Source organism: Agrobacterium sp. ST15.13.013 (genome assembly GCF_027956525.1).
Lineage (GTDB): Bacteria > Pseudomonadota > Alphaproteobacteria > Rhizobiales > Rhizobiaceae > Agrobacterium > Agrobacterium salinitolerans.
Map to the genome: position 1 here is coordinate 1 of NZ_JAQKGP010000002.1, position 56,128 is coordinate 56,128.

Consider the following 56,128-nt stretch of genomic DNA (forward strand, 5'->3'; position numbering starts at 1 on the left):
TGGAACAGAGAACGCTGCAAACAATCGACAATCCGTTCGGCACGAGATTGTCACCTATGTCTTAGGTACAAACTGTTACCTATGTCTCCGGTCTGGACATGATTTTAATGGCGCACCCGACAGGATTCGAACCTGTGACCTTTGGAATCGGAATCCAACACTCTATCCAGCTGAGCTACGGGTGCAGCGGTCACGCTTGAATCGCGTGCAGCGGTTGGTTCATACCCCAGCTTTGTTTGCGCATCAATGTCTAAAAATCAGAGTTTTGCGAAACGTTGTCTGTTTTTGGGCGGAACTCGTTGTGGGGCGTGTTTCGCGGCGGCCGCCGCCCTTTGCGCGGTGGCGGGGCGATGCGTCGTTTGACGTATTGTTTTTTGTTGGAACGGGGTTTCTCTTATAAGTAGTATGTTATTGCCGGGTCGAAACGCTGTTTTGCCGCCTTCATGAAGAGGTGCTCGGATGAGGTCAACGCCTTTCAAAAGCGGCTCGGGAAGCGGTTTTATCCCCTCAAAATTGGCGGGTAAATAGTCATACTTATTTTGCTCGCCGCGTGGCGATCTGGTGTCAGGGTTTGCGTCGTCGGCGATTAACTGTCAAATTATTATACAATATTAGTATCATCTACATTTATTTGGGATACAGTTTCGCGACGTTGTCGGTTATGATTTCGGCAAGGTAAAGGAACGAATCAGGCGGGGGATCGGATGGCTTTGCGATTGGCACACAGCAACGGGCCGCGGACGGAAAAGGCCGAAAACGGCAGCGCGGAAGCGGCGCATATCACGGCTATCGACTATGGGTTGCTGACGACTGCGATCAGCTATCATTTGCGGCACTCGCAACTTGCCGTGGCAAACGGTTTTGCCGATGTGCTGGCGGAGCAGGGATTGCGGCCGGCCGATTTTTCCGTTCTCGTCATCGTCGGCGGCAATCCGGGTCTCAAGCAGAGCGATGTGGCCGAAGCGCTCGGCATACAGCGCGCCAATTTCGTCGCCATCGTCGACAGCATGGAAGAGAAGGGATTACTCGTCCGCCGCAAATCGGAAGAGGACAGGCGCGTTCACTTCCTCGACATGACGGAGGAGGGCAGCAACCTTCTCGACCGGCTTTCCAACACCTGGCGGGATCGTGAGGACAAGCTGATCGACAGGATCGGCGGCAAGAAGGCCCGCGATCAGCTTCTGGCGCTGCTCGGACGCCTGCGCGACTGACATTCGAAGAGAGCGATGGGTCACAATGGCGCAGGCAGCCGCAAGGTGCGGCCTGGTTTGCAGATATTCCTGTCTTCCCATGTCTGCGGCGCCGGTGACGATCTTGCTGCGCTGGTCTTTCACGCGAGCCTGATCGGCGGCGGGGCTGAATTGCGTTGCAATTTTCCTGTGAAACCGCCAAGACGCGTAAGCATCTTCACGCCGTTGGGCGTGGAACCGCAATCATGCGATCGACTGGAGAGGCCCGGGACGGGAACGCCATGCTGAATATCGATACGAGTCATCCGCTTTATCGTCCCTTGTGGGTCCGGTTGCTCATCGTCGGCTTTTGCGCCGCATGGGCCGTCATCGAATTCGTCAATCGCGAGTTTTTCTGGGGAACCATCGTTGCCGGCATCGGGGCCTATGCGGCCTATGAATTGTTGCTGAAGTTCAAACCCGCTAGCGATGCCGCCAAAAGCGGGGACGGCACGAATGAGCACGCCGCCGAAAGCGCGCCCGCCGACAAGAACGATGCGGGCTGAAGCGCCTTCTATCTTTCGTTTGAGGTATCTTGCGGGATAAGGCCGTCCGGCACTTTTACCGGAAATGCTCCCGCGCCCGCAGCATCCTTATCGCCTGGTCGATCAGGAGATTGGCAGCCGTCATGCGCAGCGTCGCATTGTGCCGGAACTGCGGTTTCACCCGGTCGGGATGATTGAGGCGGGCAAAGGCGCGACGCTTCTCCGCAAGCGTTGCGGCCGTGTCCGCGTCGTGGATCGCCAGTTCCACCGAAACATCGGCAAGCGACGTCTTTTCGAGATGAGCCGGCATCGGTTCCGGTTCGGGTTCCTGCTCCGGTTCCGGCGGCGGCGCGGGGTCGGCCAGGAAGGCGAGATAGGCATCGAGATTGCCGTTTGCCGGCTGCGGCGCTTCTATATGGGTATCGACAACGAACCCCGAGCTGAAACCGGTAATACGGTGGCCGGCGGGCGGTGAAGGCTCCGCGCCTTGTTCTTCTTCCTCCTGTTTCAGTCTTTCGACGACCGATTGGAAAACGGATTGTCCGAAGAGCATGCGGCTGTTCCCTGCGCCGGCCTCAATGATCCGGCCTTCATAGGGTATGAAGGTGGAGTCGGGCTTGCCATCTCGTCATGTGGTGGTCAGTTTGCGGCTTTCATCCAGAACCAGATCGTAAAGCAGGCGGGCGCTGGGCGGCAAAACACGGCCCTTGGTGGTGATGATGCTGTAGGGCTTAACAACGAGCTCGAAATCCGTCGGCAATATTCGGGTTCGGCCGATATCCGCCTGCTGGCCGGTAACGAATTCGGCCATGTCCTGGGCAATCGGGGCGATGGCGTCCGTGTTGCAGACAAGCGCAAGGGTGAGCACCACCGATGGCGTGTTGATGACGTTGCGCGGCATGGCGACGCCGTGGGTAAGGAACACATCTTCCATGGTTCTGCGTAAAAGCGCGCCGGGCGGCTGGAAGACCCAGTCGTAGCCGGAAAGGTCTTGCAAGGTCACGGGCGCGCCCTGAAGCAGCGGGTGACCTTCGCGCACCACCAGACAGGCGCGTTCTATGCCGATTTCATGAATGGAAAAGAGGCCGGGATCGAAATCGTCGGGAATGCGGCCGATGATGAAATCGTGGCGGGCCGCCAGCAGTTCGCGGGCCAGCACGTTGCTGCTTTCCACCTGCACGTTGATTTCGATGCCGGGATAGGTGTCCATGGCGCGCCTTATGGCGGGAACGACGAGGCTGATCGCCGGTGCAGTGACGGCGCCGATATAGACCGAGCCGCCGCTGCCGGATTTCATCTGGTTCAGTTCGCGGCTCGCCTCGCGCAGCTCCAGCAATATGGTGCGCGCCCGGCGCGCCAGCGCCTCGCCGAATTTCGTCAACACCACGCCGCGCGACGCCCGCTGACAGAGGGGTGATTTGACGATCGCCTCCATTTCCGAAAGCATGCGCGAGGCTGCAGGCTGCGTCATGTTCATGGCCGCGGCGGCCGCGCTCACCTGTCCGTGTTCCTCGATCATGACCAGCATGCGCAGGTGGCTCATCTTCAATCCGGCCCGCAGCAAGGGGTTGTCTTCAAAGACGAAAAGGGCCTCTGTTGTTTGCGCTTGCTCATACACTTTTAGGTTGTTCATTCGTCGTTTTATACCCCTCATCGGTTTTTGTATCGATTTAATATATCATAATTGATATATGGAAACTGATTTATTCTATTTGACAGTTATATGGATTCAGAACAATTTGCGGAATGCCGGGGAGGAGCGGCAGCTGTTCCATTTCGCAATTGCGAAATCGGAGTGAGCGCGATGCGGCTTCTTCCTCTGACGGCATGAATTTCATGGTGCACCGCAGCATGCGGGCTCCAGAGAAGGGCTCAAGGGAGAGAGTTTATGAAGTCCATTATTTCGCTGATGGCGGCTTGTGCCATCGGTGCTGCTTCTTTCGCAGCGCCGGCTTTCGCGCAGGACAAGGGTTCCGTTGGTATCGCCATGCCGACCAAGTCGTCGGCACGCTGGATCGACGACGGCAACAACATCGTAAAGCAGCTGCAGGAAGCCGGTTACACGACCGATCTGCAATATGCCGATGACGATATTCCGAACCAGCTTTCCCAGATCGAAAACATGGTCACCAAGGGCGTCAAGGTCCTCGTGATCGCATCGATCGACGGCACGACGCTGTCGGACGTCCTCAAGCAGGCCGGCGAGCAGGGCATCAAGGTCATCGCTTATGACCGCCTTATCCGCAACAGCGGCGACGTCAGCTACTACGCGACCTTCGACAACTTCCAGGTCGGCGTTCTGCAGGCGACTTCGATCGTCGACAAGCTCGGTCTGAAGGACGGCAAGGGTCCGTTCAACATCGAACTCTTCGGCGGCTCTCCGGACGACAACAACGCCTTCTTCTTCTATGACGGCGCGATGTCGGTTCTCCAGCCATACATCGACAGCGGCAAGCTTGTCGTGAAGTCCGGCCAGATGGGCATGGACAAGGTCGGTACGTTGCGCTGGGACCCTGCGACGGCCCAGGCCCGCATGGACAACCTGCTTTCGGCTTATTACACCGACGCCAAGGTTGACGCCGTCCTGTCGCCTTACGACGGTCTTTCCATCGGCATCATCTCCTCGCTGAAGGGCGTTGGCTATGGCACGAAGGACCAGCCGCTGCCGGTCGTTTCCGGTCAGGACGCTGAAGTTCCTTCCGTCAAGTCGATCATTGCCGGCGAACAGTATTCCACTATCTTCAAGGACACCCGCGAACTCGCCAAGGTGACCGTGAACATGGTCAACGCTGTCATGGAAGGCAAGGAGCCTGAGGTAAACGACACCAAGACCTATGAAAATGGCGTCAAGGTTGTTCCGTCCTACCTGCTGAAGCCGGTGGCCGTGACCAAGGAGAACTACAAGCAGGTTCTCGTCGATGGTGGTTATTACACCGAAGATCAGCTGAAATAAGCTCGACACACATGCGGGGATGGCTTGGCGTCATCCCCGTTTTTCCATAAAAATAAAAACGCCTGAATTAATCGGGCGCTGGATTGCGATATGGCCAATACCATTCTCGAAATGCGGAACATCACCAAGACGTTTCCGGGCGTGAAAGCGCTTGAGAACGTCAACCTCAAGGTTAAAGAGGGTGAGATCCACGCACTCGTCGGTGAGAACGGCGCAGGGAAGTCGACCTTGATGAAGGTCCTTTCCGGTGTTTACCCCGCCGGTACCTATGAGGGCGAAATCCACTATGAAGGCGCAGTGCGAAACTTTCGCGCCATCAACGACAGCGAAGATATTGGTATCATCATCATTCACCAGGAGCTGGCGCTCGTACCGCTCCTGTCGATTGCAGAAAACATCTTCCTCGGCAACGAAGTCGCCACCAATGGCGTCATCAGCTGGCAGCAGACCTTCAACCGCACCCGCGAACTTTTAAAGAAGGTGGGCCTGAAGGAATCGCCGGAGACGCTGATCACCGATATCGGCGTCGGCAAGCAGCAGCTGGTCGAAATCGCCAAGGCGCTGTCGAAGAGCGTGAAGCTGCTTATCCTCGACGAGCCGACGGCGTCGCTCAACGAAAGCGATTCCGAGGCGCTGCTGAACCTGTTGATCGAATTCCGCAAGCAGGGCATGACCTCGATCATCATCACCCACAAGCTCAACGAAGTGCGCAAGGTGGCCGACCAGATCACCGTGCTGCGCGACGGTATGACGGTGAAGACACTCGACTGCCACCAGGAAGAAATCAGCGAGGATGTCATCATCCGCAACATGGTGGGGCGCGATCTCGAAGATCGTTATCCGCCGCGCGACGTGCCGATCGGCGAGACCATTTTCGAAGTTAAGAACTGGAACGCCTATCACCAGCAGCACCGCGACCGCCAGGTTCTGCATGATATCAACGTGACCGTGCGCAAGGGAGAAGTCGTTGGCATAGCCGGTTTGATGGGTGCCGGGCGCACCGAATTCGCCATGAGCGTGTTCGGCAAGTCCTATGGTCACAAGATCAGTGGCGAGGTGCTGATCGACGGCAAGCCCGTTGACGTCAGCACCGTGCGCAAGGCGATCGATGCCGGTCTTGCCTATGTGACGGAAGACCGCAAGCATCTCGGTCTCGTGCTCAACGACAACATCCTGCACAATACCACGCTTGCCAATCTGGCCGGTGTGTCGAATGCCAGCATCATCGACGACATCAAGGAAATGAAGGTGGCGAGCGATTTTCGCACGCGTCTTCGCATCCGGTCTTCAGGCATTTTCCAGGAAACGGTCAATCTTTCGGGCGGCAACCAGCAGAAGGTCGTGCTCTCCAAGTGGCTGTTCTCCGATCCCGATGTCCTGATCCTCGATGAACCGACCCGCGGTATCGATGTCGGCGCGAAATACGAAATTTACACCATCATCAACCAGCTCGCTGCCGACGGCAAAGGCGTTCTGATGATCTCATCGGAAATGCCCGAACTGCTCGGCAATTGCGACCGCATCTACGTCATGAACGAAGGCCGCATCGTCGCTGAATTGCCGAAGGGAGAGGCGAGCCAGGAAAGCATCATGCGCGCTATCATGCGCTCAGGGGAGAAGAACTCATGAGTTCGGCAAACACAACAAACGAAGAAAGTAACGTCGTCTCGGTCACGTCCTATATTCGCTCCAATATCCGCGAATACGGCATGCTGATCGCGCTCGTCGCCATCATGGTTTTCTTCCAGTTCTACACCGGCGGCATCCTGTTCCGCCCTGTGAACCTGACCAACCTCATCCTGCAGAACTCGTTCATCGTCATCATGGCGCTGGGCATGCTGCTCGTCATCGTGGCGGGGCATATCGACCTTTCGGTCGGCTCCATCGTCGCCTTTGTCGGCGCGATAGCCGCCATATTGACCGTGCAATGGGGTATGAACCCGTTTCTGGCGGCGCTGATTTGTCTTGTCATCGGCGGCATCATCGGTGCTGCCCAGGGTTACTGGATCGCCTATCACCGTATTCCGTCGTTCATCGTGACGCTGGCGGGCATGCTGGTGTTTCGCGGCCTGACGCTGTTTGTGCTTGGCGGCAAGAATATCGGCCCGTTCCCTGCCGATTTCCAGATCATCAGCACCGGCTTCCTGCCTGACATCGGCGGCATTGAAGGTCTCAACACCACGTCGATGATCCTGACGATACTGATTACGGTCGTCATGTTCTATCTCGCATGGCGTCGCCGCGTGGTGAACGTGAAGCACGGCATCAATGTCGAGCCTTTCGGTTTCTTCATCGCCGAGAACCTTTTGATTGCGGCCGCGATCCTGTTCCTCGGCTACCAGCTTTCCACCTATCGCGGCCTGCCTAACGTGCTGATCGTGATGCTGGTTCTGATCGCGCTTTATAGCTTCGTAACACGTCGCACCACCATCGGTCGCCGCGTCTACGCCATGGGCGGCAATGAGAAGGCGACCAAGCTTTCGGGTATCAACACCGAACGCCTGAGCTTCCTCACCTTCGTCAACATGGGCGTGCTGGCGGGTCTTGCCGGCATGATCATCGCGACCCGCCTCAACTCGGCAACGCCGAAGGCAGGTGTTGGCTTCGAGCTTGACGTGATCGCGGCCTGCTTCATCGGCGGCGCTTCGGCATCCGGCGGCGTTGGCAAGATCACCGGTGCGGTCATCGGCGCCTTCATCATGGGTGTCATGAACAACGGCATGTCGATCGTCGGCCTCGGCATCGACTTCCAGCAGATGGTCAAGGGCCTCGTGCTGCTCGCCGCCGTGTTCTTCGACGTCTACAACAAGAACAAGGGCTGATCGGCCCAACCCCTATCGCAGTCAAAAAAGTGGCCGGTTTCCGGCCACTTTCATAAGATGCAGGCGCAAGGCGTCGCTTAGAAGAGATAAAGGCGCCTAGCGCCGGAGGAAGGAAATCCCGTGCTCATTTCACAGATCAAAGATGCCAGCGGCAACATCACCGTAGCGGTTCGCGAAGAAGGCGGGCAGGCGCACGCCGTCAAGGGTGCGGCGTCGGTTTACGCGCTTGCCATGGAAGCCGCCAATGGCGGCAAGAGCCTTGCCGACGTCATTTCCGCCCATGGTCTCGGCGATGCCGTCGATCTTGAAAAGGCTTATGCCGAAGGTCGTTTCCTGCCGCCGATCACCCATCCCGATCCGGCGCATCTGCATCTGACCGGCACCGGCCTTACCCATTTGGGGTCGGCCGCGACTCGCGACAGCATGCACAAGAAGACCACGGAAGCGGCTGAAGAAAGCCTGACGGACTCCATGAAGATGTTCCGCATGGGTCTGGAAAACGGCAAGCCCAAGGCCGGCGAAAAGGGCGTTCAGCCCGAGTGGTTCTATAAGGGCAACGGCCATGTGGCGGCAGCACCGGGTGCGGCGCTCACCTCTCCATCCTTCGCGCTCGATGGCGGCGAAGAGCCTGAGATGGCCGGCATCTACGTGATTTCCGACAAGGGTGAAGCGGTGCGCATCGGTTTTGCCGTGTCGAACGAGTTTTCCGATCACGTTACCGAGCGGATCAACTATCTGTACCTCGCCCATTCCAAGCTGCGTCCGGCAAGCTTCGGCCCGGAAATCCGCGTCGGCGCCCCGCCGTCGGATATTCGCGGCACTTCGCGCATCCGTCGCGGCGACAAGGTCATCTTCGAAAAGCCCTTCGTTTCGGGTGAGGACAACATGTCCCACACCTTCGCGAACCTCGAATATCACCACTTCAAATACGGCCTGTTCCGCGCCCCCGGTGACGTTCATGTGCATATGTTCGGCACCGCGACGCTTTCCTTCGCAGACGGCATCAAACCGGAAGCGGGCGACGTCTTCGAAATCGAAGCCGCCGGTTTCGGCCTGCCTCTGAAGAATCCGCTGGCCGTTGACGCGGAAGAAGAGATCAGCGTTCGGCAGATATGATCTGCAGGCCATCTTTGCGAATGATGGGGGGAGCTATTGCTCCCTCCATTCGTCCACACAAGGCCGGAATGACGCAAGTCATATTGTCTGCGTCAGGTTACCGTGAGGCAAAATCCTCCAGATGCGAAACATCCGCCAATGAGACAACGGCGCGGTTCTGCCAGTAATCGTCTTCCTTCAAATGCGTGATGCTTCCGGGGCGCGCCGGAAAGCTGACATAACCGGCGCTGTCGATCGGCATCTTGATCCATGCCGCGATGACGAATGTTAGAGCGAAGCCATGTGTCACGATGATCTGCGTGGCGCATGGCCGCGCGATGATCATGTCTACGGTCCGATATACCCTTTCGGCGAATTCGCGCCGGGTCTCGCCATCGGCTATGCCGCCGCGGTGATCCAGACGATTATGGTGCGGTGCCGGGATTTGGCGGTCGTCCAGCCATTGCTGCGGCATACCCTCGGCTTCGCCGTAGCTCATTTCCCGCAAGTCCCGCGTGAGCTCGATCGGCTGACCAAAGCCTTCGGCGATGATCTCGGACGTCTGTGAGGCCCGAAGCAGGTCGGAGCTGAAGATTTCCACGGGCTCGCCGCCAACCAGCGTCGCCAGCCTGGCGGCCGCCGCTGCCGCACCGGCTCTGCCGAGCGGCGTCAGTTCGGTATCATACCAGCCGCCAACCTTGTTTTCGATGTGGTGAATGGATTGCGGGTGCGTCACCACAAAAATGTTCTTCACGATTGTCTCCTGTTGTCGTCAGGCCTGTTCAATTCCCCATAGCTTGCCTTCGCCAACTTCCACGGAGTTGCCCGCAGGGTCGCGGATATAAACGGAATAGCTGTCATTCGGCCAGCGGTGGTAATGTTCGATGGGGATTCCGAATGCTTCAAAACGCGTCTTCCAGGCATCCACGTCCTGTTTGTCTTTCGCATAAAAGCAGAAGTGGCCTTCGCCTGCCGCGCCATGGCGGGGAATGGGATTTTCTGGATCAGCCTTGCGCGACTTCTCGGGATCGAAAACCAGCAACATCTGCTGCCCACATCTGAAAAACACAAATTGCCCGGGCAGTTTGCGGACGATCTCCAGCTCGAAGACATCCCGGTAAAAGGCTTCGGCGGCATCGAGATCGTCCACATAAATTGCGGTTTCCATGATGGCTGCTGGCGGTCGCATGGTCCCTCCGATGGTTCAGACGCGGTGGCGAATGATGGGCAAATGGCAGGCGGCGTCACGTCTTGTAGGTCAGCACCGTCAGATCGTGTTTGCCGACGCCACGTTCCAGAACGGTCCAGCCGCAGTTGACATAATAGTCTTCGAGTCCCCGCTGGCAGCAGAGATAGCTGGTCTCGTGGCCAAGTTCGGCCGCCCTTTGCGTCGCGGCCTGCAACAAGGCTCGCGCCACGCCCGAGCGCCGACGGTCTTCTTCCACCCACAGGGCTGCGACCCAGGGCAGATATTGCGGACGCTCTTCCAGGTCGCAATGAATGAGGAAGGAGGAGCCGACATAATCGCCGCCGTCATGGGCGACAAAGCCGGTGGGCAGCGCATGGGGGTTGGTCATGTCCTTCAGGTGCTCGGCGACGTCGCCCACCTGAAGGCCGCTATCCTGCCACCAGGCCGTCCAGACCCTTTCTGCTATGATGGGTCCATGCGACTGGCAGTCGCGATAGTCGGAAATGCTGTACAATGCCGTCTCCCGGCCGACTTTCCTCCCGCGGGTGGAAGCCGGATCATGCTTTCAAATCGATGCGGGGATTAAACCGGGTGGGACGGCGTTTCGCAACCGCCAACTTGTCGCGTCGGATCAGAGTTTCGTTGCCGTCACATGCAGCCATGCGGTCGGGAGCTGGTCGTAACCGCTGCCCTGCCTTGCCTCGATCTCCACCGTCGCCCAGCCAAACTGGCCGTAAACGTCTTCAAGCCAGGGCTTCGAAGGGTAATTGTAATAACGGCCGAACATGTCGCGGCCTTCCGCTTCTCCCGCCTTGAAGCTGGCGTAAAAAACGCCGCCCCGTTTCAGCGCGATGTGGATGCGACCGATAATGCCCGGCAGGGCAGGGCGGGGCACATGCAGCAGGCAGGCATTGGCCCAGACGCCGTCATATCGCTCACGCTCGTCGATATCCTCGAACAGCAATGTCCGGACAGGAATGCCGAGCCGGGCCTGCGCCGCTTTGGCGATTTCAGGCGTTCCGTCGGTGGGGTGGACATCGTAACCGGCGGCCAGCATGAATTCGCTGTCCTGCCCGCCGCCGCATCCCAGTTCTAGAATGCTTGCACCCTCGTGAAGCCGCGCCAGGAATGTTTCCAGATGCGGGCGATCTGCCGCCTGCCCGCGCGAGGTATAGGCTGCGGCGTTACCCGTATAAAAGCCGATTGTATCGTCGTCCTTGGCAACCATGGTCTCAGCTTTGCGACTGGCTCTGGCCCTGCGATTGCTGCACGGTGACCGACACATTCAGGGTCTCACCGGCAGGGCCGACGCGCATACCGGATATAGGCGCGCAATCGCGGTAGCAGAGGCCGGATGCGATGCGGACGTAACGGTCATCGGGGCAGATATTGTTGGCAGCGTCGAAGCCCACCCAGCCCAGCCCCTGAAGATGAACCTCGGCCCAGGCGTGGGTGGCGGTCTGTTCCTCCACCTCTTCCATCATCAGATAACCGGAAACATAACGCGCGGGCAGGCCCATCAGCCGGGCTGCGGAAATCAGGATATGGGCATGGTCCTGGCAGACGCCCTTGCCCGCTTCCAGCGCCGCTTCCGCCGTGGTTTCGATATCGGTCGCGCCGGGCATATACTCCACCTTGCGGTGAATATTTTCCATGAGGTCGTGCAGGCGGGCCAGCTCGCTGTCGCCGGCGCTCACCTTCACCAGTTCGCGCACCAGCTTTCCCGGTTTGGTAAGCGGCGTCTCTCGCAGGAAAAGCCAGAGCGGTGCGTTGCCGATGTGGTGTCCGAACACGCCCGCCTTGTCCTGCGTGCTCACCGTGCCGCTTGCCACGACCTTCACCCGCTTTTGCGGGCCTTCGGTTTCCACCAGCGCAACGCGGTTGCCGAAATGGTCGTCATAGGCCACTTCGACGGTGGCGCCATCGACCGAGACATCCCAGTTTTCCACCGTCTGGCCCGGGCCGGTCTGCGGCGTCAGGCGCAGCCGCTGCAACGCATAGGGCATCGGCTCGTCATAGACATATTCCGTCGTATGGGTGATTTTCAGACGCATAAGCTGTCCCCGTCCACGCGCTTATTGATAGAAGCGGTAGCCTTCCGTGATTTCCTGTCCCAGTTGGCCGTTGCGGTTGACGAACCTCTCCAGAAATTCGTGCAGGCCCTCGTCCATGACCCGGGCGATGGTGGTCGCGCGCAGGCTGTCGCGAATGCTTTCCGCCGTGTCATGCGCCTTGTGCCTCTCGCTGTAATCCTCGGCTATATGGTTGAGGTTGCTGGCGATCTTTTCATAACAATAGGCCAGCGAGCGCGGCATGCGGCCATTGAGAATGAGGAAGTCGGCAATATTGGCCGGCTTGTATTCCGCATCGTAGACCCAGCCATAGGAACGGTGCGCCGAGACCGAACGCAGGATGGATTCCCACTGCGCATTGTCCAGCGACGACCCCACATGGGCGACCGCCGGCAGCAGCACGTAATATTTGACGTCGAGAATGCGCGCCGTGTTGTCCGCCCGCTCGATGAACGTGCCAATGCGGGAGAAATTGTAAAGATCGTTGCGCAGCATCGAGCCGTGGAAGGCGCCACGCACCAGACCGGCGCGATGTTTGATGACATCGATTGTCTGCGGCAGTTCCGCGTGGTTGAGCTTGCGGCCGAGGATATTCTTCAGCTCGATCCAGAATTCATTGGTGGCTTCCCATGTCTCGCGCGTCAGCGCCGTGCGCACCATGCGGGCGTTGTTGCGGCCCGCCTCTATGCAGGACATGACGCTGGAAGGGTTCGATTTTTCCCGAAGCAGATAATCGATCGCATCCGCCGTCGTCACCTTCTCTTGCTTTTCGAGAAAGGCTTCGCGCACGCCCGCACTTTGCAGCACGCCATCCCAGTCCTCATCGCCGCTGCCGCTGCGCGTCAATGAAACGCGCAGGCCCGCATCGATCAGCCGGGCGATGTTTTCAGCGCGCTCGATGTACCGGAACATCCAGTAGAGCCCGTTTGCCGTTCTGCCCAGCATGGCTTAATCCTCCAGTACCCAGGTATCCTTGGTGCCGCCGCCCTGGCTGGAATTGACCACCAGCGAGCCCTTTTTCAGCGCCACGCGGGTCAGGCCGCCGGGAATGATCTGCACCTTGTCCGAGACGAGCACGTAGGGGCGCAGATCGACATGGCGCGGCGCGATGCCGTTTTTCACCATGATCGGCACGGTGGAGAGCGACAGCGTCGGCTGCGCGATGTAATTCGAGGGGCGCGCCCGCAGCTTATCGGCAAACAGTGCGCGTTCGCGTTTCGTCGCCGTGGGGCCGACCAGCATGCCGTAACCGCCCGAACCGTGGACTTCCTTGACAACCAGTTCGGCGAGGTTGTCGAGCACATATTTCAGGCTGTCGGGCTCGGAACAGCGCCAGGTCGGCACGTTTTCCAGGAGCGGCTTGCGGCCGGTATAGAACTCGACGATCTCGGGCATGTAGGAATAGATCGCCTTGTCGTCGGAAATGCCGGTGCCGGGGGCATTGGCGATGGTGATGTTGCCTGCGCGGTAGACATCCATGATGCCGGGCACGCCGAGCGCCGAATCCGGCCGGAAGGTCAGCGGATCGAGGAAGTCGTCGTCGACGCGACGATAGAGAACATCGATTGCTTCATAACCGCGGGTGGTGCGCATCTTGACCTTGCCGTCCATGACACGCAGGTCGGATCCTTCCACCAGCTCCACGCCCATCATGTCGGCGAGGAAGGAATGTTCGTAATAGGCGGAATTGTAGATGCCGGGGGTCAGCACCGCGACGCGCGGCTTGCCGGTGCAGCCAGGCGGGGCGAGCGAGGCGAGCGACTGGCGCAGCAGATAGGGGTAATCCTCCACCCGCCGCACGCGGTTTTCGTGGAAGAGTTCCGGGAACATCTGCATCATCGTTTCGCGGTTTTCCAGCATATAGCTGACACCGGAAGGCGTGCGGGCATTGTCTTCCAGAACGTAGAACTGGTCTTCGCCGGTGCGGACAATGTCAGTGCCGACAATGTGGGTATAGACACCGCCGGGCGGGGTGAAGCCGATCATTTCCGGCAGGAACGCTTCGTTCTTCTCGATGATTTCGCGGGGAATGCGCCCGGCGCGGATGATTTCCTGTTTGTGATAGATATCGTCGAGGAAAGCATTGAGGGCGAGGACGCGCTGTTCGATGCCCTGGGCCAGTTTGCGCCACTCGCGGCCGGAGATGATGCGCGGGATGATATCGAAGGGGATCAGTTTTTCTGAACTGTCGGCATGGCCATAGACTGCGAAAGTAATACCGGTTTTTCGAAAGATGTTTTCCGCGTCTTTTGATTTCTGGATCAGGTGCGCCCTGTCCTGTCGGCTGTACCACTCGTTATAGTTTTCATATGGGCTTCGCGGCGTGTCGTCCGCATTTATCATTTCGTCAAATGCCAACTTCGATGTCCCCTTTTTTGCCATTTGAATACAACGAGAAATGCAATGCAAGAACTATGCAGGCCTCCCCGAGAAGATTTTTTGTCGCCTTAGAGTTTTAAAAAAGAAGCGTTTTTTGGGTTTCAGCCTATAAATGCGGCATTGGCAAATTGGTTGCGCGGTGGCGAGGGGTGTAATGAGGTGGCTGTGCTGTGTACGCCCTGGGCGAATGCATAAATTTTAGTCGATCGCTTTCGATTGAAGAATGTCGGACGTTGCATCAGAAAATCTGAAAGATGTGATCACCAAAACACCTTTGACCTTTTTTTCGGATGCGGATACCGCCTTGCTGAATACTCAGCTCGATCACGCGCGGGTTTTGCGTCAAGTCGAAGAAGTGTCAATTCGCCGCCTGTCCTACACCGCGTTCGGTTACGGGCATCGTGCGGCACAGGGGATGTTCCCATGTCGCTCGACCGTCTGGCTCCGGCCATCTTCGTCTTTCTCTGGTCGACCGGCTGGGTCACCGCCAAATATGCGGTCTATTATACCGGACCGCTCACCTTTCTCTGTCTGCGCTATCTGCTGGCGGGGGCGCTGCTGTGGGCGATCTGCCGCGTTTCCTCCATCCAGTGGCCTCAGCGACGTGCCGATGTCTTCCGGGCGATCCTGTCCGGCGTCTTCCTGCACGGTCTTTATCTCGGCATGATCTGGTGGGCGATCGGGCAGGGCGTGCCGGCGGCGATCGGCGGTATCATCGCCGGTCTGCAGCCGCTGATGACGGCGGTGGCCGCCCGTTTCATGATCGGTGAGAAAATCTCGCCCCTGCAGCGCGCCGGCCTGCTTATCGGCTTTGCCGGCATCGCCATTGCCGTGCTGCCGAAGGTCATGGCCACCGGTGCTGTCGGCCTGTCGGTGCCGCTCTACGCCGTGGCGGTCAATGTGCTGGGCATGACGTCGGTGACCTATGGCACGCTCTACCAGAAGAAATATGTCCATGGCGGAAACATCATGGCGGTAGCCACGCTGCAATATGTCGGTGCGTTGCTGGTCACCGTTCCCTTCGCGCTTCTGCTGGAGGATGGGCATGTGGACTGGAGCCTTGGCCTTGCCGCCACGCTTGCCTGGTCCGTGGGTGCGATCTCCATCGGCGCCGTGGCGTTGCTTCTTTATCTGATCCGGCGCGGGCAGGTCTCGCGGGCCGCCTCGCTGATCTATCTCGTGCCGCCGCTTGCCGCCGTGGAAGCCGCGCTGCTTTTCGGCGAAACGCTGACACCCGCCATGATCGCCGGCACCGTTCTGGCGGTAACGGGGGTTTATCTCGCCAATCGCAGGCCTGCCGCAGCGGTTGCGACGCGTTAATTACTACAACCGCATATTAGGGGTTTGTTAACCATAAAATTATACCTCTCGTTAATCCAAAGATTTGGCGGGGGTTACATGTCTATTTCACGTCGTGGTGTTCTGTTCGGATTGCCGTTGTTTCTGGCTGGCTGCGCGAATACCGGTATTGGCCAGCAGAGGCTGAATTATGCGGCAAAGCCGGAGGAGAAATTCCCGCTTCCCGCCATGCATCTCGACAAGGTCAAGCCGGAGCTTCGTCGGCAGGAAGTCAGCTACGACACCAGACACCCGGCAGGAACGGTTGTCGTGGATACGCCGGCGCGGCGGCTTTATTACGTTATGGGCGATGGTCGCGCCATGCGTTATGGCGTCGGTGTCGGCCGGCAGGGTCTTGCACTGAAGGGCGATGCCTATATCGGCCGCAAGGCGGAATGGCCGTCCTGGACGCCGACTGCGAACATGATGCGCCGTGATCCGCGCAATCTGAAATTCGCCGGCGGTATGGCGGGCGGCCCGAATAATCCGCTCGGCGCACGCGCGCTCTATCTCTATCGCGGCGGCAACGACACCATGTTCCGTCTGCACGGCACCAACCAGCCGCAATCCATCGGCCACGCCATGTCGAGCGGCTGCATTCGCATGCTGAACCACGACATCATCGATCTTTACAGCCGCGTGCCGGTGGGTTCGAAGGTTGTTGTCTTGCAGGCATGAGGAAGAGGCGGATTTTTCCGCCTTTGGCACGCCAGAAAATGCCTGTATCCTTGAGTTGATTTTTTTTGGCAAAAGGTCAATTTTGCGCTTGAAAATCAACCATGTGTAGAATGCCTCCCTTTCTGTATTTAAGGGAGTTCTGCTATATCGGAAACGTGATTTCCGGTGTCAGAGACGTGTATCCATAAAGGCGTAAATGCACTGTATCGAGCGCGGCACCACTTCAACGGGGACACATGACCATGGCAATTTTCGACTCTCTCTCCCGCTATCGCCCGCAGGCGCTCGGGGCGCTGCGCATCATGACGGCGCTACTTTTCATTTCGCATGGAACGCAGAAGCTGTTCGGTTTTCCGGCATCGCAGATGGAAGGCTCCCTGCCGACAATGCTGCTCGTGGCGGCGCTTCTGGAATTCGTCGGCGGCGTTCTCGTGCTGATCGGCCTGTTCACGCGTCCGGTCGCCTTTATCCTGTCCGGTCAGATGGCCGTTGCCTATTTCATCGCGCATGGACCGAAGAGCTTCTTCCCGGCCCTGAACGGTGGCGACGCCGCCATTCTGTTCTGCTTCATCTTCCTCTATCTGTTCGTTGCCGGTCCAGGCGCTTTCTCTGTGGATGAGCGCCGCGCCTGATTGGCCGAGATGGTCACTGATCTTTATCGAGGCCCCGCATGGCTGGAGCCATGCGGGGCCTTGTGTCTTGAAGTGGCAGAAACTTCGGCCGTCGCCGAAGCATTGGTGCGTGTTTTCGGGTTAGCAACGGTTCATCCTGAACGACGTTGGAAGATCGATCCGTGACCCCTCAGAACACCATAGCCCGTGAATTGCTGTTTCTCGCCTTGCTGTCCACGCTGTGGGCCGCATCCTATACTTTCATCAAGATCGGGGTGGAGACGATACCGCCGATCACCTTCATCGCGTCGCGTACGATGATAGCCGGTCTGCTGCTTTTTGCGGTGATCCGCCTGCGCGGGCTGCGTCTGCCCACGGATTTGGCGACGTGGCGGCTGTTTTTCATTCAGGCCTGCATCAACAGCGTTCTGCCCTTCACATTAATCGCCTGGGCGGAACAGAGCATCGATGCCGGGCTTGCCGTCATTCTCAATGCAACGACGCCGATCTTCACCTTTCTTCTCACCGCGCTGGTCATCCGGCACGAGGCGGTCAGCGGGCGCAAGCTGTTCGGCACCATTGCCGGCATGACGGGCGTTTGCCTCATCATCGGTATGGAAGCGCTTGATGGAGCGGGCGAGGCGATATGGAGCCAGATCGCCGTGCTGACGGCGGCGTTTTCCTATGCCTGCGCGGCCATTTTCAGTAAAAATTTCAAAGGGCTCGATCCGATCATGCCGGCCGCCGGCTCACTCATCTGCGGTGCTGTCCTGCTGTTGCCCGTGAGCCTGATCGTTGACCGACCCTGGACATTGTCACCTTCGGCGGCTTCACTGATGGCACTTGTGTGCCTCGGCGTCTTTTCCACCGCGCTCGCCTTCATGATCTATTTCCGGCTGATGCAGACGCTCGGTTCGGTCGGCACCACGTCGCAGGCGTATCTGCGGGTCCCGGTCGGCGTCGCCATCGGTATGGCATTTCTCGGCGAGGTGCCGACCCCGGTCATGTGGGCGGGGCTCGTCTGCGTCATCGCCGGCGTGCTGGCCATGACCTTGCCGTCACGACGCCGGGCGGTTGGGCAGGGCGGTTGAGGCAAAGAAAAGCCCCGCAAAGCCTGGGCTTGCGGGGTGAAATTTAAAAGCGCCTGGGTGCACGACAACCGCATGTAGACCGAGCGGGTGCCGCTTGTTTCTTCTCCCCGAGGGGGAGAAGTCCGCGGCAGCGGGATGAGGGGGCGCCCCTCGCCGGATTTCGGAGAGCTTGCCCCCTCATCCGACCCTTCGGGCCACCTTCTCCCCGGCGGGGAGAAGAAAGGCGCGGCAGCGCCGAGCGCCTCAGAGCGACTTAGCGGTTACGGCCGCGATTGCCGTTGCCGGAAGCACGTTTTTCCTGGCCGTTGCCGCCAGGAGGGGCGTGGCGGTTGGCGCCGCTGCCGCCGGGCTTGCGGGCCGGGCGGCGGTGCTTGCGCGGGCCGGCCGGACGGCCTGCATCGCCTTCTGCCTGCTTCACGCGTTTGAAGTCGGAGGTGACTTCCAGATCGTTGTCGGCATCGCGCGGCGCATGGTGGCGGGACGGGCGGGATTCGCCGTTGTGACGGCCGCCTTCACGCGGGCCGCGCTGCTGGCCGCCATTGTTGTTGCGGCCGCCACGGTTGTTGTTGGGGCGCGTCGGGCTGGCAAGCACGGACGGGCGTTCGCCCGAGGCAACCGGAATATCGATCTTCATCAGCTTTTCGATGTCGTGCAGCAGGCGGGTTTCGTCCGGTGCGCAGAAAGCTATGGCGATGCCGTCACGGCCGGCGCGGGCGGTACGGCCGATGCGGTGAACATAGGCATCCGGCACTTCCGGCAGGTCGTAGTTGAAGACGTGCGTCACAGCCGGAATGTCGATGCCGCGGGCGGCAACGTCGGTTGCAACCAGAACCTTGATATCACCGTCCTTGAAGCCCTTCAGTGCCCGCTCCCGCTGGCCCTGGCTCTTGTTGCCATGGATGGAAGCGACCTTGAAGCCGATATGTTCGAGATGCTTGTAGAGCTTTTCCGCGCCATGCTTGGTGCGCAAGAAAACGATGGCGCGGCCATCCGGGTTTTCGTTCAGCGACTTTTTCAGGAGATCGGTCTTGTCGTTCTTGCCGGCAACGAAATGCACATATTGCTCGACCTTGTCGGCAGCCTTGCCCGGAGGCGTGACTTCGACCTTGACCGGATCGGTCAGGTAGCTGTGCGACAGATCGGCAATCGCCTTCGGCATGGTGGCCGAGAACAAAAGCGTCTGGCGCTTGGCCGGAACCATTCTGGAAATCTTGCGCAGATCGTGGATGAAGCCGAGATCGAGCATCTGGTCCGCTTCATCGAGCACCAGATAGGTAACCTTGGAGAGCGAGATGGCGTTGCGGGCGATGAGGTCCAGCAGACGGCCGGGGGTGGCCACCAGAATGTCCGTGCCCTTTTCGAGCTGGAGCTGCTGCTTGTTGATCGATGCGCCACCGACAACCTGGTTGATGCGCAGCGGCGTCTTCTTCACGAAGGAGCGCAGGTTTTCGCCGATCTGGTTCACCAGCTCGCGGGTGGGGGCGAGGATGAGGGTGCGGCAGGTGCGGTTTGCCGGGCGGTCGGCCTGCTTCATCAGCATTTCGATGATCGGAAGGCCGAAAGCGGCGGTCTTGCCGGTGCCGGTCTGTGCGAGGCCGATCAGGTCGCGGCCTTCAAGCAGCAGCGGAATGGCCTTTGCCTGAATAGGGGTGGGAGCGGTATAGCCAAGCTGGGTAACGCTGGCCACGATCTTTTCGGAGAGGCCGAGTTCGCTAAAACTGGTCAATATAATGCCTTTCGGGGCGCCAAAAACCAATCGTCCGGAACAGGGCAGCTGTCCGGCGGTTTCGGCGTCAAGAACCCCGCGTGAATTGGGAACTTGTGGGTTGGAATAACTTTCTGCGCATCAGTGCGGCACATGCCGTCTTCTGTCTTCTCTGCGCTTTTCCTTCATGCGGGCCGGATACCTTAAGGGTGTTTTCCGGTCATACGCTGCAGCTCACGCGGCTGCCGAAGGTGAAAGCTTGACGGGGATGTGGGCGTTTTGCGCATCAAAGTCAAGCGATAGTTTTGTAACATGGCCGCAGGCGGGCGCATGGCAGCCATGCGCATCGGTGGCCGGCGATTGCCGCAACGACGCGGGTGCAGCCGAAGAATTATGGTTAAAAAAGGGTAACGACACCCTCGAATACATAGCAAAGATCGATTTTCTCACATAACGTTTTCTGAGACGGCGTCCGGAAATATTTGATTCGACAGGGATGGACTGCAAGGTGTGGAGTATCGATTGACCGAAGGCTGCGGGTTGCTGGAAAAGGCTTGCAAGGCTGTTGCCGCCCTCGACCTGCCCGCGTGCATCAAGGACAGCGAGCTGCGCTATGTCGTGGTCAATGCCGCCTATGCCCGGGTCATGGGGCAAGAGCCTTCAGGATTTGAAGGTCATACCACTCTTTCCCTCTCCGCCGACATTCGCGATGCAGAGCGGGAGGATCGTGAGCGTCGTTCGCTGGTCTTTGCGACTGACGAGACGATAGCCTGTCATGTCCCGACCAGCGTGGAATCGTCCTTGCTTCGCTGCGAACGCTTCGTCGGTGAAGACGGCAATCTTTTCCTGTTCGAAATGTTCGAGGAGACGCCGTCGGCTGTTTCGCGCAAGTCCGCGGCCGTGGGCGGTGCGTCGGATATTTTGTTCAGCAGCGGCGTCATGGATTTCATCGATGCCGGCATCGTCGTTTATGACCGGGATAATCGGCTGGTCTATTGTAACGCGCGCTTCGCAGAGTTTTACGGTGATCTCGACATCGAGCTGAAACCCGGCATCCGGCTCGAAGCATTGATGAAAACGCTCTATTTTTCGAGCGGATATCGTTTTCTGGAGGGTGACGCGCCGTCTTTCGAAGACTGGATGCAGAAGCAGCTGCGTGATTTTTCCCTCCCCTATCTCGAAAGGGTCGAACAGTTTGCCGACGGCCGCTGGGTGCGCATGATCAACAAGCGGCTGGACAACGGCATGCTTGTCGGGCTCAGGGTAGATGTGACCGAGTTCAAGGCGCATGAGACTCTTCTGAGCACACAAATCCGCGAGACATGGCTGCTGCGCGCTGCGCTTGAACAATTGCCGGTCGGCGTGTTCCTGAGGGATCAGGACAGGCGGCTGACCTACGCCAATGCCGCCTACGATACATTCCTGGGCGGTAATCTCGCCGACTATATGGGCAAGACCGAATCCGAAATGTTCCCGCAGAACGGCTCCCAGTTCCAGCAGGAAAACGAACGGATTTTGCAGACCGGAGAGGCGCTCGAACGCACGGGAAACATGCCTCAGCGCAACGGACAGGCCATTCCCGTCATCACCCGGCTCGGCCGGGTTGCGACGCCGGATGACGAATATTATCTGGTGGGTTCCGTTACCGATGTCAGCCTTTTGCAGGAGCGGGAAAAGGCGCTGATCGCCGCCCAGGCCGAAGCCGAGAAGCTGCACCGCCAGCTTGAAGCGGTTCTTCATGCCCTGCCGGTGGGCGTGCTGCTGCTCGACGCCGATCTCGTCATCGAATATGTCAATCCGTTCTTTTATGAGGTCTGGGGAGAGATCGGCGGCGAAAAGTCGCTTGTCGGCAAAACTTATCGCGAATTCATGGAGATGAATTTCGACAGCGGCCTTTATGACTATGGCGACAGGCCTTTCGATGAGGTCTATGGCGAGCGGGTGCAACGGCTTTTAAAGGAGGAGGTCTTTGCGCCCCGTGAGGTGCGAAGCAAAAGCGGCAAGGTCACGGTCATTTCGAAAACCCGGCTAGAAGGCGGGAAAATCCTCAGCACCTATGCCGATGTCACCGATGTGCGCATGCGCGATGTCGAGATCAGCAAGGCGAAGGCCGAACTGGAGCGGGTCGGCGAATATATGCAGGGAGCCACGCGCGCCATGGCGCAGGGGCTGGTGCTGGTCGAGCAGGGCACGATCATCATGTCCAACGAGGCGATGGCGCGCATGTTCGACGTGCCGCCGCATCTCCTGGAAAAGGGCTGCAACTGGTCGGGTTTCTTCGCCCATTGCGCCGGCCGCGGCGATTTCGGCACGGCCGAGGAGGCTGCCGAGACGCTGCGCGCCTGGAGGGAGAATATTGCCGCCAACCGGCCGTTTTCGTGGCTCATCCATGTCGCCGGCAAAAGCTGGCTCAATCTGGAAGCCACCAACAGTTCCGGCAATTACTGGCTCATCATCGTCACCGATGTGACCGAGATGAAGCTGCGTGAAGAGGAATTGCAGCGGCTTCTGTCACGCGCGGAAGCGGCGGATCGGGCCAAATCGGAATTCCTGGCCAATATGAGCCACGAAATCCGCACGCCCATGAATGGCGTTCTCGGCATGGCGGAGCTTCTGGCCAAATCCAATCTCGATACGCGGCAGAAGACCTTTACCGATATCATCGTCAAATCCGGCAATGCGCTTCTGACGATCATCAACGACATTCTCGATTTTTCGAAGATCGAGGCCGGGCAGATGAGGCTGCGCAGCGTGCCCTTCGATCCGGCGGAGGCGGTCGAGGATGTGGTGTCGCTCCTGTCCTCGGCGGCGCTTGAAAAGGACATTGAGCTGATCGTCCGGATCGATGCTTCTGTCTTCGGCAAGGTTATCGGCGATGCCGGCCGCTTTCGGCAGATCGTCACCAATATCGTTGGAAACGCCGTCAAGTTTACGGAAACGGGGCATGTGCTGGTCGAGCTTTCGGCGCGGTCGGCGGAAACGTCCGAGGCCATTCTGTCATTGCGCGTCGAAGACAGCGGGATCGGCATTCCGGCCGACAAGCTTGAAACCATCTTCGACAAGTTCAGCCAGGTCGATGGTTCCGCCACGCGCCGGCACGAGGGAACCGGGCTGGGGCTGGCGATTACGGTCGGGCTCGTCGGTTTGTTCGATGGCGCGATCAATGTCGTCAGCGACGTTGGAAAGGGATCGACTTTCGAGGTCAATATTCCGTTTCAGGTGACCGAGAGACAGCGCGATCTCCCGTTTCTTTCCGTGGCGATCGACGATATTCGCGTGCTCGTCATTGACGATAACGACGTCAACCGCCGTATTTTGACGGAGCAGTTGAGAAGCTGGGGCATAGACGGCCACGCGGTGGGTGACGGACCTACTGGCATTGCGGTGCTGGAGGAGGCGGTGGCGCTTGGATTTGCCATTGACGCCGTCATTCTCGACTATCACATGCCCGTCATGAACGGGCTGGATGTGGTGGAGCGGATCCGGGCGGATGCGCGTTTTGACGATATCGCCATTGTTTTCCTGACCTCCATGGATGTCGTCGGTGACGAGACGCTGTTCACCGATCTCAACGTGCAGGCGCATCTGATGAAGCCGGCACGGGCGCGGCTGCTCCGTTCCACCCTGTTCGATGTGGTGCGGGATGTGCGGCTGAAACGCGCTCGCCAGGCTCCGGCGCTACTTGAGGCAGGCCGCGATGCGCGCGCCGTCCGGCCGGAAAACGGCCCCGTGGTGAGGAAACAGCGGGCTGACACAGCCACGGCAGTGCCTTTACGGCATCGGTCCAATCTGGTCGATGTGCTGGTGGCGGAAGACAATGACGTCAACCAGATAGTCTTCAGCCAGATACTGCAGCAGGCGGGTCTGCGCTTTCTGATTGTCGGCAATGGCAAGAAAGCCGTGCAGGCGTGGCAGGAGAATAATCCCGCACTTATCCTGATGGATGTCTCGATGCCGGTCATGAACGGGCATCAGGCGACGCAGGCCATACGCGCCGCGGAACGGACCGCCGCCGACGGCCGACATGTGCCGATCATCGGCGTAACCGCCCATACGCAGGAGGCGGACCGTGAACTATGCCTGGAGGCGGGTATGGATGACTATCTGTCGAAGCCCATTAGCCCCGAAACGCTGGAAGACAAGATCGCGCAATGGCTGGGCGAAAACATGCCGCGCCGCGATGCGCCGCGCGTCTGACTTTTCGACCAGAACAGTGCTGTGCTGGCGTCAGCCGAATGGTTTTATGCCGCAGAGCATCTCCCGCTTTCCGGCAAATCCTTTCCGACGCTCCAGCTCAAAACCGGTGGCGATGAGGTTGCGGCGAACGAAGCCGGCGGCGGCATAGGTGGCGAATGTGCCGCCGGGCGCCGTCTTTGCGAAAAGCGCCTGCATGATCTCCAGCGACCACATGTCCGGATTGCGCGCGGGTGCGAAGCCATCGAGAAACCAGGCGTCGAAATTTTCCTCGCTTGCGGAAATGCCGGTGAGCGCTTCGCCGCAAACCACTGTCAGGCGCGTTTCGTCATCGAGCCGGATTTCGACCCGTCCTTTCGGCTCGGCGGGCCAGAGGGCGGTGAGCGCCTTGCGTTCGGCATCCACTTCCGGCCAGCGGGAAAGCGCCCGGTCGATTTCCTCCGCCTTCATCGGGTAGAGTTCGAAGGAGATGAAATGCAGCGTGGAGCGGCCGTTGCGCATCTCTTTCCATTGGCGCCATGTCTCGCAGAGGTTAAGCCCGGTGCCGAAGCCCAGTTCGCCAATGCGGAAGACGCCCTCGCGTTCGAGCCAGCGCTCCGGCAGGCCGTTTCCGGAGAGGAAGACATGGCCGCATTCCAGCCGGCCATCCGTCTGGCAATAAAAATGGTCGTCAAAGGCCAGTGAATAGGGCATATCCCCTTCACGCCAGTCGAGCGCGGTTGAGGCTTCCCCGACCGATGAACCGGCCGCTGCGCCGGTCTCTGTGATATTTTCGTTGGAATGTTTCATGGCTAAAGCCGATAATCCTGCTTTCGAAAACGGTCAATCTCCAAGATTACCGGCTTCCGTGCCGCTCCTCGTCGTCGGCGGCGGCATCATGGGGCTGTGGGCCGCCGTCAAGGCGGAACGGCTCGGCATCGAGACATTGCTGGTGGAGGCGGATCGCACCGGCGGCGGCGCCAGCGGCGGGCTGCTGGGCGCACTGATGCCGCATATGCCGGACCGCTGGTCGGACAAGAAGCAGTTCCAGTTTGACGCTCTCGTTGCCCTGGAAAAAGAGATTGCCGGGCTGGAGGCGGAGACCGGGCTTTCCGCCGGCTACCGTCGCTCAGGCCGGATCATTCCGCTGCCGAAGCCGCATCTGCGCGCCATTGCCGAGCGACACGAACGGGATGCGCTGGAGAACTGGGTTTCGGGTGAGCGCCGGTTCCATTGGCATGTCGGCGACAGCCCTTCGGTCGCGGGCTGGGTGGATGATGCGGCGGGTGAGGCGGGTTTCGTGTTCGATACGCTGGCGGCTCGGGTTTCGCCGCGTGCGCTGATCGCCCTTCTTTCGGCTTTTCTCGGCAAGGCGCGGCATGTGCGGCTGGCGGAAGGTCGTGGCGTTCTTTTGCTCGATGCGGATGCCGGGCGGGCGGTGCTGTCGTCGGGCGAGGAGGTTTCTTTCGGCCATGTCATCGTCGCCAACGGCCATGGTTCTTTTCCCCTTATCCGCGACGCCCTCGGTTTGGATGCCGGTGTGACGCTCGGGCAGGCGGTGAAGGGGCAGGCGGCGCTTCTCGATGCGGCGGCCGACGCGGCGATGCCGGTGGTGTTTCTGAACGGTCTTTATATCGTGCCGCATGAAGACGGCACTGTTGCGATCGGCAGTACCAGCGAAGATTGTTTTTCCGATCCCTTAAGTACCGATGAAAAACTTGAAAAACTGCTTGCGGATGCGTCTGCCGTTGTTCCCTCGCTTGTCCGCGCGCCGGTGCTGGAACGCTGGGCGGGGCTGCGCCCGAAAGCGGTGGGGAGGGACCCGATGGTGGGCGCGATCCCCGGCCATCCGAGGCTCGTTGCGCTCACCGGCGGCTTCAAGGTCAGCTTCGGGCTGGCGCATTTTCTTGCCGATGCGGCGTTGCAAACCGTGTGCGGTCACACGCCTGTCATCCCCTCGGGCTTTCACCTTCAACAACACGTGAGTATTGCCGTCGCGGCCTTTAGAAAGTTCTGACAAGGCCGCCCACGTCGTTAATCTGTCACGCAAATCACTTATTTGCTGGCCTGCAAAGAGGCCGGTTTGTCCGCATTTGCGGCGAGGTGACAGTGCATGCGATACGCCATTCATTTCACGCCTTCCCCCAATGACCCCCTGACGCAGGCGGCGGCCGCGTGGTTGGGGCGCGATGTCTATTCAGGTCAGGCTGTGGAACCTCCCGGCACGATCGACCTCGGCATGCAGGAGATTTCCTACCATACGGCCCTGCCGCGCAGGTATGGTTTCCATGGCACGATCAAGGCTCCCTTCCGCCTTGCCGAAGGCCATTCCGAGGCCGCGCTTTTGCGCGACCTGATGTATTTTTCCGGCAAGCATGAGCCCTTCATGTTGCCGCAACTTGTGGTGGCGAGACAGGAGAATATCTTCAGTCTCGTTCCCGAGCGTCCCTGTGAAGTGCTGCATTTTTTCGCCGCCCGCGTGGTGCAGGAATTCGACCGTTATCGGGCGCCGCTCTCCGACGCGGAAATCGAGCGGGCGGATCCCGACCGGCTGTCGGCCTCGCAGCTCACCAATCTGCATCGCTGGGGTAGTCCGCATGTGATGGATGAGTTCCGTTTCCAGATGTCGCTGACCGGCGGTGTGGAAGCGTCCAGCAGCCAGAGGATAGAGCGGGCCGTGCGCAAGGTTTTCGAGCCGCTGCTGACCCGGTCCCTGCAGTTTTCCAGCCTTGCGCTTTTCATTGAGGATGAGCCGGGCGCGCCTTTCCGGGTGCACTCGCTTCACCCCATGGGCCGTGTTTCCGCCCGAAAGATCGCCTGAAGAGCGCAACGGCACAATCGTATACAAAAAAGCATCGGAATGTCAGCAAAATTGATCTCGACATTCCGGAAGCGGATGCTACCGTTCGGATATCGCATATCTGAAGCGTATGTTGTGCCCGTTGCGGGTCATCGCGCTTCGGAGGTCTGTTTTATGTCTCCCGAAATCGGTTTCCGCCTTGGGAGAGATGGTCTGGGTGGCTGAATGATTTCCGAAAATTACTCCCGCAATCTGGTGGGCTATGGCCGCAATGTTCCCGATCCGAAATGGCCGGGCGGCGCGCGCATCGCCGTGCAATTCGTCATCAATTACGAGGAGGGCGGCGAGAGCTGCATTCTCGACAATGACAAGGCGTCGGAATCGCTGCTTTCGGAAATCGTCGGCGCGCAGCCGTGGCCGGGCCAGCGCAACCTGAACATGGAATCGATCTACGAATATGGCTCGCGCGCCGGTTTCTGGCGGCTGTGGCGCATGTTCACCGGGCTTGGCGTCACCACCACCGTTTACGGCGTGACCGCTGCCATGGCCCGTAACCCCGAGGCCGTAGCAGCGATGAAGGAAGCGGGCTGGGAAATCGCCAGCCATGGTTATCGCTGGCTGGAATATAAGGATTTTTCCGAAGAGGAAGAGCGCAAGCACATCGTTGAGGCCGTGCGTCTGCACACGGAGGTTACCGGCGAGCGCCCTTACGGCCTGTATCAGGGTAAGCCTTCCGACAATACGCTGCGCCTCGTCATGGAAGAGGGCGGTTTCCTTTATTCGTCGGATTCCTATGCCGACGATCTGCCCTATTGGGTGAAAGGTCCGAAGGAAGAGCCTTTCCTCATCATTCCCTATACGCTTGAAACCAACGATATGCGGTTCGCCACGCCGCAGGGCTTCAATTCCGGCGACCAGTTCTTCACCTATCTGAAGGATGCATTCGACGTGCTTTATCAGGAAGGTGTCGAGGGCGCGCCGAAGATGATGAGCGTCGGCCTGCATTGCCGTCTTGTCGGCCGTCCCGGGCGCGCGGCGGCACTTCGCCGTTTCATCGAATATGTGCTCGGTCATGAGAAAGTGTGGATCCCGCAGCGCATCGAGATCGCCCGTCACTGGCATGAACATCACAGGCCGGAGGTGTTTTGATGGTGACGCGCGAGGACTTTGTCACCCGATTCGGGGGCGTGTTCGAACATTCGCCCTTCATAGCCGAGCGGGCCTATGACGCCGGCGGAGCGGGTTTGGAGCTAACGGCCAAGGCTGTTCACGCCGTGCTCAGCGGTCAGTTTCGCGCGGCTTCGGAGGCGGAGAGGCTCGGCGTATTGCGGGCGCATCCCGATCTGGCCGGCAAGCTGGCGATTGCGGGCGAGTTGACGGCCGACAGCCGCAACGAACAGGCCGGCGCCGGGCTGGATCGGCTTACCCCCGAAGAGCACGCCCGCTTTACCACATTGAACGGCGCCTATACCAAAAAATTCGGCTTTCCCTTCATCATCGCGGTCAAGGGGCTGAACAGGCACGATATTCTTTCCGCCTTCGAGACGCGCATCGGCAACGGCGCGGCCGAAGAATTTGAGACGGCGATGGCGCAGGTGGAGAAGATCGCCTGGCTGCGCCTTTCCTCGATGCTGCCGGAAGGCTGAATTGGCGAGCGGTGGCCGTTCTGCTAGAATCGTGCCGTCTGGAGATGAAGATCATGAGACCTTCCGAGGTGCTGGAAAAGAACAGGGAAGCGATCCGCGAAGCGACGAAACGCTTCAACGCGGCGAACCCGCGCGTGTTCGGCTCCGTCGCCCGCGGCGAGGACCGCCCGGACAGCGACCTCGATATTCTGGTGGATGCGCTGCCGGGCACGACATTGTTCGACCTTGGCGGCTTGCTGGAGGAATTGAAGGCGCTGCTTGGTGTGGAGGTCGACGTCGTCACCTCAGGCGGCCTGCATTCGGACATACGGGCGCGGGTTCTGAAGGAAGCCAAAGCGGTATGAGTACGGATCGGCTTCTGCTCTATCTGAAGGAGATGGATGTTGCCGCCTCCAGAATACGTGATTTCGTTCACGATATGGATGAGGCCGCTTTTTCTTCCGACACGCGGACGCAGATGGCGGTCATGATGGGTCTTGCCGTGATTGGCGAGGCGGTCGCCAAGCTGGATAAGCAATACCCCGCGTTTTTACAGCAGCACCCGGAGATCCCCTGGATCAAGATGAAGGGTATGCGCAATCTAATCGTGCATGATTATTTCCGGGCGGAACTCTCGGTCGTCTGGAAAACGATAACGCAGAGCATTCCGGATTTGCAGGCGCGTCTCTCCCTTCTCCGAAACTGGCATGCCCAAGGTGAATGACATTTGACTGATTTTCTCGACATAAAACCTCTCACCAAAGAGGCTTTCGCATCCTTTGGCGATGTGATCGAAACGACACCCTCTTCCATGCGGCACATCAATGGCGGGCAGACCGAGCGGCACCATGCGCTTGCAGCGCCGGAGGCTGCGGGCGAGGGTGCGCGTGTCATCCTCAATATTTTCCGCGGGCAGCCGCGGGTCTTTCCGCACGAGATTGAAATGATGGAGCGGCATCCGCTCGGCAGCCAGAGTTTTTCGCCGCTCTCCGGCCGGCCTTTCCTCGTGGTCGTCGCCGATGACGATGGCGGCCGGCCCGGCCGGCCGCAGGTGTTTCTGGCGAGGGGCGATCAGGGCGTGAACTATCGCCGCAATGTCTGGCACTATCCGCTGATGCCGTTGCAGGCGGTTTCGGATTTTCTGGTTGCCGACCGCGATGGGCCGGGTAACAATCTGGAAGAGTATTTTTTCGATGAGCCCTATATGATCGCGGAGCCCAAGCCATGACCGGTTTGACTACCCATGTCCTCGATGCCGCCCATGGCACGCCCGCGCAAGGGCTGACGATCGAGCTTTACCGGCTCTCCGGCGATCGCCGCGAAAAGCTGAAGACGGTGCAGACCAATAGCGACGGCCGTGTCGATGGGGGACCGCTGCTTGTCGGCGACAGTTTCAAGGCCGGCGAATACGAGCTGGTTTTCCATGCCGGCGATTACCTGCGCGGCAAGGGCGTGGTGCTGGCGGAGCCGGCCTTTCTCGACATTATCCCGATCCGTTTCGGCATTGCCGACGAGAGCGGCCACTACCACGTGCCGCTTCTGCTTTCGCCCTATAGCTATTCCACCTATCGAGGAAGCTGATTGCCATGATCTTTGCCGCCATTGCCGATATTCACGGAAACTGCGCAGCACTTGAAGCCGTGCTGGAGGATATCGCCCGTCTTGGCATCAAGGACATCGTCAATCTCGGCGATTGTTTCAGCGGCCCGCTGGAAGCGGGTTTTACCGGCGACGTGCTTGTTAGCAACTGGATTCCCAGCATTCGCGGCAATCATGACCGGGAACTGATCGAGCGCGCGCCGGAGGAGATGGGAAGCTGGGAAAGACCGGCGCATGCGCAGCTGAGCGCCGCCCATCTGGACTGGTTGCAAACCTTACCCTTCAGCATGGTGTTCAAGGATATCGCCTATTGCTGCCATGGCTCGCCGCTTGGTGATCTCGACTATTGGCTGGAAACGCTGTCGCCGGAAGGCGTGCTGAAACTGCGGCCGCTGACCGAAATAGAGGAGCGGGCGGAAGGTATCTCCCAGCCGCTGATGCTGTGCGGACACACGCATATTCCCCGTGCGGTACAGCTTTCCAACGGCCGGTTGATCGTCAATCCCGGTAGCGTCGGTTGCCCCGGCTGGAAGGACGACACGCCTTTCGATCATCATGTCGAGGCGGGCCATGCGCTCGCCACCTATGCCGTGCTGGAAGAGACCGGGCGCGGCTGGCAGGTCTATTTCCGGAATATCCGCTACGACAATCTGGCCATGTCGGAAATGGCGAGGGTCAACGGCATTCCCTATCTGGCTGATGCATTGGAGAACGGCTGGCTGAAGCGGTAAGGATCACCCCTCACTGGTCATCACCACGCATGCATAGGACTGCGCCTTCAGCGCCTTGCAGGCGGCAACCGCCGAAGACTGGTCTTCGAAGCCGGTGAACCGGGCGCGGTAAAGCGTTGCCGATCCGCTTTGCACCGCTTCGGTATAGGGAGCGATCCCGGCATGGTTTCTGGCGATGTTGGAGCGGGCATTGGCGAGCAGCGAGCGGGCGGCGGCTTCGCTGTCGGTGGCGGCGATCTGCACTTCCCAGCGGCTGCGCTGGCCGACGGAGGCTGCAGCGGGTGCCGGCCGCGGAATGGCTGAAACCTGCATCATGTCGGCCACCTGATCGTTCGCTGTGGCGATCTGCATGGCGACCGGATCTGCGCGGCGGCGTTCGGCAAACATGGGCAGCGGCACGGCTGCGGGCGGCACATCGAAGGTACGGCTGACACTCGCGCTGGCGACGAGCTGTTCGGTATTGCGGCTTCTCGATGCCTGCGGCACGGCCTTGTCGAGAAGGGCGGCCATCTGGGCATCGCGGCTGCGGGCAGTCTTGCCGCCTAGCACGACGCCAACGACACGGCGGCCATTATGATTGACGGCGCTGACGAGGTTGAAGCCGGAGGCATTGGTGTAACCGGTCTTGATGCCGTCCATGCCCTTGTAGCGATACATCAGATTGTTGTGGCCGCGGATGCGTTTTCCCCGAAAGCTGAAGGATTCCATGGCGAAGAGGCGGTATTCCTTGGGAAAGTCACGCTGCAGCGCCAGGCCGAGTTTCGCCATGTCGCGCGCTGTCGTCACCTGCGATTTGCTGGGCAGGCCGGAGGCGTTGCGGAACACCGTTTTCGTCATGCCTAGCTGGCGGGCCTTGCGGGTCATCATTTGGGCAAAGCGCGCCTCCGAGCCGCCGAGATGGTCGCCCATGCCTTCCGCCATGTCGTTGGCGGATTTGACGATCATGCCATAGACGGCCTCGCGCACGGTGAAGGTCTGGCCCTGGCGTACATAGAGCTTCGAGGGGATGACCGACGCGCCGTTCTTTGACATCTTTATCTTCTGGTCCCAGCGCAGTTTCCCGGAATGCAGGGCCTCGAAGGTCATGTAAAGCGTCATCATCTTGGTGAGCGATGCGGGGTGGTTGAGCACATCGGCGTTGCGAGCGGCCAGAACCTTGCCGGTATTGGCGTCCATGATGAAATGGGCATAACCCGCCTGCGCAGGCGACGCCTGCAATGAGAGGATCGCGCAAAAGAAGGCGAGCGCGAAGACCCATGCACCCGCCATTCCCCGTTTGACCGTTCCCGACATAATTCACCCCTTTTGTTCGATCGCCGCGATGGGCGAAGTTTTACTGACACTTTCCGGCAACAAAACCGCTAAAACTTTAGAGATCGCTTTCATGCTTAATTAAGTATGAATTTCAAGCTGGCGGGCGGCCCTGCTATTTCCTTGAAAAGAAACCAACCATCCGGTATGTTTAGTGTCATGACAAATGCATATGAACGCAAGAAGCAACCCGAACTCGTGCGCCGCAATCTTCTCGATTGCGCGGCCAGACTCGCTGCTGAACAGGGTGTTGCGGCGCTCTCGGTGCAGGCGGTTGCGGACGCGGCCGGGGTGACGAAAGGCGGGTTGTTCCATCATTTCCCATCCAAGCAGGCGCTGCTGGAAGCGGTCATGGCGGACCTTCTGGCGGCTCTGGACTGTGAAGTCGATGACCTCCTCTCACAGGATTGTGAAGCTTTCGGACGCTTCACGAGGGCCTATGTGAATGCAGTTTTCTCGGATCGGGGCAGGGATTCGGGGAAACAGTGGGCCGCGATTTCGGTTTCCATGGTCGGTGAACCGTCGCTTCGACGCATGTGGAACAGCTGGATCGAGGGGCGGCTTGCCCGTCATAAGGAAACGGATAGTGGGGTGGTACTGGAGCTGGTACGGCTTGCCGCTGACGGCATCTGGTTCGCCGATCTTCTGGCCGATGATGGCAGGGCAGGTGGCGACAGGGCGGCTCTCAGAGCGCGCATGATCGCGCAGACGAAGAAGGATGCAGGGTGATGAATGCAGCTGTCTTGACCTATGGAGCGCTCGTCGCCGCCATCGTCTGCGAAGTCATCGCGACCTCCTTTCTGCAGCAGTCGCAGCAATTCTCCCGGTTTTTGCCGACGGTGCTGATGGCGCTGTTTTACGGTGCGGCTTTTTATCTGCTGTCGTTCACACTGCGGGCCATGCCGGTCGGCGTGGCCTATGCGATCTGGAGCGGGCTGGGCATCGTGCTGATTTCCGGGATCGGTTATTTCGTTTTCCGCCAGACGCTGGATATCGCCGCCGTCATCGGCCTCGGGTTTATCGTGACGGGGGTGGTGATTGTGAATGTTTTTTCGAAGACGGTGGGGCATTAACGGCACTCCTGCACCCTTCCTCATTCCTGCGCCCGTCACAGGAATCCAGCCGGCGCGCGTCTGCGCGACGGGGAGAGTCCTTTCGGCCCAAGGACTTGGGCCGGCTCCCTGTGACGAGCACAGGGATGAGGGAGGCAAAGTACGACGGGGCGTTCTGAGACACTGGCTCTGAGTTATCACCATCACGCCAGAATGCTGCGATCCACATCCGTAATCAGCCGCTTGCCGCAAAGCGCCATGCTGACATCCATCTCCTTGCGGATGATCTCCAGCGCCGTGGTTACGCCCCGCTTGCCATCGGCGCCGAGGCCATAGAGGAAGGGGCGGCCGATATAGGTGCCTTTGGCGCCGAGCGCCACGGCTTTCAGCACATCCTGACCGGAGCGGACGCCGCCATCCATATGCACCTCGACCCTGTCACCGACGGCGTCGACGATCTTCGGCAGCATGGCGATGGAGGAATGCGCGCCATCAAGCTGGCGGCCGCCATGGTTGGAAACGATGATGGCGTCGGCGCCGGTATCGAGCGAGGCGCGCGCATCCTCCTCGTCAAGGATGCCCTTGAGGATAAGCTTGCCGCCCCAACGCTGCTTGATCCATTCGACGTCTTTCCACGACAGGCGCGGATCGAACTGTTCCGCCGTCCAGGAGGAGAGCGAGGAGAGGTCGGAGACGTTTTTGGCGTGGCCGACGATGTTGCCGAAGCTGCGCCGCTTGGTGCGCGCCATGTCCAGGCACCATTTCGGCCGGGTCGCCATCTGCCAGATGTGTTTCGGGGTGAATTTTGGCGGGGCCGAGAGGCCGTTGCGCAGATCCTTGTGGCGCTGGCCGAGAATTTGCAGATCGAGCGTCAGCACCAGTGCCGAGCACCCGGCGGCCTTCGCCCGGTCGATCAGATTGTTGACGAAGTCGCGGTCCTTCATCACATAGAGCTGGAACCAGAAGGGTTTCGAGGTGACCGAGGCGACATCCTCGATGGAGCAGATGCTCATGGTGGAAAGCGTGAAGGGTACGCCGAATTCTTCGGCTGCTTGTGCCGCCAGCATCTCGCCATCGGCGTGCTGCATGCCGGTCAGGCCGGTGGGGGAAAGAGCCACTGGCATCGAAACCTTCTCACCGATCATTTCGGTGGCAAGCGACCGGTCGGTCATGTCGACCAGCACGCGCTGGCGCAGCTTTATCTTGGAAAAATCCTCCTCATTGGCGCGGTAGGTGCCTTCCGTCCATGCGCCGCTGTCGGCGTAGTCGAAAAACATTTTCGGCACACGGCGCTGAGCCTGTTGCTTCAGGTCCGCTATGGTCAGGATTTTGCCCATGGATAAAGCCTTCACATTTGAATGATGGCTTCACATAGCATGGATGGCGTGGTGGCGACATCAAAATCGTCGCCGTACTGTTACCAAAATGCGCGCAGGAACAGTTCGCAGCCGAGCAGAAGCAGGCAGATGAGAAACCAACGCCGGAACGTCGCCGGGCTGACGATGTGGCGAACCTTCTGACCGAGCCACATGCCGGCAAGGGCCGGCAGGACGGCCAGCGCGGAAAGTGACAGATGCTCGACGTGAAAGGCATTCTGCGAGGCAAGCCCGGTAGCCAGTGCAATGGTTGAAACGGTGAAGGAAAGGCCGAGCGCTTGCACGAGATCGTCGCGGTTAAATCCGAGTGACTGAACATAGGGGACGGCGGGCACGACGAAAATTCCGGTGCCGCCGGTCAGAAGGCCCGTCGCCAGCCCCATGACGGGTGAGAGTTTTGGTTCCAGTCTTGCCGGAAACGAGACCGGTCTGGCAAGCAGGCTATACGTCGCGTAAACCGCAAGGCACAGGCCGAGCGCCGAGGTGGTCCAGACGCCGGTGCCCGCCGTCATCAGCCGGATGCCGATGAGGGTGCCAAGCACAATGGCTATCATCATCGGCCACAGCCGCTTCACGATGGCCCGGAAATCAGGCCCAGCCAGCAATTGCCAGATATTTGTGATGAAGGAGGGCAGGATGAGCAGGCCGGCGGCGATGACCGGCGGCATGAAGAGGCCGAGCACGCCCATGGCGACGGTGGGCAGTCCCATGCCGGTCACCCCCTTGACGATGCCGGCAACGATGAAGGTCGCGAGTATCATGAGCAGGGTGGTTGGGTCTAGATCCGGCATGGGGCACTCCAGAGGTCATTCGCATTTCGGCCGGGGGGTGCCAGGCAATCATATGAAGCGAGCGGGTGCGGCACGGTTTCTTCTCCCCGCCGGGGAGAAGGTGGCCCGAAGGGTCGGATGAGGGGGCAAGCTCTCCGAATATCGCCGACGTTGCCCCCTCATCCCGCTGCCGCGGACTTCTCCCCGGCGGGGAGAAGAAACAAGGGGCATCCGCTCGCTCCATAGATATTGGTTTAAGCGAGATCGTGACCGGATGTTTCGGCCCAAGCCGAACTATGCAAGTGTGCTTTTCATCGCCTTACCGGCCACGTAGGTTTCGACGACGGTGCGGTCGTCACCCATGGTCAGCATCAGGAACAGTTCTTCCGTCAGGCTGTTCACCACTTCCATCTTCAGCGCCATGGCGGGTGTCGAGGAGGCGTTCAGCACGGTGATGTCGGCGTCCGTGCCGGCCTCCAGCGTGCCGATGCGATCGACCATGGAGAGGGCTTCGGCATTGCCTCGGGTCATCAGATACCAGCTTTCCAGCGGGTTGAGACGTTCGCCCAGCAATTGCTGGATCTTGTAGGCCTCGTCCATGGTGCGCAGCATGGAATAGCTCGATCCGCCGCCGATATCGGTGGCAACCGCGATACGAACAGGCTTTTCGCGCCGTTGCAGCTTTTTCATCGGGAACAGGCCGGAGCCGATGAAGAGGTTCGAGGTGGGGCAATGTACGGCTACCGCGCCGGTTTCCGAGAGTACATCTGCCTCGCGGTCAGAGAGGTGGATGGCGTGGCCGAGCAGGGTCTTTTCGCCCATCAGGCCGTAGCGCACATAGATATCGGTGTAATCGATCGCTTCCGGGTAGAGTTCGCAGGTATATTTGATCTCGTCCAGATTTTCGGAAAGATGCGTCTGGATGAAGAGATCGGGAAATTCCTGCGCCAGCGTCTGGGCGGCTTCCATCTGCTTCGGCGTGGAGGTGATGGCGAAGCGGGGGGTGATGGCGACGTGGTTGCGGCCCTTGCCGTGCCAGTCGGCGATGACGGCCCGGGTCTCGTCATAGGAGGTTTCCGGCGTGTCGAGCAGTCCTTGCGGGGCGTTGCGGTCCATCATCACCTTGCCGCCGACCATCAGCATGTTGCGCTTCAGAGCTTCCGCGAAAAAGGCGTCGGCGGAGGTCTTGTGCACGGAGCAATAGGCAACGGCGGTGGTGGTGCCGTGGCGCAGAAGCTCGTCGTAAAAATGCGTGGCGATGCGCTGGGCGTGGGCAGTTTCGACGAAACGGCATTCTTCCGGGAAGGTATAGGTGTTCAGCCATTCCAAGAGATTGGCGGCATAGGAGCCGATGACCTGCATCTGCGGGAAATGCAGGTGCATGTCGATGAGGCCGGGCACGATGAGATGCGGGCGGTGGTCCTTTTCCTCGACGTTTTCGGGGGCTGTCTCACGGATATCGGCGTAGTCGCCAATGGCAGCGATCCTGCCGTCTTCGATCAGCAGGCCACCGTCTTCGATATAGACATAGCTTTGCGTATCGTCGATTGCGAGCGGCGCGCGGCGGAAGCTCAGCAGACGGCCACGCAGCAGAACCATGCTCATTCGGTTTTTCCTTCCGCTGTTCCAGCCCCGGAAACCGCACTTTCATACCATGCGGTCAGCAGCTTGCGCTCATCCGGGGTGATGGCGGTGATGTTGCCGGGAGGCATGGCATGGCTGCGGCCGGCTTGCAAATAGATTTCGCGCGCATGGGCGGCGATCTGTTCGTCGGTTTCGAGCTTCACCGATTTCGGTGTGAAGGGCACGCCTTCCCACACCGGCTCGGCCGCATGGCACATGGAACAGCGGCCCTGAACCACATCGCGGGCCTTGGCGAAATGGGTGTCGGTGACGAATTGCTGCTGCATCGGCGAAAGCGTCGCTGCCTTCTGTTCTTCTTCGCCGGTCAGCACCTTCGGCACCGTGGAAAGCCACATGATGACGATGAAGATGAGCGCGGTCGCGAGCCAGGTCCAAGTCGGCTTGCCCTTGCGGGCGTGGGTGGTGTTGAACCAGTGGCGGATGGTGACGCCCATCAGGAACACCAGCGCTGCGATGATCCAGTTGAACTGGGTCGCAAAGGCCAGCGGATAATGGTTCGACAGCATGAAGAAGATCACGGGCAACGTCAGATAGTTGTTGTGTAGCGAGCGCTGCTTGGCGATGCGGCCATATTTCGGGTCCGGCGTGCGCCCGGCGATCAGGTCAGCGACGACGATCTTCTGGTTGGGGATGATGATGAAGAACACATTCGCCGACATGATGGTGGCGGTAAACGCGCCGAGATGCAGGAAGGCGGCACGGCCGGTGAAGACCTGCGTGTAACCCCATGCCATCGCCACCAGCGCGACATAAAGGACAATCATCAAGCCCCATGTGTTGTTGCCGAGCGGCGATTTGCAGAGGAAATCGTAAAACAGCCAGCCAATGGCAAGCGATGCAAGCGACAGGCCGATGGCCTGGAACTGGGTGAGATCAAGCACCGAATGATCGATGAGGAAGAGATCGGCGCCGCCATAATAAACGATGCAGAGCATGGCGAAGCCGGAAAGCCAGGTGACGTAGCTTTCCCATTTGAACCATGTCAGGTGCTCGGGCATCTGGGCAGGCGCAACCAGATATTTCTGAATGTGGTAAAAACCGCCGCCATGCACCTGCCATTCCTCGCCATAGGCACCCGGCGGCATATCCGGGCGTTTGACCAGCCCGAGATCGAGCGCGATGAAATAAAAGGATGAGCCGATCCAGGCGATGGCGGTGATGACGTGGAGCCAGCGGACGGCAAAGGCCATCCATTCCCACGCAATGGCGTATTCGTACATGCGGTTCCCCTGATCCTTGTGCAGCGCACCTTGCGAGAAATTTGGCCTTTAGGGAAGGGGAAAGCAAAGCTTGGGGCGCGATTGTTCACAATCCGATGCTCTTGTGTCTGCAATATCAGTTTGTTGTATCCTTTCGCATGGGTTGGCCCGGTAAAGTTGCACTAGCTCATTCCTGTCGCATCGTTTGTGCTTAGCTGGCTAACGCGACTCAGCTATTATCCTTTGTGCAGTCTGCTGATGTGCTAAAATATAAGGCTGCGGAGTCCTGTGGGGCGTCTTGCCGAAATTCCATTCCGGTTTTATGCGCGATACGCAGGGCTTCCATGACATGTTTCGCTGGCGGTTCTTCCGGAAGCGGGCGCTGCGAACCCTGGGTGGGGGCAGATCAGGGGGCAGGTATCGCAGTTCCTGGCGCCGTTGTGTCCGGGTAAGTGTTGATGTGAAATTTGAATAAAGGGACGCAATGATCTTCCGGCAGCCGCCGTTGTTTCAACGGAGACCATGCCGATGCGCCTTGTTCTGACGGTCCTCTTCCTATCTCTGGCGTTCAGCGCCACCGCGCTTGCCCATGAATCCCACAAGGGGTTTAAATATGAAAGCTATTGCTGCAATGGCGACGCCGAAACCGGCGACTGCCAGATGATCCCCACGCGCAGTGTTCGTGTCACGTCCGACGGTTACGAGGTCTCGCTCGCGCCCGGCGATCACCGCATGGTCACGCGACGCCACGTCTTCAACTGGTCGCAGCGCGAGGCAAGACGATCCGAAGATGGCGAATATCATCTCTGCCTGTTTCCGGATGAGGATACGCCGCGCTGTTTTTACGCGCCGGACATGGGGTTTTGAGGCGGTTGCTGCGGATGGCTTTCTTCGATCCGCTTCAATATCCAGTCGCGAAACAGTTTGATCTTGCGGATGTTCCTGCGGTTTTCGGGGTAAACCAGCCAATAGTTCTTGCCTTCGCTGCTGAGGTGTTCGAAGGGCTGGTAAAGGCGGCCGAGGGCAATCTCATCGGCATAGAGTTCAGGGGTGAGCATGGCCACCCCTTGGCTGGCGATCGCGGCGGCGGCTTCGAAGGCCTGTACATTGAGGCGGCTGCGGGGATAACGGTCTAGGCCGGGATTTTCGACGCCGACTTCCTGGAACCATTGGCTCCACCAGATATCGCCGGGATCGATGATGCGCAGGCGCAGCAGGTCTTCCGGTTTGTGCAATCCGCCGATGCTTTCGGCAAGGCTCGGATGCAGCATCGGCGTATAAACGCCGCGCAGCAATTGATGATAGATAAGCCCTTTGCCGTTATCTTTGCTCCAGCGAATGGCGACATCGCAATCGGATTGGGAAAAATCGATCAATGTCCCCGACGTTTCCAACCGCACGGCGATGGAAGGATGTTCGAGCTGGAAAGCTCCCAGATGCCGCGAGAGCCAGCGCGAAGCAAAGGTGGCCGTGGAATGGATGGTCAAGGTGGCGTCAGGCGTGTCACGCACACTATCTACGGCCTCCTGTAACGTATTGAAAGCTTCGGCGACTTTCGGCGCGAGTTTCTGCCCGGCCTCGGTCAGCGAAACCTGCCGCGCCCTTCTGATGAAGAGCGGCTCGCCGATATTCTCTTCCAGCAGTTTCACCTGATAGCTCACCGCCGTCTGCGTCATTCCCAGTTCCTCACCGGCCTTGGTGAAACTGAGATGCCTTGCGGCGGCTTCGAACACCCGCAGGGCGTTCAGCGGGAACTGGCGCGACATTTTCATGGATAAGTTCTCTTTATGCCAATTGCCGAAGGTTTCATTGGTTTTTCTCCGGAAAACAGAGCATTTTTAGCTCAATTCATCAACTGAGCTTCTGATATTTTTGAATGGAGACGAACATGCGCACAGCACTCTTGCGCGCGTGGTCCCGCCTGCGTGCGGGTCTGCGGACAGCGGAACGGTTTACCCTTGAAAGCCTTCAACCCGACAATCTGGCGGATGAAAGCCTGCCGGATGGGCTCAGGCGTGATCTTGGCCTTGAGGATGGCCGTGTCGATTTTCGTTGCGACGGATTTCGGCAACGGAAAATGCTTGCAGCAACTCGGCTGCCACAAGGGCCGCTATGATCGCAGGCCGTTTGTCCCTGACGCTATTGCCGCCGATGGGTAGGGTGAGCTTTGCAAGGCGGGAAGGGGGCTCTCCCTCCCGCTCCAGCCAATGGGAAAAGGTGGCGCGTTTGGTCTTCGAGCCGATCATGCCGACATAAGCGAGATCGTCGCGGGCAAGCGCTTCCTTCGCAATCAGGAAATCGAGTGCATGGTCGTGGGTGACGATGATCGCCGCGCCGTTTGCCGGGATTTTCGGAACGAACGCTTCCGGCATGGGGGTGAGGATGGACCCCACCGTCGATGGAAGATCGCGTAACTCGCTTTCACGGGTTTCCACCACCGTCAGGCTCAGGGGCAGCAGCGACATGGCATCTGCCAGCGCCTTGCCGACGTGACCCGCGCCGAAAATGAAGACGGCGGGCTGCTGTTCGGCTTCGCCCTTCAGCCGCGCCTCAAGCCCGGCGGCAATCTCTGCCGTTATCCGCCGGAAGCGGATGAGGGTGCGACCGCCGCAGCATTGGCCGATTTCCGGCCCAAGCGGAATATCCATGCGGTCTTCGGCCGTCCCTGTTCGCAGCATGGCGCGGGCGTGGTCTATCGCCATATATTCGAACTGTCCGCCGCCGATGGTTTCCCACAAGGTTTCCTGGCTGACCAGCATGAAGGTGCCAGCCTCGCGTGGGGATGAGCCTTTCACTGCCTCGATTTCCACGAGGATGGTGGGGGCAGGGCGGGCGAGGAAGGCGGAGAGGGAGGCGTCAGGCATTGGGGCTGGCCCCCTCATCCGGCGCTGCGCGCCACCTTCTCCCCGGCGGGGAGAAGAAACCCGGAGCGATGTTTTCGCTTACATTACCAACTTTGCGGAAATTTGCGACGGCGCGGCATGTTTCTTCTCCCCGCCGGGGAGAAGGTGGCCCGAAGGGCCGGATGAGGGGGCTCGGCCGCATGGACACTTCCCCCTCACACCTTCTTCAACCGTTCCACCGCCATCAAAACGCGCTCCGGCGTTGCCGGGGCATCGAGGCGTGGGCAGACCTTGTAGTCGGCGACGGAGGCGACGGCCATGGAGAGCGCTTCGAGAACCGAGATCGCCAGCATGAAGGGCGGCTCGCCCACGGCCTTCGAGCGGCCGATGGTGGGTTCGGCATTTTCCGCCCATTCCGCCAGCCTGACGTTGAAGCTCTTTGGCCGGTCGGAGGCAAGCGGGATCTTGTAGGTGGAAGGTGCATGGGTGCGCAGCCGCCCCTTGCCGTCCCACCACAGTTCCTCCGTGGTCAGCCAGCCCATGCCCTGCACGAAGGCGCCTTCGATCTGGCCGATATCGATGGCCGGGTTCAGCGACTTGCCGACATCGTGGAGGATATCGGTGCGCTCCATCAAATATTCGCCGGTCAGCGTATCGATCGACACTTCCGAACAGGCCGCGCCATAGGCGAAATAATAAAACGGCGTGCCGCGACCGGCGGCGCGGTCCCAGTGGATTTTTGGCGTCTTGTAAAAACCGGCGGCCGATAGTTGGACGCGGGCGAAATAAGCCTTTTTGACGAAATCGTTGAAGGCGATTTCTTCAAGCCCGATGCGCACCCGGTTTGGCAGGAAGACAACCTCTTCTTCCGGCACGTTCCAGTTCTCCGCGGCGAATTTTATGAGCCTTTCGCGGATCTGACGGGCGGCGTCATAGGCCGCCATGCCGTTGAGATCAGTGCCGGACGAGGCGGCGGTGGCCGACGTGTTCGGCACCTTGCCCGTCGTCGTGGCGGTGATTTTCACCCTGTTGATATCCACCTGGAAGGCATCGGCCACCACCTGCGCCACCTTGGTGTAAAGGCCCTGACCCATTTCGGTGCCGCCATGGTTCAGGTGGATGGAGCCGTCATTATAAATATGCACCAGCGCGCCCGCCTGATTGAAGGCGGTCATGGTGAAGGAGATGCCGAACTTGACGGGGGTGAGCGCGATACCCTTGCGGATGATCGGGCTTGTCCTGTTGAAATCCACGATTGCCTGCCGGCGCGCACGATAGTCGCTGGAGGTTTCCAGTTCCTCGACGACGCGGGCGATGATGTTGTCTTCGACTTCCTGATGATAGGGCGTTGTGGTGCGGCCGGAGCCGGTCTCGCCGTAGAAATTCAGTTTGCGGATATCGAGCGGATCCTTGCCGACGGCATAGGCGATCTCCTCGATAAAACGTTCAGCCCCGAGCATGCCCTGCGGGCCGCCGAAGCCGCGAAAGGCGGTGTTGGAGACCGTGTGGGTTTTCAGCGGCCGGGAGGTGAGGTGCACATTCGGGTAGAAATAGCTTGAATCGGCATGGAACAGCGCACGGTCGGTGACCGGCCCGGACAGATCGGAGGAAAAACCGCAGCGTGCGGCATAGGTGGCATCGACAGCGTGGATGCGGCCTTCCTCATCGAAGCCCAGTTCGTAATCGACGCGGAAATCGTGGCGTTTGCCTGTCGCCGTCATGTCCTCGTCGCGGTCCGGGCGGATTTTGACGGCCCGGTTCAGCTTCTTGGCGGCGATGGCGCAAAGGGCTGCGAACTGGTTGCCCTGCGTTTCCTTGCCGCCGAAACCGCCACCCATGCGGCGCACCTGCACCGTGACGGCATTGGATGGCACCTGCAGGATATGGCTGACAATGTGCTGGATTTCGCTTGGATGCTGGGTGGAGCTCCACAGCGTCACTTCGTCATCTTCACCCGGCACGGCCATCGCGATATGGCTTTCGAGATAAAAATGCTCCTGCCCGCCGATGCGCATCGTGCCGGTGAGGCGGCGCGGCGCGACATCCATCTCCAGCTTCGCATCGCCACGTTTCAGCGTCATCGGGTCGATGACGAGCGCGCCGCCATTTTCGATTGCGGTATCGATATCGGTGAAATGCGGTAGGTCCTTATAGGTGATCTTTGCCTTGCGTGCGGCCTTGCGGACGATATCGCGGGTTTCGGCAAAGACGGCGAAGACCGGCTGGCCGTGGAATTCGACCTTTGTCTCGGCGAGCAGCGGCTCATCGTGACGACCGCCGGAAGAGACATCGTTTTCGCCGGGCACGTCCTTGCCCGTCATCACCCAAAGTACGCCCGGTATGGCCTCCACTTCGGAGAGGTCCATCGCGATGATTTCCGCGTGAGCACGGTCGGCAAGGCCGAGTGCGCCGTGGACGAGGCCGGTGGGTTCGGGAATGTCATCGATATATTCGGCGCTGCCGGTCACATGCTTGTGGGCGGAATCATGCCGGAGCGAGGTGTGCATCGGGCCGTCGATTTCGGTCTTGGTCTTGTCGAAGCTTGTGGTGTCCATGGTTCAAGCCTCCTCCAGCGTGAAACGTGCAAGTTCCTGCTTTTCGCCTGATGTCTCCAGGAAGAATCGTATCAGCAGGTTCTTCGCCGTCAGTTGGCGATATTCGGCGGTCGCGCGCCAATCCGTCAGCGGGGTGAAATCCTCATCCAGCGCATCGCGTGCCGCGTTGATCGTTTCCTGCGACCACTCTTTCCCGAGAAGCGCGGCCTCCAGATGTGCAGCGCGTTTCGGCGTGCCGGCCATGCCGCCGAAGGCGATGCGGATGTCGTCGACTGCGCCATCGGCATCGAGCGTCAGATTGAAGGCGGCGCAGAGCGCGGAAATATCTTCGTCGCGGCGTTTGGAAATCTTGTAGACAGCGTAGTGACTTTCCGGCGTCTGGAACGGAATGAAAAGCTTCTCGACGAATTCGCCGCTCAGCCGGTCCTGTTTGCCGTAATCGATGAAGTAGCTTTCCAGCGGCACGGTGCGGCTGCCGGAGGACGAGCGCAGGGTGAGCGTGGCCCCGAGGGCGATCAGCGCTGGCGGCGTGTCGCCGATGGGCGAGCCGTTGGCGATGTTGCCGCCGATGGTGCCCATATTGCGCACCTGTTCGCCGCCGAGCCGATCGAACAACCGGGCAATCGGCGGGAAGTACTCCGCGATGGTCTTGAAGGCCTGGCTGTAGGTGACGCCAGCGCCCAGTGTCACGCCGTCTTCACCCACGGTGATGGTTTGCAGATCGCCGAGATTGTTGATGAAGATGACAGGGTTCAGCGCCCGCATCTGCTTTGTTACCCACAGGCCGACATCGGTGGAGCCGGCGACGATGGTCGCCTTCGGTTCGGCAGCGTAAATCTCGGTCAGCTCGGCCAGCGTCGCTGGAATGATGGTGCGGCCCTCGCCGTGGGTGACGGTGATCGTTTCATTGGCGCGGATCGCCCAGAGCCTTGCCATGATATCGGTGCGGTCGCGTTGCAGCGGGTCGAAGAGGGCGCTCGGGCGCGCGGCGGCGATCTTTTCGGCGGCGCGGACTATCGGCTCATATCCCGTGCATCGACAGAGATTGCCTTGCAGCGCCTTTTCGATGTCGGCGCCGCCGGGGTTTTCGCTTGATAGCCACAGGCCGTAGAGCGACATGATGAAGCCCGGCGTGCAGAAACCGCATTGCGAGCCGTGGAAATCCACCATCGCCTGCTGTACGGGGTGCAGCGTGCCGTCGCGCGCGGCCAGATGCTCCACCGTGACGATATGGGCGCCGTGCAGCGAACCTAAAAAGCGGATGCAGGCATTGACGCTTTCATATCGCAGAGAACCGTCCAGCAGCCGCCCGACCAGCACCGTGCAGGCGCCGCAGTCGCCTTCGGCGCAGCCTTCCTTGGTCCCGGTCAACCGCTTGTTGATGCGGAGATAATCGAGAAGCGTGTCTGTCGGTCCGAAACCCTTCAGCGAGATGGTTTCGCTGTTGAGGATGAAACTGATCGCGTCGTTCATGCAATGCCCTGCTTTTTTTTGACCGGCTGCCGAGCCGGTTTCTTGTGATTATCCCTGCGCATCATATGCACGCCGCCGCGCGCATATCGATTTCCGTTTTGGCAATTCATTATTTCCAAACCGGAAAGAAAGTTCGGTAATTATTGCGCCGTCCAGCCGCCATCCACGGAAATATGCGTGCCGGTAATGTTGCTTGCGGCATCGCTTGCCAGAAATACGGCCGCGGCGGCCACATCGTCGACGGTGACGAATTGCTTGGTTGCCTGCAACTCCAGCATCACATCGTTCTTCACCGCCTCTTCGCTGATGCCACGCACCTTGGCCATCTCAGGTATCTGCTTTTCAACCAGCGGGGTCAGCACATAACCGGGACAAATGGCGTTGACGGTGACGCCGGTCTGCGCAAGCTCCAGCGCCGCCGTTTTCGTCAGGCCCATGATGCCGTGTTTGGCCGCCACATAGGCCGATTTGAACGGCGAGGCGACAAGGCCGTGGGCGGATGCGATGTTGATGATACGGCCTTTTCCGGCCTTCTTCATCAGCGGTATCGCAGCGCGCATGCTATGGAAGGAACTGGTCAGATTGATGGCGATGATCCAGTCCCATTTTTCCGTCGGGAATGCTTCGATGGGCGCGATGTGCTGGATACCGGCATTGTTGACGAGCACATCCACCGAGCCGAGCTTTTCGTGCGAGGATTGAATGAGATCGGCGATCTCGTCCGGTTTCGTCATATCGGCAGGGTGATAAAGCACGCGCCCGCCGCTTTCGGCCTCCAGCAGCAGACGCAACTTCTCAATTTCGTCCTCATCGCCGAAGCCGTTCAGCACGATATTGGCGCCGTCGCGCGCAAATCGCTGGGCAATGCCAAGGCCGATGCCGCTTGTGGAGCCTGTCACGATAACTGTCCGATGCATGCTTTCCCCTTTTTGCATTACTTCGCACATATTTAAGCAGCCTATGCCCAAAGGGGGCAGGCTGGCAATCGCCATTTAGGATTGAGCGCGCAAGGCGGCTCGTGTGGGTGCTACCATCGATTTTTTCGACGCCAAGCATCCAGATTTTGCGGCAGATTTTGCGTTTGCCTGCGGGGGCTCCCGTCCCTATCTCTGAGGCAAGCAAACAGAGGTATCGTTTATGGAACTCGGTCTTTACACATTCGCGGATGTCAATCCCAACCCCGCCGATGGCCGCGGGCCGGAGGGAGCACGCCGGCTGCGGGAACTCATCGAAGAGATCGAGCTTGCCGATCAGGTCGGGCTCGATGTTTTTGGCCTGGGTGAGCATCATCGTCCGGATTATGTCGTTTCCTCTCCCTCCACCGTGCTGGCGGCGGCGGCGGTAAAGACGAAGAATATTCGCCTGACGAGCGCCGTTTCGGTGCTGAGTTCAGATGACCCCATTCGCGTGTTCCAGCAGTTCTCGACCGTCGATCTCCTCTCGAACGGCCGTGCCGAGATCATGGCCGGGCGCGGTTCTTTCATCGAATCCTACCCGCTGTTCGGTTACGATCTCGAAGATTACGACGTGCTCTTCGCCGAAAAGCTCGATCTGCTGCTGGCGCTGCGCGAACAGGAAATCGTCACCTGGTCCGGCACCAAACATCCGGCCATCAATGGTCGCGGTGTTTATCCGCGTCCGTTGCAGGAGCGTCTGCCGGTCTGGATCGCGGTTGGCGGCACGCCGCAATCGGTGGCGCGGGCGGGCGCCATGGGCCTGCCGGTGGCGCTTGCCATTATCGGCGGTGAATATCGCCGTTTCGCACCGCTGTTCGATCTTTACCACGAGGCCGCGCGCCGGGCGGGCCAGGAAAAGACCAAGCTGCGCACCAGCATCAATGTGCACGGCTTCATTGCCGACACCACCGACAAGGCGGCGGACCAATTTTACGGACCGCAGGCGGAGGTGATGAACCGCATCGGCCGCGAACGCGGCTGGGGGCCGACGAACCGCGCGCATTTCGATGCGGCACGCGGGCCGGAGGGCAATCTCTTCCTCGGTGAGCCGGAGCTGGTGGCGGAAAAGATCATCAAGGCGCATGGTGTGTTCAGGAATGATCGCTTTCTGTTGCAGATGGCCATCGGCCTGATGCCGCATGACCAGATCATGCGCGGCATTGAGCTTTATGGTACGAAAGTCGCCCCACTCGTCAGAAAAGAATTGACGGGGAGCGCCGATCCGGTGAAAGCCACGGCCTGATGATTACCAAGGTGGGCGTTTCGAGACCCGCCATACACAATAACGGACAGAGACATGGTCATTTCCACCGAAGAAGAACTTGATCTGCTGAAGGATATCGGCCGCTTGTGCGCCGTTGCCATGCAGACAATGGCTGACGCGCTGGAACCGGGCATCACCACGGCCGAGCTGGACGCCATCGGCCGTAAGGTGCTGGAAGATAACGGTGCGCAATCGGCGCCGGAATTCTGCTACAAGTTTCCCGGCGCGACCTGCATCAGCGTCAACGAGGAAGTGGCCCATGGCATTCCCGGCCCGCGCATCATCAAGGCGGGCGATCTCGTCAATATCGATGTCTCGGCGGTGAAGAACGGCTTTTTCGGTGATACGGGGTCGTCCTTCGCCGTGCCGCCTGTCAAAAAGGAAATCGAGCGGCTGTGCCGCGATGGCAAACGCGCCATGTGGACGGGCCTGCAGCAGGTGAAAACCGGTCGGCCCTTCGCCGATATCGGCAATGCCATCGGTGCCTTTGCCAAAAAGAACCGCTACACGCTGATCACCAATCTCGCCAGCCACGGCATTGGCCGTTCCCTGCATGAGGAGCCGAAGGAACTGGCGACCTGGCCGGACAAGGACGAGCGCCGCATCATGCAGGAAGGCATGGTGTTCACCGTCGAGCCGTTTCTCTCGACGGGGGCCTATTGGGCCGAGGACGGCGACGATGATCCATGGACGCTCTATAGTGACCCGAGCGCGCCGACGGTGCAATATGAGCATACCGTGGTGGCGACGAAAAACGGGCCGCTGGTGCTGACGCTTGCGGAGTGACGGCCACCTGCCTCCGTCACCCTCACTTTTAAGGTCGGAGCGAGCGCGTGCCGCTTGTTTCTTCTCCCCGAGGGGGAGAAGTCCGCGGCAGCGGGATGAGGGAGCAAGCTCTCCGAAGTCCGGCAACGTTCCCCCTCATCCGACCCTTCGGGCCACCTTCTCCCCCTCGGGGAGAAGAATACACGGCACCCTCGGAACGCAGCGCCGCTCACCGAGTGAACGATAACGACCGCTTATAACGCCGATCAAAATAACTCGCTTGTCCGCCATCTGCCCGGTTGCGATAAGCCATGTATGAGCATCGACAAGCCACTTTCCGCCAGACATCTGACTGCACTCGGATTTTCCGGGGCGCTGATGATGGCCTCCGCCATGGGTTTCGGCCGTTTTTCCTTCACGCCCATCCTGCCTGGCATGATGGCCGACGTTCCGCTTGCGGCGGGGGATGCGGGGATCGTGGCGGCCGGGAATTTCGCCGGTTATCTGGCCGGGGCGGTTCTGGCGGCCTATTCGTGGGGATCGGGGCGGGAACGGCTGGTGGCGCTTTGCGGCCTGTTTTCCACCGGGGCATTGTTGCTTGCCATGGCGGCTTTCAATTCCGTCGCGGCCTTCACCGTCATCCGGTTTCTGGCCGGCGTCGCCAGTGCGCTGACCATGATCTTCACCTCGCAGATCGTTATCGGCCATGCCGTTAAGGCGGGCAGGGACAGCGTTCAGGCGCTGCATTATGGCGGTGTCGGGGCCGGTATCGCGATCTCCTCGCTTGCGGTCTATCTGATTGGCGTCGTTTTTGACGGCGGCGGCTCCTCGTGGAGAGAGGAATGGATTGCCGGCGCGGTCTTTTCCTTTCTCACCTTTCTCCTTGTCTTTCGCGTGCTTCCCGCTGGCCCGCCGCGGCATGCATCTTCGGCGGCGGAACCGCCGCTTGTCTGGACAAGGCCCCTATTTCTGACGACGCTCGCTTATGGGCTTTTCGGCTTCGGTTACGTCATCACCGCCACTTTTATCGTGGCGATTGCCCGGATGGCCGCTGCCGGTGCTTTCGTGGAGTTTCTGGCTTGGTTCATCACCGGCTGCGCAGCTGCCATTTCGCTGTTCCTGTGGAAACCGGTGTTGAAATCGCAGGGGCTAAAGCGCGCTTTCGTTATCGTGCTGGCGCTGGAAGCTGTCGGTGTCTTCGCTTCGGTGATGCTGCCGCCGGTGCCGGGCGTTCTCGCCGGCGGCCTGCTTCTCGGGCTGACCTTCATGGTCATCACCGCTTATGGCCTGCAACTCGGCCGGGAATTTGCAGGCCCGAGCCCACGTCGCGCCTTTGCGCTGATGACGGCCGCTTTCGGCACGGGCCAGATCGTCGGGCCGCTTGCCGCCGGTTGGATTGCCGAGGTGACGGGAAGTTTTACCGCGCCCAGCATTCTCGCTTCCGCCGTGCTCGTTGTCAGCATTCTGCTGATGTTGCCGGTGCTCGCCACGGAGCGGCGGCGCTAGGCCGCTGACCGTCTCTTCCGCCTTTCATTCGCTGTTTCCGGGGGCGTCGCCCGCCGTCTGCGCCTTACATCTTGTTAAGGTCAGTGCTTCTTCATTGCTGTGCACAAATTTCTGCCCTAGGTTCGGGCCATCTAGTGCTTCGCCAATAATGGCTGATTTCAAACGCGCGTGAGTTCGAAACGTGTTTCATTGCTTCTTTCCCAAACCGAAATTGTTCTTCACGTCGGCCTTCGTCTGGGCGATGGCCATGATCGGCGTGTGGTACGCCGGCGGCCGCAATTGGGGTGCCATAATTGGTCTGCCGCCTCTGCCTGCCGGACAAGAGCCGGTCATCGGCGTTTCGGTTTTCTGGTCCACCCCGTTCTTGTGGTTCTATATTTATTATGCCGTTGCCGCGCTGATCTTTTCCGCGTTCTGGTTCTGGTATCATCCGCATCGCTGGCAGAACTGGTCGGTTCTTGGATCGGCGCTGATCATCTTCGCGACCTATTTTTCCGTGCAGGTGAGTGTTGCAGTGAATGCCTGGTATGGGCCGTTTTATGACCTTATCCAGCAGGCTCTGGCGCGGACGGCGCCTGTGACGGCCGAACAACTCTACATGGGGTCGCTCGGTTTTGCGGGTATCGCCTTCGTCGCCATCTTCGTCGGTGTGCTCAATCTGTTTTTCGTCAGCCATTATATCTTCCGCTGGCGCACGGCGATGAACGAATTTTATATGTCGAACTGGGATCGGCTTCGCCACATCGAGGGCGCCTCGCAGCGTGTGCAGGAAGACACCATGCGTTTCTCTTCCACCGTCGAAGGACTGGGTGTGGGGTTTGTGCGGGCGATCATGACGCTGATCGCGTTCCTGCCGGTGCTGTTCACATTCTCGGAAACGATTACGGACCTGCCGCTTTTCGGAGCCGTGCCCCATGCTCTCGTGTGGGCCGCCATCGTCTGGTCAGTGTTCGGCACGGTTTTTCTCGCGCTCGTGGGTATCAAGCTGCCCGGGCTGGAGTTCCGCAATCAGCGCGTGGAGGCTGCCTATCGTAAGGAGCTGGTCTATGGCGAAGACCATGAAGAGCGCGCGGATCCTCTGACGATCGGCGAGTTGTTTGCCAATGTGCGGAAGAATTATTTCCGCCTCTATTTCCACTATCTGTACTTCAACGTCGCCCGCATTTTTTATCTGCAGGCGGACAACATCTTTGGCACGCTGGTTCTCATCCCGTCGATCGTCGCCGGCAAGGTCACGCTCGGACTTATGAACCAGGTCCTGAATGTTTTCGAACAGGTGCGCGGCTCGTTCCAGTATCTCGTGAACTCTTGGACGACCATTGTCGAACTCCTGTCGATCTACAAACGTCTGAAAGCCTTCGAAGCGGCGATCGAGGGGCAGGAGCTTCCCGAAATTGACCAGCGATATCTACTGCGAGAAGCCAAAGGCGGCGAGTTGAATGCCAACCGCCCCTGAGCAAACAAGAAGGCGGCCAATTGGCCGCCTTTTTCATAAGTTCAGAGATTTTAACCCTCGGTCTTCTGCTTCCTGCGTGCCTCGATCATCGGCATCGCCTCGGCATAGCTCACACAGGCGACATCCTGCCTGCCGCAGACTTCGCGCAGCAGCCGCTCATAGGCGTTCCAATAGGCGCCGCCATTCATCTTCACGAAGTGGAAGCCCATCTGTAGCGGAATGCGCTCGCCATCATATTGCCTGTCGAATGCATTGCGGAAGGCCGTATAGGCGCGCTCCTCGAATTCCTTCGAACGATCCGGCGTCTCGACGCCGATGGAGTGGCGGATGAAGAGATTGTAGTCCATGGCGATGATCGGGCGGTTGCCCGGACCTTCGGGAATGAGCGGCAGGCCGAAATGCTCTATGCCGTCGCGCTCCACCGGCCATTCCGGCCCCTTGGTGATGCTGGTGGCGTCATAAACGAAACCGTGCTTTTTCTGGGCGGCAGTCAGCGCCGGACCCTGCGACAGATAAGGCGCACGGAAACCGTTGATGTTTTTGACCATCTCGCGCCAGCCCTCGGGCTCCTCGCCCTTCTTGCCGATCATCTGCCAGGCATTTTCCAGCGTACTGGTGAAGGTGGTGAATTCGCCGTCCCATTGTTCCGCGGTCCACTGGCCGCCATCGAAATGGCCGCAGGTGTGGTTGCCAATCTCGTGACCCTCGCGATAGGCGGCCCAGATGTTTCTGAGCCTTGTCTCCACCTCTTCCGGTGACTGGCCGAAACCGACGTTGGAACGGCCGGCCTTCTGGCCAGGTCCCTGATAGGTCTTGGCGCTGGTCTTCCTGTCCATGACAAGCGTGCAGGCGAGGAAATAGGTGAAATGAGCGCCGACCTGCTTGCTCGTCGCCCGGCTTCTTTCCCACAGCATATTGTCGCCCGCGCCGTCGAAGGAGACGATCACGAGCTGCTTCGGCTTCTGCGCCTCCTGCGCAAGTGCAGGAAGGGCGGCGAGAAGCGACAGGGAAAAAGTGGCAAAGGGGCGAAACATCAGTCATCCGTCATATGAAACACCGTGGCCTTTTGCGGGTGGAATAAGGCGAAGCTTTGAAGTGGCTGGCGTTTTCATGGCTTTCGGCCTAATTCCTGTTCTCAACCGCGGTGATAGGGCCGCTTCGTTCCACCGGGGGACCGTATTCCATGCTTTTTCTCGCACTCTGTCTTGCCTTGTTCCTGCTGACGCATCTTTTGAAGGTGGTCGCGCCGCAATTTCGCGCCCGCATGATCGCGACGATGGGCGAAGGGCCTTTCAAGGGCGTCTATTCCGTTGTCAGCCTCGTCACGCTCGGCCTCGTCATCTATGCCTTCGGTGAAGCACGGCAGGAGACCGGCATGTTGTGGTATCCGCCGGTCTGGATGAGCCATATCGCCGTCACCCTGATGCTGCTCGCGATGATCTGTCTTGTCGCCAGCCTCATCCCGGCTGGCCATATCGCAACGAAGACGAAACATCCGCTCATCCTCTCGGTCAAAATCTGGGCGCTGGCGCATCTTCTGGCCAATGGCGAGACGTCGTCCATTCTTCTTTTCGCATCGTTCCTCGCCTGGGGTGTGGTGATGCGGATCTCGTTGAAGCGCCGCGAACGTGCGGGTGACAAAGTGGTCCGGGACTTCGTTTCAAGCCGCTACGATCTGGTGGCCGTTGTCGGCGGCATCGTTCTGTGGGGCGCATTCATCCTGAAACTGCACGAATGGTTGATCGGCGTTCAGCCTATCGCCATGTAGGAAATCAACGTTTCCCCCTTACATATCAGGCAAAATAGGCTAGAAGGCCGACCATGACCCGGTTGGCCTGACTTTCGCTGACCCGGGTAAGCGGCTTGGTATGTCCGCGGACGGATGGATCGGCAACGATCTCCACGCGGGTAACGGAGAATTTGATGGCAAACGAAAATGATACCTTTATCCGCGAAGTGAACGAGCAGATCCGTTCCGAGCAGCTGTCGCGCTTCTGGGGCCGTTACGGTATCGTGGTCGTGGGTGCGGCCGTCCTGGTGGTTCTCGGCGCCGCCGGTGCCGGTATCTACGAATACTGGAACACCAGCCGCGCTTCCAATTCGGGCGATCAGTTCCTTGCGGCGCTGAAACTCGCTTCGGAAAACAAGACGGATGATGCGCTGAAGGCCCTTGCCGATCTGGAAACCTCCGGTCACGGCAATTATCCGGTTCTGGCGAAGTTCCGCTCGGCTACGCTGCTTTCGCAGAAGGGTGACGCGGCCGGCGCCATCGCTGCCTTCACCGCCATCGGCAACGACACCACCGCACCGCAGGTCTTCCGCGATACCGCCAAGGTGCGCGCGGCTTGGCTGCTGGTGGATAACGGCACCTACGATCAGGTTGCCGCACTGGTGGAACCCCTCAGCGGCGAAGGCCAGACCATGAAGGCTTCCGCCCGCGAGGCTTTGGGTCTCGCCGCCTACAAGGCCGGCGATTTCGCCAAGGCCAAACAATGGTTCGAGCAGATCGTGAGCGACGCGCAGGCGCCGCGCAACGTGACGAACCGGGCGCAGATCATGCTCGACAATATCACCGCTTCAGGCAAGGCTGCTTAAGGTCGCTTCGCCACGCGAGATCGCGCCGGCATTCTCCGCATTGCCAAAGCGATCCAACTCATTATTTTACGCATGTCCTTTGCCCAAAACAGGTAGTGTTTTGGGCAGACGTGCTTTAAGGAACCAGGATCAATGAGCTTCACCGTCGCCATAGTCGGGCGCCCCAATGTCGGCAAGTCCACGCTTTTCAACCGTCTGGTTGGAAAGAAGCTGGCGCTGGTGGACGATACGCCGGGCGTGACCCGTGATCGTCGCCCCGGCGAGGCGAAGCTGGTCGACCTGCGTTTCACCATCATCGATACCGCCGGTCTGGAGCAATCCGGTCCGGAAACGCTTCAGGGCCGCATGTGGGCGCAGACCGAAGCGGCGATTGACGATGCCGATGTGACGCTGTTCGTTGTGGACGCCAAGGCGGGCCTGACGCCGGCCGATGAGACGCTGGCCGAAATGCTGCGCCGTCGCGGCAAGCCGGTGGTACTGGTGGCCAACAAGTCTGAAGCGCGCGGTTCCGACGCCGGTTTCTACGATGCCTTCACGCTCGGCCTCGGCGACCCTTGCCCGATCTCGGCCGAACACGGTCAGGGCATGATCGACCTGCGCGACGCCATTGTTGAGGCAATCGGCGAGGACGTGGCTTTCCCGCCGGAAGTGGATGAGGCGGAGACGGATATCGTTCTGCCGCGCAGCGAGCCGGGCAGCGAGGATGAAGAAGACGAAGAGCCGGTTTACGACGAGACCAAGCCGCTGCGCGTCGCCATTATCGGCCGGCCGAATGCGGGCAAGTCGACGCTGATCAACCGCTTTCTCGGTGAAGACCGGCTGCTGACCGGCCCGGAAGCCGGCATTACCCGCGACAGCATTTCGGTCGAATGGGACTGGCGCGGCCGCACCATCAAGATGTTCGACACGGCCGGCATGCGCCGCAAGGCCAAGGTGACGGAAAAGCTGGAAAAGCTTTCGGTCGCGGATTCGCTGCGTTCCATCCGCTTTGCGGAAACCGTCGTCATCGTGTTCGACAGCACCATCCCCTTCGAAAAGCAGGATCTGCAGCTGGTTGACCTCGTCATCCGTGAAGGCCGCGCCGCCGTGCTTGCCTTCAACAAATGGGATCTGGTCGAAGACCCGCAGGCCTATCTGGCCGATCTGCGCGAAAAGACCGAGCGGCTTCTGCCGCAGGCGCGCGGCATTCGCGCCGTGCCGATTTCCGGCCAGACGGGTTATGGCCTCGACCGGTTGATGCAGAACATCATCGATACCGACAAGGTCTGGAACCGCCGCATTTCCACGGCCCGTCTCAACCGCTGGCTGGATGCGCAAACCACGCAGCATCCGCCGCCGGCCGTCTCCGGCCGCCGCCTGAAACTGAAATATATGACCCAGGTCAAGGCCCGCCCGCCGGCCTTCATGATTTCCTGCACCCGGCCGGAAGCCATTCCGGAAAGCTATACGCGTTATCTGGTCAACGGCCTGCGCAAGGATTTCGACATGCCGGGTGTGCCGATCCGTGTGCATTATCGTGGTTCGGACAATCCGTTCGAGAGCAAGGCGAAGAAGCGGCGTTGATTTTGACGTGAAGGGTCGCGGCCTGTTTCTTCTCCCCGCCGGGGAGAAGGTGGCCCGAAGGGTCGGATGAGGGGGCTCGCTCTCCGAATATCTATACTCTCGCCCCCTCATCCCGCTGCCGCGGACTTCTCCCCGGCGGGGAGACGAAACAAGCGGCATTCGCTCGTTCCAATTTCACTGTCCGGCTTTGAAGAGTAAAAGACCATGCTGATCAAGCAGACCGACTATTTCAGGATTTACCGCGTCATCAACAGCCTGCTCATCAGCCAGAATGCCGATCCCGCCTCGGCCTCCATGTATTTCAGCACCTTCGGCGCCTTCATTCTGCAGCAGCACTACAAGGTGAAGGCGGTGCCGAAGGGCGGGCTTGCCGCCTATAATCTTGGCGGAACGGTTCTCTTGTTCGCAGATCATCGTGAAGATGGTTATGTGACGGGTGCGGGCGAGAATTTCCATTGCTGGGTCGAGGCGGACGGCTGGGCTATCGATTTCATGGCACCCGCCTTTTCCGAAGGCACCGATGCACTTGCGGTGCCGGCAAAGATGTTCCAGCGGCCGCTGTCCGCCATGGCGGCGTCCATCAATGATCTCGGCCAATCCGGCGATTTCTTCTACCGTTCCGAGCCGGAAGCGTCGGCCAGACGTTTTGCCGACTGGCACAAACAGGCCATGATCGGCGATATGGCGAGCGTTGCCGCCAACTGGTTCCGCAAATCCCCCAAGCAGATGGCGGCATCGCTTTCGGTGACCGACAGCGACGGCAAGGCGCGGACCGTGCCGCTGACGGGCCAGTCTCTCACTGGTAACTGGTGAGGGGGTCGATCTGATAAAAGGACGGCCAGCGTAATCTCGCGGCAGCCGCCTGACGTCAATCAGCAGCCCGACCCCGTTCTATAGACAACGGCAGTCGCGTCCTGATCGCCTTGTGACACTCCCGTACCGTTTCGTCCACTCATTCCCGCACAAATCTCGGGGATTGCCTCATGCAAGCCGCGAGCGCGACAGAAGTGGTAGTGATTTTCCGGCGGCATGGATGACATTGTCGAGGAATTGTCGCGAGGCCTTTTCCCAGCTGTAGCTTTTGGAAAGGGCAAGCGCTGCCTGTGGTGAGCAGTGAAGCGCCGCCAGACAGGCATCGCGCAGATTAGTGTCCAGCGCACCGGCGGCGGGGTTTCCGCCAAGAATGTCGATCGGTCCGGTCACGGGGAAGGCAGCAACTGGAACG

54 protein-coding genes and 1 tRNA gene (1 of these 55 cut by a window edge) are annotated in these 56,128 nt (G+C 59.7%); 31 read left to right on the forward strand and 24 right to left on the reverse strand.

Translation table 11 applies throughout. From position 1 onward, the window contains the following. Positions 1 to 108: 108 nt before the first annotated feature. Positions 109 to 185: transfer RNA gene (locus PL597_RS01870), tRNA-Arg, on the reverse strand. 519 nt (positions 186 to 704) lie between these two features. Between PL597_RS01870 and PL597_RS01875 the strand changes: the two genes are divergently transcribed. Both PL597_RS01875 and PL597_RS01880 read left to right on the forward strand, forming a co-directional pair. Next, a complete protein-coding gene (locus PL597_RS01875; RefSeq protein ID WP_077981479.1) occupies positions 705 to 1,211 on the forward strand; it encodes a MarR family winged helix-turn-helix transcriptional regulator in 507 nt (168 codons plus the stop codon). Between the two features lie 260 nt (positions 1,212 to 1,471). Further along, a complete protein-coding gene (locus PL597_RS01880; protein WP_077981480.1) occupies positions 1,472 to 1,735 on the forward strand; it encodes a hypothetical protein in 264 nt (87 codons plus the stop codon). A 55-nt stretch (positions 1,736 to 1,790) separates the two neighbouring features. Here the strand turns inward: PL597_RS01880 and PL597_RS01885 are convergent, their stop codons facing one another. Together PL597_RS01885 and PL597_RS01890 are read right to left on the reverse strand one after the other, a co-directional pair. Then, entirely contained in the window at positions 1,791 to 2,267 is a 477-nt protein-coding gene (locus tag PL597_RS01885) for a hypothetical protein (RefSeq protein WP_271364487.1), read from the reverse strand. 75 nt (positions 2,268 to 2,342) lie between these two features. Continuing rightward, on the reverse strand, positions 2,343 to 3,347 hold the full coding sequence (locus PL597_RS01890; RefSeq protein ID WP_089153201.1) for a LysR family transcriptional regulator: 1,005 nt from the start codon (positions 3,345 to 3,347) through the stop codon (positions 2,343 to 2,345). A gap of 255 nt (positions 3,348 to 3,602) precedes the next feature. Here PL597_RS01890 and chvE point away from each other — a divergent pair, with 255 nt between their 5' ends. The 4 genes from chvE to araD1 all read left to right on the forward strand — a co-directional run bounded on the left by chvE (position 3,603) and on the right by araD1 (position 8,605). Next, complete coding sequence (gene chvE / locus PL597_RS01895) at positions 3,603 to 4,667, forward strand: sugar ABC transporter substrate-binding protein ChvE (RefSeq protein ID WP_077981484.1); 1,065 nt, start codon at positions 3,603 to 3,605, stop codon at positions 4,665 to 4,667. Positions 4,668 to 4,757: 90 nt separating this feature from the next. Further along, entirely contained in the window at positions 4,758 to 6,296 is a 1,539-nt protein-coding gene (gene gguA / locus PL597_RS01900; RefSeq protein ID WP_271364488.1) for a sugar ABC transporter ATP-binding protein GguA, read from the forward strand. Beyond that, on the forward strand, positions 6,293 to 7,489 hold the full coding sequence (gene gguB, locus PL597_RS01905; RefSeq protein WP_077981486.1) for a sugar ABC transporter permease GguB: 1,197 nt from the start codon (positions 6,293 to 6,295) through the stop codon (positions 7,487 to 7,489). Before gguA ends, gguB begins: the two co-directional genes overlap by 4 nt. 120 nt (positions 7,490 to 7,609) lie before the next feature. Further along, positions 7,610 to 8,605, forward strand: coding sequence for a 2-keto-3-deoxy-L-arabinonate dehydratase AraD1 (araD1, locus tag PL597_RS01910; protein WP_077981487.1), 996 nt, complete (start codon positions 7,610 to 7,612; stop codon positions 8,603 to 8,605). Between the two features lie 97 nt (positions 8,606 to 8,702). Here the strand turns inward: araD1 and PL597_RS01915 are convergent, their stop codons facing one another. From PL597_RS01915 to PL597_RS01945, 7 genes are all read right to left on the reverse strand, one after another. Then, complete coding sequence (locus PL597_RS01915) at positions 8,703 to 9,338, reverse strand: histidine phosphatase family protein (protein WP_271364489.1); 636 nt, start codon at positions 9,336 to 9,338, stop codon at positions 8,703 to 8,705. Positions 9,339 to 9,356: 18 nt separating this feature from the next. Further along, positions 9,357 to 9,773, reverse strand: coding sequence for a VOC family protein (locus PL597_RS01920; RefSeq protein WP_077981489.1), 417 nt, complete (start codon positions 9,771 to 9,773; stop codon positions 9,357 to 9,359). A 55-nt stretch (positions 9,774 to 9,828) separates the two neighbouring features. Next, entirely contained in the window at positions 9,829 to 10,287 is a 459-nt protein-coding gene (locus tag PL597_RS01925; protein WP_137410819.1) for a GNAT family N-acetyltransferase, read from the reverse strand. A 117-nt stretch (positions 10,288 to 10,404) separates the two neighbouring features. Beyond that, entirely contained in the window at positions 10,405 to 11,001 is a 597-nt protein-coding gene (locus PL597_RS01930; protein WP_137410818.1) for a class I SAM-dependent methyltransferase, read from the reverse strand. 4 nt (positions 11,002 to 11,005) lie between these two features. Next, the gene (locus PL597_RS01935) at positions 11,006 to 11,827 is read right to left on the reverse strand and encodes a transglutaminase family protein (protein ID WP_077981492.1); all 822 of its coding nucleotides are present in this window, start codon (positions 11,825 to 11,827) and stop codon (positions 11,006 to 11,008) included. Between the two features lie 21 nt (positions 11,828 to 11,848). Beyond that, positions 11,849 to 12,790, reverse strand: coding sequence for an alpha-E domain-containing protein (locus PL597_RS01940; RefSeq protein ID WP_077981493.1), 942 nt, complete (start codon positions 12,788 to 12,790; stop codon positions 11,849 to 11,851). Between the two features lie 3 nt (positions 12,791 to 12,793). Then, positions 12,794 to 14,203 (reverse strand): circularly permuted type 2 ATP-grasp protein, encoded by a 1,410-nt coding sequence (locus PL597_RS01945; protein ID WP_162520313.1) that lies wholly within the window; start codon positions 14,201 to 14,203, stop codon positions 12,794 to 12,796. Between the two features lie 444 nt (positions 14,204 to 14,647). Here PL597_RS01945 and PL597_RS01950 point away from each other — a divergent pair, with 444 nt between their 5' ends. The 4 genes from PL597_RS01950 (at position 14,648) to PL597_RS01965 (ending at position 17,942) form a co-directional block, all read left to right on the forward strand. Further along, a complete protein-coding gene (locus PL597_RS01950; RefSeq protein ID WP_077981494.1) occupies positions 14,648 to 15,544 on the forward strand; it encodes a DMT family transporter in 897 nt (298 codons plus the stop codon). 78 nt (positions 15,545 to 15,622) lie between these two features. Then, positions 15,623 to 16,240 carry a L,D-transpeptidase gene (locus PL597_RS01955; RefSeq protein WP_077981495.1) on the forward strand — a complete coding sequence of 206 codons (618 nt, stop codon included), beginning with the start codon at positions 15,623 to 15,625 and terminating at the stop codon, positions 16,238 to 16,240. A gap of 242 nt (positions 16,241 to 16,482) precedes the next feature. Further along, positions 16,483 to 16,872: a DoxX family protein gene (locus tag PL597_RS01960; protein WP_271364490.1), complete on the forward strand. Its 390-nt coding sequence runs from the start codon at positions 16,483 to 16,485 to the stop codon at positions 16,870 to 16,872. 161 nt (positions 16,873 to 17,033) lie between these two features. Next, on the forward strand, positions 17,034 to 17,942 hold the full coding sequence (locus tag PL597_RS01965) for a DMT family transporter (RefSeq protein WP_271364491.1): 909 nt from the start codon (positions 17,034 to 17,036) through the stop codon (positions 17,940 to 17,942). Between the two features lie 253 nt (positions 17,943 to 18,195). Here PL597_RS01965 and PL597_RS01970 read toward each other — a convergent pair whose 3' ends face one another. Beyond that, positions 18,196 to 19,668, reverse strand: a complete 1,473-nt coding sequence (locus tag PL597_RS01970; RefSeq protein WP_077981497.1) for a DEAD/DEAH box helicase — start codon at positions 19,666 to 19,668, stop codon at positions 18,196 to 18,198. Positions 19,669 to 20,169: 501 nt separating this feature from the next. On the opposite strand from PL597_RS01970, the gene PL597_RS01975 reads away from it, so the two are divergent. Beyond that, positions 20,170 to 23,844, forward strand: coding sequence for a PAS domain-containing hybrid sensor histidine kinase/response regulator (locus PL597_RS01975; protein ID WP_271364492.1), 3,675 nt, complete (start codon positions 20,170 to 20,172; stop codon positions 23,842 to 23,844). Between the two features lie 30 nt (positions 23,845 to 23,874). Here the strand turns inward: PL597_RS01975 and mnmD are convergent, their stop codons facing one another. Next, entirely contained in the window at positions 23,875 to 24,630 is a 756-nt protein-coding gene (gene mnmD / locus PL597_RS01980; RefSeq protein ID WP_191218304.1) for a tRNA (5-methylaminomethyl-2-thiouridine)(34)-methyltransferase MnmD, read from the reverse strand. Here mnmD and PL597_RS01985 point away from each other — a divergent pair. The 9 genes from PL597_RS01985 to PL597_RS02025 all read left to right on the forward strand — a co-directional run bounded on the left by PL597_RS01985 (position 24,629) and on the right by PL597_RS02025 (position 30,575). Next, positions 24,629 to 25,837, forward strand: coding sequence for an NAD(P)/FAD-dependent oxidoreductase (locus PL597_RS01985; protein ID WP_271364493.1), 1,209 nt, complete (start codon positions 24,629 to 24,631; stop codon positions 25,835 to 25,837). The genes mnmD and PL597_RS01985 overlap by 2 nt on opposite strands. A 96-nt stretch (positions 25,838 to 25,933) precedes the next feature. Next, positions 25,934 to 26,641, forward strand: a complete 708-nt coding sequence (locus tag PL597_RS01990; protein ID WP_142911782.1) for a DUF1045 domain-containing protein — start codon at positions 25,934 to 25,936, stop codon at positions 26,639 to 26,641. A 204-nt stretch (positions 26,642 to 26,845) separates the two neighbouring features. Then, positions 26,846 to 27,769: an allantoinase PuuE gene (gene puuE / locus PL597_RS01995; protein ID WP_271364494.1), complete on the forward strand. Its 924-nt coding sequence runs from the start codon at positions 26,846 to 26,848 to the stop codon at positions 27,767 to 27,769. Further along, positions 27,769 to 28,266 (forward strand): 2-oxo-4-hydroxy-4-carboxy-5-ureidoimidazoline decarboxylase, encoded by a 498-nt coding sequence (gene uraD, locus PL597_RS02000; RefSeq protein WP_271364495.1) that lies wholly within the window; start codon positions 27,769 to 27,771, stop codon positions 28,264 to 28,266. The genes puuE and uraD overlap by 1 nt, the downstream gene beginning before the upstream one ends. A gap of 53 nt (positions 28,267 to 28,319) precedes the next feature. After that, complete coding sequence (locus PL597_RS02005) at positions 28,320 to 28,610, forward strand: nucleotidyltransferase family protein (RefSeq protein WP_035220685.1); 291 nt, start codon at positions 28,320 to 28,322, stop codon at positions 28,608 to 28,610. Then, positions 28,607 to 28,969: a HepT-like ribonuclease domain-containing protein gene (locus tag PL597_RS02010; RefSeq protein ID WP_077981505.1), complete on the forward strand. Its 363-nt coding sequence runs from the start codon at positions 28,607 to 28,609 to the stop codon at positions 28,967 to 28,969. Before PL597_RS02005 ends, PL597_RS02010 begins: the two co-directional genes overlap by 4 nt. A gap of 3 nt (positions 28,970 to 28,972) precedes the next feature. Beyond that, entirely contained in the window at positions 28,973 to 29,473 is a 501-nt protein-coding gene (locus PL597_RS02015) for an ureidoglycolate lyase (RefSeq protein ID WP_077981506.1), read from the forward strand. Continuing rightward, positions 29,470 to 29,826: a hydroxyisourate hydrolase gene (uraH, locus tag PL597_RS02020; RefSeq protein ID WP_077981507.1), complete on the forward strand. Its 357-nt coding sequence runs from the start codon at positions 29,470 to 29,472 to the stop codon at positions 29,824 to 29,826. The genes PL597_RS02015 and uraH overlap by 4 nt, the downstream gene beginning before the upstream one ends. Before the next feature lie 5 nt (positions 29,827 to 29,831). After that, positions 29,832 to 30,575, forward strand: coding sequence for a metallophosphoesterase family protein (locus tag PL597_RS02025; protein WP_077981508.1), 744 nt, complete (start codon positions 29,832 to 29,834; stop codon positions 30,573 to 30,575). A 3-nt stretch (positions 30,576 to 30,578) separates the two neighbouring features. Here PL597_RS02025 and PL597_RS02030 read toward each other — a convergent pair whose 3' ends face one another. Further along, on the reverse strand, positions 30,579 to 31,844 hold the full coding sequence (locus PL597_RS02030) for a D-alanyl-D-alanine carboxypeptidase (RefSeq protein ID WP_162520319.1): 1,266 nt from the start codon (positions 31,842 to 31,844) through the stop codon (positions 30,579 to 30,581). Between the two features lie 189 nt (positions 31,845 to 32,033). On the opposite strand from PL597_RS02030, the gene PL597_RS02035 reads away from it, so the two are divergent. Beyond that, complete coding sequence (locus PL597_RS02035; RefSeq protein WP_271364496.1) at positions 32,034 to 32,615, forward strand: TetR/AcrR family transcriptional regulator; 582 nt, start codon at positions 32,034 to 32,036, stop codon at positions 32,613 to 32,615. Further along, positions 32,615 to 32,959: a DMT family transporter gene (locus PL597_RS02040; protein ID WP_137410809.1), complete on the forward strand. Its 345-nt coding sequence runs from the start codon at positions 32,615 to 32,617 to the stop codon at positions 32,957 to 32,959. Before PL597_RS02035 ends, PL597_RS02040 begins: the two co-directional genes overlap by 1 nt. Before the next feature lie 182 nt (positions 32,960 to 33,141). On the opposite strand, the gene PL597_RS02045 is transcribed toward PL597_RS02040, so the two are convergent. The 4 genes from PL597_RS02045 to puuD form a co-directional block, all read right to left on the reverse strand. Further along, entirely contained in the window at positions 33,142 to 34,275 is a 1,134-nt protein-coding gene (locus PL597_RS02045) for an alpha-hydroxy acid oxidase (protein ID WP_162520311.1), read from the reverse strand. Positions 34,276 to 34,355: 80 nt separating this feature from the next. Continuing rightward, entirely contained in the window at positions 34,356 to 35,105 is a 750-nt protein-coding gene (locus PL597_RS02050) for a sulfite exporter TauE/SafE family protein (RefSeq protein ID WP_269835227.1), read from the reverse strand. 273 nt (positions 35,106 to 35,378) lie between these two features. Next, positions 35,379 to 36,689 (reverse strand): guanine deaminase, encoded by a 1,311-nt coding sequence (guaD, locus tag PL597_RS02055; RefSeq protein WP_271364497.1) that lies wholly within the window; start codon positions 36,687 to 36,689, stop codon positions 35,379 to 35,381. Further along, positions 36,686 to 37,948 carry a urate hydroxylase PuuD gene (puuD, locus tag PL597_RS02060; protein ID WP_173989952.1) on the reverse strand — a complete coding sequence of 421 codons (1,263 nt, stop codon included), beginning with the start codon at positions 37,946 to 37,948 and terminating at the stop codon, positions 36,686 to 36,688. Before puuD ends, guaD begins: the two co-directional genes overlap by 4 nt. 507 nt (positions 37,949 to 38,455) lie before the next feature. Here puuD and PL597_RS02065 point away from each other — a divergent pair. Continuing rightward, positions 38,456 to 38,794 carry a hypothetical protein gene (locus tag PL597_RS02065; RefSeq protein WP_162520310.1) on the forward strand — a complete coding sequence of 113 codons (339 nt, stop codon included), beginning with the start codon at positions 38,456 to 38,458 and terminating at the stop codon, positions 38,792 to 38,794. On the opposite strand, the gene PL597_RS02070 is transcribed toward PL597_RS02065, so the two are convergent. From PL597_RS02070 to PL597_RS02090, 5 genes are all read right to left on the reverse strand, one after another. Beyond that, the gene (locus tag PL597_RS02070) at positions 38,770 to 39,699 is read right to left on the reverse strand and encodes a LysR substrate-binding domain-containing protein (protein ID WP_191217472.1); all 930 of its coding nucleotides are present in this window, start codon (positions 39,697 to 39,699) and stop codon (positions 38,770 to 38,772) included. The genes PL597_RS02065 and PL597_RS02070 overlap by 25 nt on opposite strands. A 237-nt stretch (positions 39,700 to 39,936) precedes the next feature. Then, the gene (xdhC, locus tag PL597_RS02075; protein ID WP_271364498.1) at positions 39,937 to 40,791 is read right to left on the reverse strand and encodes a xanthine dehydrogenase accessory protein XdhC; all 855 of its coding nucleotides are present in this window, start codon (positions 40,789 to 40,791) and stop codon (positions 39,937 to 39,939) included. Positions 40,792 to 40,985: 194 nt separating this feature from the next. Continuing rightward, positions 40,986 to 43,325 carry a xanthine dehydrogenase molybdopterin binding subunit gene (gene xdhB / locus PL597_RS02080; RefSeq protein ID WP_271364499.1) on the reverse strand — a complete coding sequence of 780 codons (2,340 nt, stop codon included), beginning with the start codon at positions 43,323 to 43,325 and terminating at the stop codon, positions 40,986 to 40,988. Positions 43,326 to 43,328: 3 nt separating this feature from the next. Continuing rightward, positions 43,329 to 44,798 (reverse strand): xanthine dehydrogenase small subunit, encoded by a 1,470-nt coding sequence (gene xdhA / locus PL597_RS02085; protein WP_271364500.1) that lies wholly within the window; start codon positions 44,796 to 44,798, stop codon positions 43,329 to 43,331. 140 nt (positions 44,799 to 44,938) lie between these two features. Next, on the reverse strand, positions 44,939 to 45,715 hold the full coding sequence (locus tag PL597_RS02090) for a 3-hydroxybutyrate dehydrogenase (RefSeq protein WP_271364501.1): 777 nt from the start codon (positions 45,713 to 45,715) through the stop codon (positions 44,939 to 44,941). Between the two features lie 220 nt (positions 45,716 to 45,935). Between PL597_RS02090 and PL597_RS02095 the strand changes: the two genes are divergently transcribed. The 4 genes from PL597_RS02095 (at position 45,936) to bacA (ending at position 50,745) form a co-directional block, all read left to right on the forward strand. Next, complete coding sequence (locus PL597_RS02095; protein WP_137410799.1) at positions 45,936 to 46,997, forward strand: LLM class flavin-dependent oxidoreductase; 1,062 nt, start codon at positions 45,936 to 45,938, stop codon at positions 46,995 to 46,997. A gap of 54 nt (positions 46,998 to 47,051) precedes the next feature. Then, the gene (map, locus tag PL597_RS02100; RefSeq protein ID WP_077981520.1) at positions 47,052 to 47,804 is read left to right on the forward strand and encodes a type I methionyl aminopeptidase; all 753 of its coding nucleotides are present in this window, start codon (positions 47,052 to 47,054) and stop codon (positions 47,802 to 47,804) included. A 294-nt stretch (positions 47,805 to 48,098) separates the two neighbouring features. Further along, positions 48,099 to 49,289: an MFS transporter gene (locus PL597_RS02105; protein WP_269826229.1), complete on the forward strand. Its 1,191-nt coding sequence runs from the start codon at positions 48,099 to 48,101 to the stop codon at positions 49,287 to 49,289. A gap of 181 nt (positions 49,290 to 49,470) precedes the next feature. Then, positions 49,471 to 50,745: a bacteroid development protein BacA gene (gene bacA / locus PL597_RS02110; protein ID WP_077981522.1), complete on the forward strand. Its 1,275-nt coding sequence runs from the start codon at positions 49,471 to 49,473 to the stop codon at positions 50,743 to 50,745. 50 nt (positions 50,746 to 50,795) lie between these two features. Here bacA and PL597_RS02115 read toward each other — a convergent pair whose 3' ends face one another. Next, a complete protein-coding gene (locus PL597_RS02115) occupies positions 50,796 to 51,779 on the reverse strand; it encodes a polysaccharide deacetylase family protein (protein WP_271364502.1) in 984 nt (327 codons plus the stop codon). A 149-nt stretch (positions 51,780 to 51,928) separates the two neighbouring features. Here PL597_RS02115 and PL597_RS02120 point away from each other — a divergent pair, with 149 nt between their 5' ends. The 4 genes from PL597_RS02120 to PL597_RS02135 all read left to right on the forward strand — a co-directional run bounded on the left by PL597_RS02120 (position 51,929) and on the right by PL597_RS02135 (position 55,716). Continuing rightward, positions 51,929 to 52,513, forward strand: a complete 585-nt coding sequence (locus PL597_RS02120; RefSeq protein ID WP_142911767.1) for an NnrU family protein — start codon at positions 51,929 to 51,931, stop codon at positions 52,511 to 52,513. Between the two features lie 155 nt (positions 52,514 to 52,668). Then, a complete protein-coding gene (locus tag PL597_RS02125; protein ID WP_271364503.1) occupies positions 52,669 to 53,340 on the forward strand; it encodes a tetratricopeptide repeat protein in 672 nt (223 codons plus the stop codon). A 132-nt stretch (positions 53,341 to 53,472) separates the two neighbouring features. Beyond that, a complete protein-coding gene (der, locus tag PL597_RS02130) occupies positions 53,473 to 54,903 on the forward strand; it encodes a ribosome biogenesis GTPase Der (RefSeq protein ID WP_004443070.1) in 1,431 nt (476 codons plus the stop codon). Between the two features lie 204 nt (positions 54,904 to 55,107). Continuing rightward, complete coding sequence (locus PL597_RS02135) at positions 55,108 to 55,716, forward strand: DUF2026 family protein (protein WP_271364504.1); 609 nt, start codon at positions 55,108 to 55,110, stop codon at positions 55,714 to 55,716. 168 nt (positions 55,717 to 55,884) lie between these two features. Here PL597_RS02135 and PL597_RS02140 read toward each other — a convergent pair whose 3' ends face one another. Then, positions 55,885 to 56,128 carry the 3' portion of a bifunctional monoglucosyl/glucuronosyl diacylglycerol synthase gene (locus PL597_RS02140; RefSeq protein WP_271364505.1) on the reverse strand. The gene runs 806 nt beyond the window's last position, so only the last 244 of its 1,050 coding nucleotides appear in the window; its start codon lies beyond the right edge, outside the window; it ends in the stop codon at positions 55,885 to 55,887.

What these genes read in the sequence shown, in the direction of transcription:
- PL597_RS01990 (WP_142911782.1), top strand. Translation starts at nt 25,934, where the DNA reads ATGCGATACGCCATTCATTTCACGCCTTCCCCCAATGACCCCCTGACG.
- PL597_RS02090 (WP_271364501.1), bottom strand. Translation starts at nt 45,715, where the DNA reads ATGCATCGGACAGTTATCGTGACAGGCTCCACAAGCGGCATCGGCCTT.
- PL597_RS01935 (WP_077981492.1), bottom strand. Translation starts at nt 11,827, where the DNA reads ATGCGTCTGAAAATCACCCATACGACGGAATATGTCTATGACGAGCCG.
- PL597_RS02050 (WP_269835227.1), bottom strand. Translation starts at nt 35,105, where the DNA reads ATGCCGGATCTAGACCCAACCACCCTGCTCATGATACTCGCGACCTTC.
- PL597_RS02025 (WP_077981508.1), top strand. Translation starts at nt 29,832, where the DNA reads ATGATCTTTGCCGCCATTGCCGATATTCACGGAAACTGCGCAGCACTT.
- PL597_RS01930 (WP_137410818.1), bottom strand. Translation starts at nt 11,001, where the DNA reads ATGGTTGCCAAGGACGACGATACAATCGGCTTTTATACGGGTAACGCC.
- PL597_RS01955 (WP_077981495.1), top strand. Translation starts at nt 15,623, where the DNA reads ATGTCTATTTCACGTCGTGGTGTTCTGTTCGGATTGCCGTTGTTTCTG.
- PL597_RS01885 (WP_271364487.1), bottom strand. Translation starts at nt 2,267, where the DNA reads ATGCTCTTCGGACAATCCGTTTTCCAATCGGTCGTCGAAAGACTGAAA.
- PL597_RS01950 (WP_077981494.1), top strand. Translation starts at nt 14,648, where the DNA reads ATGTCGCTCGACCGTCTGGCTCCGGCCATCTTCGTCTTTCTCTGGTCG.
- uraD (WP_271364495.1), top strand. Translation starts at nt 27,769, where the DNA reads ATGGTGACGCGCGAGGACTTTGTCACCCGATTCGGGGGCGTGTTCGAA.
- PL597_RS02030 (WP_162520319.1), bottom strand. Translation starts at nt 31,844, where the DNA reads ATGGCGGGTGCATGGGTCTTCGCGCTCGCCTTCTTTTGCGCGATCCTC.
- guaD (WP_271364497.1), bottom strand. Translation starts at nt 36,689, where the DNA reads ATGAGCATGGTTCTGCTGCGTGGCCGTCTGCTGAGCTTCCGCCGCGCG.
- PL597_RS02005 (WP_035220685.1), top strand. Translation starts at nt 28,320, where the DNA reads ATGAGACCTTCCGAGGTGCTGGAAAAGAACAGGGAAGCGATCCGCGAA.
- PL597_RS02035 (WP_271364496.1), top strand. Translation starts at nt 32,034, where the DNA reads ATGTTTAGTGTCATGACAAATGCATATGAACGCAAGAAGCAACCCGAA.
- gguA (WP_271364488.1), top strand. Translation starts at nt 4,758, where the DNA reads ATGGCCAATACCATTCTCGAAATGCGGAACATCACCAAGACGTTTCCG.
- PL597_RS01960 (WP_271364490.1), top strand. Translation starts at nt 16,483, where the DNA reads ATGGCAATTTTCGACTCTCTCTCCCGCTATCGCCCGCAGGCGCTCGGG.
- PL597_RS01920 (WP_077981489.1), bottom strand. Translation starts at nt 9,773, where the DNA reads ATGCGACCGCCAGCAGCCATCATGGAAACCGCAATTTATGTGGACGAT.
- PL597_RS02105 (WP_269826229.1), top strand. Translation starts at nt 48,099, where the DNA reads ATGAGCATCGACAAGCCACTTTCCGCCAGACATCTGACTGCACTCGGA.
- PL597_RS02135 (WP_271364504.1), top strand. Translation starts at nt 55,108, where the DNA reads ATGCTGATCAAGCAGACCGACTATTTCAGGATTTACCGCGTCATCAAC.
- PL597_RS01985 (WP_271364493.1), top strand. Translation starts at nt 24,629, where the DNA reads ATGGCTAAAGCCGATAATCCTGCTTTCGAAAACGGTCAATCTCCAAGA.
- der (WP_004443070.1), top strand. Translation starts at nt 53,473, where the DNA reads ATGAGCTTCACCGTCGCCATAGTCGGGCGCCCCAATGTCGGCAAGTCC.
- xdhB (WP_271364499.1), bottom strand. Translation starts at nt 43,325, where the DNA reads ATGGACACCACAAGCTTCGACAAGACCAAGACCGAAATCGACGGCCCG.
- uraH (WP_077981507.1), top strand. Translation starts at nt 29,470, where the DNA reads ATGACCGGTTTGACTACCCATGTCCTCGATGCCGCCCATGGCACGCCC.
- PL597_RS02045 (WP_162520311.1), bottom strand. Translation starts at nt 34,275, where the DNA reads ATGGGCAAAATCCTGACCATAGCGGACCTGAAGCAACAGGCTCAGCGC.
- chvE (WP_077981484.1), top strand. Translation starts at nt 3,603, where the DNA reads ATGAAGTCCATTATTTCGCTGATGGCGGCTTGTGCCATCGGTGCTGCT.
- puuE (WP_271364494.1), top strand. Translation starts at nt 26,846, where the DNA reads ATGATTTCCGAAAATTACTCCCGCAATCTGGTGGGCTATGGCCGCAAT.
- PL597_RS02120 (WP_142911767.1), top strand. Translation starts at nt 51,929, where the DNA reads ATGCTTTTTCTCGCACTCTGTCTTGCCTTGTTCCTGCTGACGCATCTT.
- PL597_RS02095 (WP_137410799.1), top strand. Translation starts at nt 45,936, where the DNA reads ATGGAACTCGGTCTTTACACATTCGCGGATGTCAATCCCAACCCCGCC.
- PL597_RS02125 (WP_271364503.1), top strand. Translation starts at nt 52,669, where the DNA reads ATGGCAAACGAAAATGATACCTTTATCCGCGAAGTGAACGAGCAGATC.
- map (WP_077981520.1), top strand. Translation starts at nt 47,052, where the DNA reads ATGGTCATTTCCACCGAAGAAGAACTTGATCTGCTGAAGGATATCGGC.
- PL597_RS02070 (WP_191217472.1), bottom strand. Translation starts at nt 39,699, where the DNA reads ATGAAAATGTCGCGCCAGTTCCCGCTGAACGCCCTGCGGGTGTTCGAA.
- PL597_RS02040 (WP_137410809.1), top strand. Translation starts at nt 32,615, where the DNA reads ATGAATGCAGCTGTCTTGACCTATGGAGCGCTCGTCGCCGCCATCGTC.
- xdhA (WP_271364500.1), bottom strand. Translation starts at nt 44,798, where the DNA reads ATGAACGACGCGATCAGTTTCATCCTCAACAGCGAAACCATCTCGCTG.
- PL597_RS02010 (WP_077981505.1), top strand. Translation starts at nt 28,607, where the DNA reads ATGAGTACGGATCGGCTTCTGCTCTATCTGAAGGAGATGGATGTTGCC.
- PL597_RS01940 (WP_077981493.1), bottom strand. Translation starts at nt 12,790, where the DNA reads ATGCTGGGCAGAACGGCAAACGGGCTCTACTGGATGTTCCGGTACATC.
- xdhC (WP_271364498.1), bottom strand. Translation starts at nt 40,791, where the DNA reads ATGCCTGACGCCTCCCTCTCCGCCTTCCTCGCCCGCCCTGCCCCCACC.
- PL597_RS02065 (WP_162520310.1), top strand. Translation starts at nt 38,456, where the DNA reads ATGCGCCTTGTTCTGACGGTCCTCTTCCTATCTCTGGCGTTCAGCGCC.
- PL597_RS01880 (WP_077981480.1), top strand. Translation starts at nt 1,472, where the DNA reads ATGCTGAATATCGATACGAGTCATCCGCTTTATCGTCCCTTGTGGGTC.
- PL597_RS02115 (WP_271364502.1), bottom strand. Translation starts at nt 51,779, where the DNA reads ATGTTTCGCCCCTTTGCCACTTTTTCCCTGTCGCTTCTCGCCGCCCTT.
- puuD (WP_173989952.1), bottom strand. Translation starts at nt 37,948, where the DNA reads ATGTACGAATACGCCATTGCGTGGGAATGGATGGCCTTTGCCGTCCGC.
- gguB (WP_077981486.1), top strand. Translation starts at nt 6,293, where the DNA reads ATGAGTTCGGCAAACACAACAAACGAAGAAAGTAACGTCGTCTCGGTC.
- mnmD (WP_191218304.1), bottom strand. Translation starts at nt 24,630, where the DNA reads ATGAAACATTCCAACGAAAATATCACAGAGACCGGCGCAGCGGCCGGT.
- PL597_RS01875 (WP_077981479.1), top strand. Translation starts at nt 705, where the DNA reads ATGGCTTTGCGATTGGCACACAGCAACGGGCCGCGGACGGAAAAGGCC.
- PL597_RS01890 (WP_089153201.1), bottom strand. Translation starts at nt 3,347, where the DNA reads ATGAACAACCTAAAAGTGTATGAGCAAGCGCAAACAACAGAGGCCCTT.